Here is a 57,671-nt window from a genome sequence, read left to right on the forward strand (position 1 = left end):
TCTTCCTGAATGTCGGCAAGGCCGGCTCCGATGTCTTCGCCATGGCCGAAGCGCTGGGCCGTGTCTGCTCGCTGTTCCTGCGCTACGGCGACCACGGCGAGAAGGTTGAGCTGCTGATCAAGCATCTCAAGGGCATCGGCGGCTCCGGCGCCATCGGCTTCGGCGCGAACCGCGTCGAGTCCATCGCCGACGCGGTAGCGAAGGCACTGGAGACGCATGTGCAGAACAATGCACATGACGACCACGCGGCCGCTCCAATCGCGGCCACCCTGGAGCTGGAGGATTTCACCGAAGCCCTGAACGCAGAGCTGAAATCCAGCGTGCCGGCGGCGGCCTCCACCGATGACGCCCACGGCGGCCACGGCTCACACAGCCATGCCGCCGCCTCCCGCGACCTCTGCCCATCCTGCGGCAGCGCCTCGCTGATCAACATCGAGGGCTGCAAGACCTGCGGGAATTGCGGATATAGCCGCTGCGGGTAAGTGGATGCAATCTAACATTAACGCATGGAAATCAGTGGTACTGAGTTTTAAATGAACACAATAAAAGTCCCGGTTAGGAACTTCCTATATCGGGACTTTTTGATGTAATAAATAATACAAGGAAAGAACAGATTTTTACTTCTGGAAAGTGACCGTAGAGCCGATCTTCCCGGTATATCTATCGTTTATGAATCCGGCTTCTTTTGCGTGGCGGCGCTTTTGCAGACCTTCAGCCTTAGAACTGTACTCCATTCCGAATCGCTCATTTCCTCCACGCGGATGGAGTACAATGCCTGCAGCACAGAATTTAGAGCGCTTACATTTCTGCAATCTCAAGTTGCAAAAAGATGTACTAAACTTTCTTAATTTGGACACCTATAATCAGATTATGAAAGGAGCCAACCTTCATGAAGGAACGTACACAGCGAATATTTTCCAGATTTCTAAGAGTAAATACGCCTTTGACTTTTGAAGACTTGAGCAAAGAATTTCATATTAGTGAACGAACTTTACGGAATGAACTGCTGCTGATCAATGAATATCTGGCTGAGAATAATTATCCTGCGGTGACGACTTCACGAGGCCAGGGAATGAAGCTGGTTCTGCCAGATCAGACAACGCAGAAGCTGCTGGCGCAAGTCGGCGGCCATACGGACAAAGATTATTACCGGCCGGATGAACGGTTTCTGGCTCTGCTGCTGGAGATTGCCGATACGACAAGGACCACGCTGCTATATGAAATGGAGAGAAAGCTGCAGGTATCCAAGAGTACGCTGGATGAAGATATGCGCAAGCTCCGCCAATATTTATATCAGTATGGAACCTCGGTAGTGAGTTTAACGAAGCAGGGAATTGTATTGCAAGGCGATGAGCGGTCGATCCGGTCTATGCTGTACGAAGTCATGAACAGCATGACAGATATTGACCAGCTGATGAGATATGAAAGAACGGATGCTGCAAGCTTCGCGCTGGAATATCTGGACCCGCAAGTGCTGCAGCAGCTCGGCCATCATTACGATGAATTACTGAAAAAGTCCAGCGCAGAGGCAAATCAGCTGTACCGCAACCAGATCATCCTGTTTGTAGCCACATGGGTGAGGCGCGTGCAGGGGGGCAATACAGTCAATGATTCAACTAAAGCGAGGGCGGAAATTAAGGAAGGTCCGGTCCGAAGTTTCGTAGATGCGGTTTGCGAAGACTTCTCCCTATACCCGTCGCTCAATGAAATTAAATATATTACCTTTACTATTGAATCGTTCAAGCCCAAGGATATGAACAGTTCGTCGGATTGGGTTGCGGCACAATTGCTGGCAATTCAGTTAATCGGGCATGTGGAGAAGGTAACGGGGATTCCTTTTTCCCAGGAAGAAGAAGATTTATATGAAGGCTTGTATAAGCATATCAACGGACTGTTAAGCAGAGCCAAGAATGAGCTGCAAGTATTCAATCCTTTGAAGGACACGATAAAAGAGACCTACGCAGCCATATATAATGCGGTAGCCTGCTTCAGCAGGCGGATTGAGGATTACACCAAGAAGTCGTTGCCGGAAGATGAGATTGGCTTTCTAACCGTGTATTTCTCTACCTCGGCAAGCCGGATGAACCAGGAAGAACAATATGTGTATCAGGCGGTTGTGATCTGCAACCATGGAATTTCAACCGGAAAGCTGCTGGCCGCCAATTTGAAAAAGCATTTCAACATCGAGATTATAGCGGTCTTAAGCTCGTATGAACTCACTTTCATCGACAAACTGGATGCAGACTTGATCTTTACGACCATTTCGATCGAGTATCCAAGAAAACCTATTCTTTTATTGAACCCGATTCTTATGGAAAGTGACAAGAAGGAATTGAAAGCGTTCTTAAATAATCATAAGGACAAAAGAAGAAAGATTTCCAACAAGCTGGATGCCACAAAGCTCATGCAAGATGTTCTGGCGTTAATTACAGACAGCGGCGGTATCATCACACCGGAAGGCTATCAGCGAGTTGAGGAGACCTTCAAGCAGCATCATCTGAAAATTAATACAAGGGAGATACAGCCGATGTTACAAGATGTTCTATACGATTCCAATATATTGCTCAATCAGGAAGGGGAAAACTGGAAGGAGGTGATTACCAAGGTTGCACTGCCCCTATTGAATGATGAGGTCATTGAAGAGCGGTATATCAATGCCATGATCAGATCGGTTGAAGAATTCGGGCCGTATATCGTTGTAGGCAAGCATTTAGCGTTAGCGCACGCGCGGCCGGAAGACGGAGTGAAGAAATTGGGCATCAGCGTCATGACTTTAAAGGAACCGGTCCATTTCGGACATCCTGACAATGATCCTGTCAAAATGGTGTTTTGCTTAGCTGCAGTGAATTCTCATTCACATATAAAGATAATGAAAAGTCTCGTTGAGCTGATTGATGATACAGAGAAATTGAGCAAGTTATTCGTCGCAGAAGATGTAAAGACATTCAATGAGGTGCTGCACGAAGAGATTCATTAAATCTAAAACCAATATTGTATGGCCAAAGGAGAGAGTAATATGCAAAAAGTAAAAATCTTGTTCGTATGCGGAGCGGGTCTGGGAAGCAGTTTTGCCTGCCAAATGGCGGCTGAGGACGTTCTGAAGAAGATTGGCGTTGAAGCCAAACTGGATCATAGCGATATTTCCTCTGCTGTATCCAACAAACCGGACATTATCATGACCGCCCTGAATTTTCAGAAGCAATTCGAGAAATTCTCAATAGATCCTAAACAGACGACAATTATCTATCTGAAGAATATCGTGTCCAAACAGGAGATTGAAGAGAAAATCGTTCCGGTGCTACAGGAAAAGGGCGTTTTAGCTTGAAAAATTCCTGAAAGAAAAGGCGGGGAACCATGGGAGTAATTAACTTTATTATTCAGAATATTTTGACCCAGGCATCCATTACAGTCGCACTAATCGCCATGCTCGGATTGATCCTGCAGAAAAAGTCCGTAGGACAGATTATTTCGGGATCGCTCAAGACGCTGCTGGGATTTATGGTACTATCGGCAGGCTCCGGTATTATCGTCGGCAGCTTAACCTACTTCGGAAAAGTTTTCACTGAAGGCTTCCATATGCAAGGAATTATTCCTTCGATTGAGGCTATTAACGGCCAGGCTATGAACGAACTCGGCTTGGGCCGTGATATCGCTCTAACCTTCCTGGCGATCTTCGTATTCAATGTGCTGATTGCCCGGTTTACCAAGTGGAAGTATATTTTCCTGACAGGTCAGGCTATTCTCTGGATGTCTACCATGACAACGGTGTTCGGTTACTTTGCAGGTCTGCGCGGCATTGCCCTGATTTTGGCAGGGGGGTTCATTGGAGGCGTCTTTGCCGTAGCCATGCCGGCGATTGCCCAGCCGTTCGTCCGTAAGATTACAGGGATGGACGATATTGCCCTTGGACATTTTTGTACGGTCGGCTATGTATTTGAAGCGGGTGTAGCGAAGCTCTTCGGTGAACGCGGAGAGAATAAAAAATCGGTTGAAGATATCAGGCTGCCCACCCAGTTTGAGTTCCTGCAGGATACGTATCTCTCCCTGATGGTCGTTATGGTTCCGCTCTATATCATTGCGGCAGCGTTTGCAGGACCGGAGTTTGGTGCCGCCTTATCCGGAAGTACGAATTACATGATGTATGCATTCATGCAATCCATTCAATTCGTCGTTGGGGTATACGTCCTGCTTGCTGGTGTTCGCTTGCTGCTCGGTGAGATTGTTCCAGCTTTCCGGGGAATCGCGATGCGCCTCGTTCCGAATGCGGTGCCTGCGCTGGACTGCCCGGTACTGTTCCCGTACAGCCCTAACGCTGTAATCGTAGGCTTCATCACCACGACGATCGGTTCCATTATTGCTATGTTTGTCCTGCCTGTCTTTGGGTGGGCGATGATTCTGCCGGGCATATTGACCAACTTCTTTGCGGGCGGTACTGCCGGAATCTTCGGCAACCTGACAGGCGGACGCCGCGGGGCGATTATCGGAGGCATTTTCCACGGATTCTTTATCACGCTGCTGCCGGCGCTGCTCGTTACTGTTTTTAACAACATGGGCTTCGTCAATGCAACAGCGACAGATGTGGATACCGTAAGCGCCGCCCTGCTCTATGCCTGGATTATCGGGCCGCTGATGAAAGCATTCTAGCATTCAAAAAAGTGATGGCGGGAGGTTTAGGCAATGCTTGGATTCGGCAAGAAGAAAATTAAAGAACCGAAGGATGAAGCCGTAGAACACGTATTGACGGAAGAACGCAAGCAGGAATTGCTGTCCGCAATCTCTTCAAAGGAGGAGGCGTTAGGCGGGCAATCTGAAGCGGAACAATCCAAAGTCTATGGAGAGATCGGCCTGGCTTACAACGAGCTGGGGAATGAGGATCAGGCGATGGTGGCGCTGGAGAAAAGCCTGCAGCTCAAAAAATCTGTCGGAGACGTCTACAAGACCCTATTGAAGCTGTATAACAAAAAACGCGCAGAGGCGGCTAAAGCTAACGATGAACAGTCTCTGCAGGCATATCTCAAGAAAATGGATCAGTTGATGCAGATTTCCAAGGATGTTACGCGAGGCGTGCACTGAAGAAAAACCCGTTATAGACAAATATTTGAGGAGGAATCATCATGTATATTACTTTAAAAGAGGCAACCCGCAGAGCAGAGGAATTGAATTATACGGTCGGCGCCTTTAACGCGCACAATCTGGAGATGCTGCCGGACATGATCCGGGCCGCTAAAGAGCAGGGGGCGCCGATTATTATTCAGACCAGTATCGACACAGCGAAATATGTAGGCCATGAGAACTTCGTGGCGGTCTGCAAAGCCATGGCTACCTCAGAAATGGTGGATGTCGTGCTGCATCTGGATCATGCCAGAGACTTCAATGATATAAAAGAAGCGATTGATAAAGGATTTACGTCCGTGATGTATGATGGTTCCCATCTGCCATTCAAAGAGAATATTATGAAGACAAGAGCTGTCGTTGATTATGCGCATAGACATAATGTATCCGTTGAGGGTGAGCTTGGGACTATCGGCGGTACAGAAGAAGGCATCCATGTGGATGAAGATCAGAGGATTTATACGGATCCTCAGGATGCTGTGGAGTTCGTGAAAGCAACAGGCGTGGATGCCTTGGCGATTGCGATCGGCACGAATCATGGCCAATACAAATCCAAGACGCAAGTGAACATCCCCCTGCTTAAAGAAATCAATGCGGCCGTCGATGTGCCTCTGGTTATTCATGGCGGTACGGGCGTTAACGAAGAGGATATTCATGAACTCATTGACAATGGAATCCGCAAGTTCAATGTCGGTACAGAGCTGCTGGTGACCTGGACGCGGATCGCGAAAGAAACTTTTAATGAAACCAAAGTGAACAAATCGCTGCGCCACAATATCATCCCGTGCAATGAAGCCGTGAAAGAAATTGTGAAGCACAAGATCGGTATTTTCATGAATAAAGAAGGCCGTCTTAATACCGTGAGATAAGTTATGAACAGAGTGTTAATATTATTGGCCGGCCTGCCGGGTACGGGGAAAACGTATCTTGGGAATATCCTGAACGATTATTTCGGCGCTTTTTATATGCTGTCTCAGGATAGTCTGAAAGAAAACTTAGCGGATGTATATGGTTTTTCAAACCTTGAGGAGAAGCGGGAAATTGAAAAGAAGGCCTGGTTCTTGTACTTTGAGACGATGGAGCAGCAGATGCGCGCCGGAAGCAATCTCATATCCGATTATCCCTTCAGCCAGAAGCAGAAGCCGCGTATTCAGAAATTGGCGGAACGGTACAACTATAAAGTGCTGACTATTCGCTTAACCGCAGAACCGGATGTTCTGTATGAACGGCAAAAAAAGCGGGATCTGGACCCGACAAGGCACCTAAGCCATATCGTTACTTCATATAACAAGGAGATTTCTTTACTTGACCGGAATGCAGCTGACCATATACTAACCAAGGAGGAATTCATCCAGAGATGCGTGGCGAGAGGATATGACACATTCGAACTGGGGAAGGTCTACGAAGTGGATGTAACCGATTATTCAGCAGTGGATTATCCGAAGCTGCTTCAGGAGATTAAACAGTGGGATGAGAGCAGCAGCGGGGAGAATTGAATAAGGTTCTGTAGGCCGGAATGATTGCGATCAAGCCGGCCTTTTTGTTAATGAATGGTGCAGACTCTCTTGCTCTGGGTTGAGGGGACTATTTAAAGGACATTCATGTTTTTGCAGTTATTTATCGTAGAGAACGGGTTTGAACACCGACTCCATTTGGTACAGCACAACATCCGATTTATCATCAAACAGACGATAGAAGGTCGCTCTGCCCACGCCGGACACGCAGATGATCTGTGTGATGGAGATATCGTTATAATCCTGTATTTGCGTCAGTTTTTCCATGCCCAGGCAAATAAGCTTGGCAGATTGTGTTTTTCGCTTATCATTTCCGATCCGATACATTACCCTCACTCCTGTTCCACTTCTCGATTTTGGATTGTTTTCATTTTTATTTATGATACATTGTGTATCACAAGATCAGTTTTGTTAGCAAAGTGAATTTTTTCGATTAATCGTCTTTATAGTGATTGGCTCCTGTTGAAACACTAGGGAAGCTGCCCGTTGATTTCGCAGACTGCTACCATTATTTTCAGCAGCATCCCGACTATAATATTTTCGAGCCCGTTTGGCAGCATTGAAATCGAATAGGAGCCATTGCAGATCTTGAATAATGATAAAAGAGGGAGAAAGTACGATGGAGCAAAATGCAAAAAGAAAAATTCTAAAGACAATTGGATTCATGCTATTGTTTGTGCTTTTATTTGGAATTGTACTGGTGCTGATGATCAGCAGTGATGAACGCTGGTTTGGTTATCTGATTCTGGCTGTCTGCGCGGGCTTGCTTATTGCCCTGAGAAGGACGGAATTATGGCATGGGTGGCGGGTTCCGCTATATTGGATATTAGCGCTTGCCATCGTATGGAGCGGCCTGTTTGCCGGCCAACCTATGGTGAATATTCAGCCTTATACCGCGATGAACCTGGAACAACCAAGCGCTTCATATCAGCTGCTGCTGAATAATGTAACAATTGTGGATACACAAAACGGTCAATTGACTTCGAACATGAGCATCCTGTCTGAGGATGGGGAAATCATCGGCATTGCACCGGCTGGAAGCATCAAGGCAGGCGAAGACACGAAGATTGTTGATGCTGCCGGAAAGTATGCGGTACCCGGGTACCTGAATATGCACATGCACGTGCTAGGAGATGAGAAGACCCCCGAAATCATGTCTCTGCTGCTTGCTAACGGAGTAACCGGCTTCAGGCAGATGAGTGGTTCTGCCGGTCAGCTGAAGGAATGGAGATCCGGTGCCTTTACCAGTTCTTCGGAAGAGCCGGCCTTGCTCGCGATGCCTGGCGATGTCTTAACACCGATTAACGCGCCTACGCCAAAGGTTGCTGAGGAGTTCGTTCGAGAGCAGCAAAAGGAGGGAGCCGGTTTTATAAAAGCGGGGGGTGTTACGCCAGAAGTATTTGATGCCGTTCAAGCGGAGGCGAACAAATTAAATCTTCCATTTGTAGGCCACGTGCTTCCTGATATGGACTTGAAGAAGGCTTCGGAAAACGGATTCTATAGTGTCGAACATTTCGGAATCAACAACGGGGCGTTAATCTCTGCCTCAACGGATGAGAGTATCTTGAGAGCAGAGGCGACAGGACTTCCCTCTATCACGTCCAATCCAGTTTTCGTGTATTTCATGAAGATAAAGGGTCTTAGAGATTTTGTGAACGAGCAAGTCGTCAGCTTAGCCATTAAGACTTCTGGAGGGAAAGAGGATCTCGCACAGCTGCAACATTTGATTGACAGTTATAGTGAAGAAAAGGCAATTCAGCTTGCCGATGTATTCGTTGAAAATAACACATGGCAAAGCCCGACCCTGGTACGTATGCATTTAGGTCTGTTCTCAAATGATAGTGATAAAACCATTGCACAGGGGGTCTACGATCTTTATTTGAAATTGGCAAAGACCTATGATTCAAAGGGCGTTAAGATGTTGGTTGGCACAGATGAAGGCGGCGGAGCCAATTGGCGGAATGCAGGTAACTCCATTCACCAGGAATTTGATGAACTTGAAAAAGCGGGCATCTCACCTCTTCATGTTCTCCAAATGGCTACCTTTAACGGAGCGGAGTTTCTGGGGCGACTGGATGATATGGGAACAGTGGAAGCAGGTAAGAATGCCGATATAGTTTTATTGGATGCAAATCCTTTAGAGAGTGTCCAGAATCTTCATAAGATAGACGCTGTTATACGCGCAGGTGCTTATCACGGAAAAGAAGAACTGAATTCTATTAAGAAAATGAAAGATAGTGAACAAGAGGAATGAATTTATGCTTGCTTTGAAGTGCACTTTAAGGCTTATGATGTCCATGAAGGCGCCGGGTACAGGTATTTCTAAGCCTCCTGACAAAGGACTATAGTTTTCTTGCCTTGATTACAAAGGTTACTGGAAGCATCTTTGCTTTTTTTGCAAAGTCACTGTTATCGTCCCGCGATTGCATAATTTCATCATCAGACTGCTCAATCATTTGCTCAATTACAAATCCCGCTTTTGAGAGCGTATTTACGTAGGTTGACAGTTTTCGGTCCGATAATGTTAGCGTACCTTCATCAAGCGATACCGAATACCAGGATTCATCAAAATAGCATTTTTTAAAAGCAAGCATATTATTTTCTGAAACAACACATTTGTGTATAGGATGAGACCAACTGAAAATAAATACGCCGTCTTTTTTTAGGTAAGAAGCGATCCGGCAAAAAGTACCCTCAAGGTCGGTGGTCCAGCCTATGGCATAAATCGAATAAACGAAGTCAAAATAATTCTCCGGTATACCACATTCTTCTTCCATGGGAGAACAGATCAATTTTGCTGAAAGACCGCACGAGGCCAAATGTTGCATGGCCTTTTCGATTTGTTTTTCTGATATATCCATACCCCAGAGTTCAGAGGCTTTGCGGTCCCCCAGATACTGCAGGGATTGACCGCTTCCACAGCCTATTTCCAGCACCTTTTTTCCTGAGATATCGCCCAAAAGCTGGCATTTTTCTTCTGAGACAAATGCTCCATAGAGAGGCAGCGCGGTTGCTCCCGGGATTTCATTTCCTTTTGTATAATCTTCCATTCATTATTCGTTTGATCTCGGAGGCATGACCGACCCGTTTTACGCCGCACCATCAACCGGATTTCTATAGGTTGGCCACTGTAAAAGATAGGCCGGATTCCCTTCTGCACTGGATAAGCTTTCCCCTGGATATCATTCAAGATTGCGTAATTTATGCATAATTACACCAGCTGCGGCAAATACCAACAAGAGGGTGATGCCGCATGAAACAGCAAGAAGAAGATAAAAAGCGTGAAGAAGCAGAATTGCTGCAGCCGGAGCTGATGTCTAATATAGAGCGGATGCAGCAGGAGTTCCTTAATTGCTCGGATATTATGTACCGGAATTGCAGCACCGGCGGAGTGAACCGGGCGACACTGATGTATTTGGACGGTATGTGCGACACTCATGCTGTGGAAGAATTTGTGCTGCAGCCGCTTTTGGCGCATTTCCGCAAGAACTCCGGAGAGGATGAGGAGGGCAAGGGAGAAGAGCTCAAGCGGATTTTTATTCCGACCCTCCAGATCCGGGCGGTGCATGAAACGAATGAAGTTGTCAAGGCAATCCTGCGCGGAGAAACTGCGATTTTCACGGAGGGCAACGCGTCTGTAATGCTGGTCAATCTGGTCAAGATGGAGACACGCTCGATTGAGGAAGCCAGCTCGGAGAAGGCCGTCCGCGGCCCGCGGGATGCGTTCATGGAGACGCTGAGGACCAATACCTCCCTGCTCCGGCGGCGTATTCGTTCTTCCAAGCTGAAGCTGGAATGCATGACGGTGGGCAGTGTCACAGAGACGGATATTGTTATCGGCTACATGGAGGGCATTGCAAAGGAAAGTCTGGTAAAAGAAGTGAGGGACCGTCTGCAGAAGATTGAAATTGACGGAGTCATTCACTCCAGCAATATCGAGGAATATATCGAGGATAATGTGTTCTCTCCTTTTCCGCAAATCCAGAATACGGAGCGGCCCGATGTGGCAGTCTCCAGCCTGCTTGAAGGCAAGGTCGTTATTATTACGGATAACACGCCGTTTGTGCTCATTGTACCGATGACCTACTGGTCCGGCCTGCAGGCTGTTGATGATTATACCGACAGATTTATGTACGCCACCTTTGTGCGCTGGATCAGATATACCTTTGTGCATATTTCGCTGCTGCTGCCCTCCCTTTACGTGGCGCTGACCACGTACCATCTGCAGGTCATTCCCACACCGCTCGTGGTCAGCATTGCCTCTGCCAGAGAGGGCGTCCCTTTTCCGGCTGTTTTCGAGGCCTTTATTATGGAGTTTATCTTTGAGGGCCTGCGCGAAGCCGGCATCAGGCTGCCCCAGCAGGTTGGGCCTGCGGTCAGTATTGCCGGAGCACTCGTCGTAGGACAAGCCGTGGTAGCTGCGGGAATCGTGTCCACACCGCTGGTTATCATCGTTTCCCTGACGGGGATCGCTTCCTTTGCTTTTCCGATATATAACCTCGGAACAGCCTACCGGATGCTAAGATTTCCTTTATTGATTGTCGCCGGTATTCTTGGCTTCTACGGGATAGTCCTGTTCCTTATTGTGCTCACTGTTCATATGGTTACACTGAATCCCTTCGGTGTGCCCTATATGGCACCTTATGCGCCGTTGTCTGTCGACAATCTGAGCGATGTGTTTGTGCGTGCGCCCAAGCCCAAGATGCGCAAGCTGATGCCTTGGCTGGGCAAGGGCAAGCTGGAGCGGTTCCCTAAGCGCAACAAATAGCAGGCAGGAAAGGGATGTGCGTATGTTCAGGAAAATAACAGGCGTATTCCTCGTTTTGTCACTGTTCCTGACCGGTTGCTGGGATCGCCAGGAGCTGAACGACCAGGCCATTATTCTGGGATGGGGCATGGATCTGACGGAAAAAGGCGGCTACCTGGCGACGGCCAACATTGTGCTCCCGCTTGCCACCAAATCGGACGGGCAGCAGAGCGCGGGACAGGACGGGCATCCCGGCTTTCTGACGGAAAGCGCTTATGGCAAGGACAACAGGGATGCCGCCCAAAATATGCAGAGAAAGCTCTCGCGGGTCCTTTTTTCGGGCCACCGGCGGAATATCTTTATCGGAGAGAAGCTGGCGGAGAAAAGTATTTTCCCTATTCTTGATGAGTACGGAAGAAGCCCGATGGTGCGGCCGCGGGCCAATATTTTTGTTGTCAAAGGGGGAACCGCACAGGAGGCGATGAGCCACGCTTACCAGCTGGAGACCAACCCGGCGATTGCTGTGCAGAAAATTCAGGAGAAGAGCGGCGCACCGATCAGCCGGTCGCTGCTGGATTTCTTCATCACGGCCAACGGTACCGGCTGCGGGGTGGTGCCTGCTCTCAGCATTCTGCCGCCGGATCTGAGCACGGACAAGAAGAACGGGCACGGCAGTCCGCCGCAAACGACCCTGGGTTTGGCCGGGGCGGCCATTTTTACTCCGCAGCTGAAGCTGGCCGGATATCTGGACAACGATGAATTCTGGGCCAGACTATGGATTACGAACAGGCTGGCGTTCCGGAAATTCACGACATTAGTCAACCGTGTGGATGCTGAGAAATCGGGGGAAAAGGAGGGGACGGATGCCCTCTCAGGAGCAACCGCGGGGGAGAATGTGAGCGTCAATGTTGACAGCTTCAAGAGCCGGGTTACGCCCTTCTTCGATGAAGGCCTCCCAAGATTTGAAATATTGCTTGAGGGCCGGGGGTTTATTGAGGAGAATGATTCGCCGCTGAATCTCTCCAAATCGGCGAATGTGAAGAAGGTGGAGGCCCGGATGAATCAATATCTTGAAGCGAAGGTCAAAAAAATCGTCGCCAAGGTGCAGAAGGAATTCAAATGCGATGTCTTTGGGTTCGGAGATACCATTCACCGCCGGTATCCTTACCGGTGGAAGAAGCTTGCGGCCGATTGGGAGGCTATCTTTCCCAATATCGACCTGGACATCAAGGTTAAGCTTGATCTTACCGGAACAGGCATTACCGGAGAGTCCCTGCTGCCGACGCGGAACGGCGGTGAGCAATAGATGAAGATTAACAACCGGCAGCTGTTTTGGATGATTATGATGCTGGAGATAGGGATCAATCTTCTGATCTCGATGACGGCAACGATCCTGTACGCCAAGCAGGACGCATGGATTTCATATATCCTGGCGGGTGCAGGGGGGTTAATGATTACCTATGTAGCCGCCAAGCTCAGCTCACGGTATCCCCGGCAGACATTGATAGAATATAGTGTGACTATTCTGGGGAAATGGGCCGGCAAGCTGATGGTCATTCCGTTTATGCTCCAGTGGTTCTGGGTCATCAGCCTGATTCTGCGTGACGAGTTCCTGTTCATCCGCCTGAATGTCCTCTATAAGACCCCCGCCTGGGTGGTCATCGGAACAATGATTGGAGTTGTGCTCTACACAGTGTACCATGGCGGGATCGAAGCCATCGGCAGAGTCAGTGAGCTGTGGGGGCCGATCCTGATGGTTATTCTTGCGCTGACCTTTGCCTTAACCGTCAATAATCTCAACTGGGAAATGATGCTGCCCGTATATGCCGATACGGGAGCCTGGCCTATTGTGCAGGGAGCGCTCGCCCCGGTTTCCCTGCTGGGTGAATCCGTCCTGCTTATGATGCTGTTTCCTTTTGTGGAGCACCCCGGAAAAGGAACGCGCAAGGCGGTGCTGGCAGGGGTTGCTTTCTCCTCGGTATTGCTGCTGCTTGGAGTTCTTTGGGTTATCATGACCTTTGGTCCGGTCGTGAGCGGCCGGCTGTATTTTCCTTTTTTTGAGATGGTCAAGCTGGTCTATCTGATGGAGTTCATCCAGAATATGGATATATTTGTAATGTCCATCTGGCTGGTCAGCATATTTGTCAAGCTGTCCATCTATATGTTCATTACCAGCTACGGGATTGCACAGTGGATCGGAAAACCCCGCAGCTGGAAAAGAATTCTCTGGCCGGTAGCCGCGGTATCGTTCGTTCTCACGAAGGTGGTAATCGCATTTAACCCTCCTTCCGGATTGCTGCTGAAGAGTGTCTGGATCCGTTATGTGCTGCCTGTCAACATGGTTGCAATTCCGCTGTTCCTGTGGGTGGTCTCGTCGATGAGAAGACAAGTGAAAAGATAAAGTGAATCCCATCGTGTGAACCCGCCGCCGGCCCGGCTTGCCGCAGCTCCGGGCTGGACAGAAGCGGAGCACAGAAGACAACTTGCCCTTTTATGGATATTGTATTAGCACAAGCTGCCAGAGCCTCATATTATAAGAGCATAAGAATTCTTTCCATAATCAGCTTAGAACAGGGGGAAATCCAGAACATGGAAACTGTGAATTCTGCCGCGGATTATCCAAGGGCATTCCTGAATTCCGTACCCAAAAGCGGTACACATCTGATGAAGCAGATTCTTGAAGGCATTCCGGGAATGTCGCTGAATCCCAATGAATTCTATGAGGGGTACCCGGATGACCGCGATCTTCATTACAGCAGGCTGCAGCTTGTTCCCAAGGGCCAATTTGTTACCGGCCATGTATATTATTCTTCCCTATGGTCCGGCATGCTGAAGGAATTGCAGTTGAAGCCTGTATTTCTTAATCGCGATTTAAGGGATATTGTCGTTTCTTATACGTACTTTATTACGGGCAAATACCCTTATCATCCGCTTCGTGCCTATATGCTCGCCCTCCCGTCCAGGAAGGAGCAGTATCTGGCCTTAATCAAAGGGGTTCCTGATCTTCAATATCCAAGTATCTCCGAGTGGTATGAACAATTCACAGGCTGGACCCGGGAAGCGGACTGCTTGCAGGTAACTTTTGAACAGTTGGTGAAGAATTCCAAGTCCCTCCGCCGGACGATGGAGCGTATACTTGATTTTTTATGGGAAAACCGGCCATTGCCTCTGCCGAAAGCTAAAATGCTGGACGCCATGGAGCGGAACATCAATCCCCGAAAGTCTTATACCTTCCGCAGCGGGAAAACAGGGGACTGGAGGTCCGAATTCGACGAAGAAGTGAAAGCCTGCTTTCAAAAGACCGCGGGCCACTTGTTGTTTGCAGAAGGCGATGCAGCAGATTACAACTCGTGAACGTACAGCTTAAGCAAGAAGGTGGTGCAGCAAATTGCATAAAGGCGTGACGCTCTGGTTCACCGGCTTATCCGGATCTGGAAAGACGACACTCAGCCGGAGTGTGGAGCAAAAACTGAAGCAGTTGAACATTGTAACAGAAGCGCTTGATGGAGACATCCTGAGAGATCAGATATTCAGCGGATTGGGCTTTTCCAAAGCGGACCGTTCCTTAAACGTAAGAACCGCAGCCTATCTGGCTCAAATTCTGACCCGGCACAATGTAATTGTTCTGGCATCCTTTATTTCCCCGTACCGTGACATGAGGGAGCAATGCCGGCAAAGGATCGGGTCCTTCCTCGAGGTCTACGTCAAATGCTCTTGGGAGGAATGTGCAAGAAGAGATGTCAAAGGCCTGTACCGCAAAGCGGTTTCTGGAGAAATCAAGCATTTTACCGGTCTGACCGATCCTTACGAAGAGCCTGTACACCCCGAACTCATTGTGGATACTGAGATGGAGAGCGAAGAGCAATGCACGGAACACATTATCGCCTATTTATATCAGCATGGGTATATCCGGTAACCCGGTGGAGGAAGCTTGCCGGAAATACTGCACCGGATCTGCCGGGAATTGGCCTGTGCTGATCATTTACTTTATGGCTTGTCCGGCCGGCCGGTTCTTTTTTGCAAAGGGGCAATCAGCGAGCAGCCTGACAGGAATTGGCTTCTTAATGATCAAGGTCATGGGAAGCTTTTTTTGCCGGCGAAAAAATCTATAATTTGTAAATTATATGGAGTTTTTTTGAATTATCCTTCGAAAATTGGAGGCTCTGAAAAGGATTTGCGAACAGGGTCTATCGCACTTTCAAAGCTTTTGCGTTATAATCGAGAAAAATTTCTTGAAGGTGGAGCACAGTGAAAATTGGAAAAATGAGATTGCGCCTTCAGACAACCATTACCCTGATGATTTGCCTGATCGTTGCCCTTGTGCTGCTGATTGTATATGTGATGTTCGGCATGAGGGTCACGGGACAAGCCCAGAAATCGCTGGAAAATAAAGCTATAACTATAGCCCGCACCGTCTCGCGCACGCCTGTTGTCATTAACGGACTGCGCGGAGAAGAGCGTTCCGGCGGCATCCAGGATTTCGCCACTGAAATCAGCAGCATTAACAACGTCCAGTTTGTTGTCGTAATGGACATGGAGGGCATACGCCATTCGCATCCCGATCTGGAGATGATCGGCAAGCATTTCATGGGAGGGGATGAAACGGATGCATTGCACGGCAAAGAGACAATATCCGTTGCCCAGGGCTCGTTGGGCTATTCCGTGAGAGCGTTTTCACCTGTATTTGGGCCAGAGGGGGAGCAGATTGGTGCAGTGGCAGTAGGAATTTCGCTTGGCAGCGTTCGTACAGCCGTGAAGCAGAACCAGTGGATCATCTACTCGGGCATGCTGGTCGGTGCACTCATGGGTTTTGCCGGAGCGGTGCTGCTGGCCCGCAAAATTAAACGCATGATGTTCGGGATGGAGCCAGGGGAAATCGCCAAATTGCTGGAAGAGCGGAGCGCTATGCTGCAATCGACCAAAGAGGGGATTCTCGCGGTAGACAAGGAATCCCGCATTACCTTGGTGAATGCGGAGGCGCGGAGACTGATGGGCAGCGTCGGCATGAGCCAGGACCCGGTGGACAGGCAGGTGGAGCAGTTCTGGCCGCTCCTGCGGATGGAGAAAGTGCTGGACAATGGAGAGCCCTTGCAGGATATGGAAGTGGAGCAGAGCGGCATCACACTGCTGGTGAATGTGGTTCCGGTGAGAGTAAATGGAATCATTGAAGGCGCAATCGCCACCTTTCGGGATAAAACCGAAGTCAGCCTGCTGATGGAGAGGCTATCGGGAATTTCTCTGTATGCGGAAGCGCTGCGGGCCCAGACCCATGAATTCATGAACAAGCTTCATGTGATTATGGGGCTGACCAATATGCGCAGCTACGACCGGCTGGAGGAATATCTGACAGACATTGTGCAGAACATTCAGACGGAGGCGGACGCTGTGGTCAGGCTGGTCAAGGACCCGGTTATGGTGGGCTTTCTGCTGGGCAAGCTCAGCCGGATCAGGGAGGCGGATGTACGGCTGGTTATTCTGGAGGATGGAGGGCTGCCCGAGTCTGCAGATCATGAAGTGTCGCGGGAATTGGTCACTATCGCCGGCAACCTGCTGGACAATGCCGTGGAGGCTGTTCAAGGTACGGGAAATAAGCAGATTGAGCTTGGCTTCCGGCATGAAGACAGCCTGCTCACGCTCAAGGTCCGGGACAACGGGGCAGGGATTTCCGGGAAAAGCGGAGAACGTATGTATGAACAGGGCTACTCGACCAAAGGCAAGGATAGAGGAATCGGGCTTTATCTGGTTAGCCGTAGTGTAGCCAAGCTGGGCGGGACGATTCATTATGAAAGCCTGCCGGGTGAAGGAACCGAGTTTACTGTGCAGTTACCCTATATTGCGAAGAGTGATGATAATTAACTATGATAAAGGTACTGATTGTTGAGGATGATCCGATGGTGTCGGAGATGAATAAATTTTACCTGCATCAGGTCGAAGGCTTCCGCGCCGAAGGCTGGGCCAGCTCTGCCGAGGAAGCGCTGGATCTGCTGGCGGAGAAGCCCTATGATCTGATTCTTCTGGATATTTACATGAAGGAGAGCAACGGGCTGATGCTGCTGTCCGAGATTCGCCGGAGGGGGTTAAGGGTGGATGTTATCGTTATTTCGGCAGCCAGCGATAAGGAAAGCATCCAGGAGGCGCTGCAAAACGGAGCGGTGGATTATCTGATCAAACCGTTTGAATTCTCCAGACTCCGTGCGGCGCTGAATGGCTACAAGGAGCAGAACCGGTTGTTCCGTACCCAGAACCGGCTGAATCAATCGGAGCTGGACAGGCTCTCCAGATTCAAGCAGGAGCGCACAGCTTCACACGAACTGGCCAAGGGCTTCACGCGTCAGACGCTGCAGACGGTCTGGAAAGCGGTGGAGGCTTGTACCTGCGAGCTTTTTTCGGCAGAAGACATTTCGAATCTGTCCGGGATATCCCGGGTTTCCGTCGGCAAGTATTTGGTCGGGCTGACAGAGATGGGAGTGCTGGAAATGGATCTGGTGTACGGAAGCGTGGGCAGGCCGGTGCAGAAGTACAGGATCGCTCCGAATGGCAGAACACTGATTACCCAATATATCTAGCGAAACAGGAGGAGGCTGTCTCAAAGACCGCGATCCTTGCTTGCCCATCGTACTGGGGTCACACAGATCCGTTATAAATGTGTATCCGCATCAAGCGCTTCCGCCGATGCTTACGGGCAACGAAGGGGACTGTTCCAAGCAGAAGTTTCATGGCATTGGAGCCAGTCCTTTTTTTGCTGTCTGGCAGATTGAAATTTGGTGAAATATGTATTTATTTTGCTGCGGGGAAGGTATGTATGAAGCTGGACATCAATTAAAATGCGCGGTAATCCTGCTGAACCTGCGGGTTCTGCCTTACAGGAGAAAGCAGGGAATTAGGAGGCTAACGGGATCGCTGGCGGGAGCAGTGAAAGTGGGGATAGCGAAGTGGAATTAGTAAACCTAAATGGACTGAAAAGCTTGCGGTAGAAGAAATAGTGGGAAAAAGTAACCTTAATTTAAGCGTATTCCCCGGAAAGGGAAAAATCGGGCGGATTAGTTCTCCTTTTTCCCACTAACGCTGGCGAAAAAGAGGATATGGGAAGATTGAGTTTACTTTTTCCACTTGGGCTTCCCGCCGCAACTTAAAGTGCCTTTGAATATAGCGCGGGCGGGCGAAATGGCAGGATGGGAGGTACAAGTAGCTTTGAATCCGCACAAATCGGGCTGATGCAGACTGAGTATCAGCAGCTTTAGGGACACCTCCCAAGTGAGCAGGCTGATTCATTTATCAGGGTGAACCTTTCAGGGAATTTTGCTCTTAACCACGGATACACTGTATTTCCCGTGTCCTTTTATGGTAGCGCTTACTTTAATAATTTACAAAACTCCTTCATTATTTACACAAAAACAAAAGCGCTTTCAAAGCAGCTATGATGAATTTGTAAAAGAGTTAAGGAGGTAAGGACAACATGCAAAAAGCAATTCAACCGCCAGTTGCAGTGCCGGAGGAGCCGCATGCACCGCAGCAAGGAAGCACTGGCTTTGTGCAGCGGATTCTGCAACTAAAGGTAGGTGTCATTCCGCTCCCGCTGTATGTAGTATTTGCCCTCATCATATTTGCGGCTTCCGTGCTCGGCGAGCTGCCGAACGATATGATCGGCGGGTTTGCGGTAATCATCGTTCTGGGTGTGCTGCTCAGCGATCTGGGCTTCAAGCTTCCGATTCTGAAGAATATCGGCGGCCCGGCAATCCTCTCGCTGATGATTCCGTCGTTCCTGGTGTTCTGGAATGTGCTGGACCCTTCGGTTATCGAATCGGTCAACACGCTGATGAAGACATCGAACTTTCTCTATCTGTATATTTCAATTCTGGTGGCCGGAAGCATTACCGGCATGAACCGCACGACATTAATCAGCGGCTTCATCCGCATCTTTATCCCGATGATGGCCGGAACGCTTGCCGCAGTAGGTGCGGGTCTCGGGGCGGGCATGCTGCTTGGCTACAGTGCACACCGCGCTTTTTTCTACATTATCGTGCCGATTATTGCCGGCGGCGTCGGTGAAGGGATTCTCCCGCTGTCTATCGCTTTCTCGCAGATTCTCGGCGGCGAATCCGGCTCCTATGTGGCGCAGATGATCCCGGCAGCGGTGATTGGCAATGTGTTCGCGATTATCGCTGCGGGGCTGCTCAAGAAGATGGCCGACAAAAACCCGGGCATTACCGGCAATGGCGTACTGGTGAAAGCAAAGGATGGGCGGAAGCTGGGCGGAAGCACCTATGACAGTGCCAAACCGGATTTCCTGCTGATGGGCGCCGGACTGCTGTTCGCCTGCGGCCTGTTTATTACCGGACACCTGCTGTCGCCATTCGTCGGCATCCCCGGCCCGATCCTGATGATTTTTGCCGCGGCTCTGCTTAAGGTGCTCAAGGTATTGCCGGCCAAAATTGAGCAGGGCGCCTATCAGCTGTACAAATTCGTCTCCGGGACATTAACCTGGCCGCTCATGGTAGGTCTTGGCATGCTCTACATTCCGCTGGGCGATGTGGCCGCCCTGATCTCGATTCCTTATATTATCGTCTGCGCGACTGTTATCGCCGCGATGATTCTGACGGGCTATTTTATCGGCAAATGGGTCAAAATGTACCCCGTGGAAGCAGCGATCGTAACCGGCTGCCGCGGCGGTCTCGGCGGAACGGGCGACGTGGCCATTCTGTCCGCATCCGGACGCATGGAGCTGATGCCGTTCGCCCAGATTTCTACGCGTATCGGCGGTGCAATCACGGTGGTTGCGGCAACGCTGCTCATTGCGGTATGGGGCGGCTGATTACCGGATAAGGCAAAAAAATATGCAGGAGGCGATTTAGGATGAACCAACTGAGCGGAAAACCCCATGTGTTTACGCTTCGTGTCCAGTACCGCAGCGGCAGCGATTATCTTGCGAACCTGGTGGGCATTGCCGAGAACTATAAAGGCACGGTTCAAAATGTGGAGCTGAAGGAGCTGCGTGCCGGCCTGACCGGTGCGGATGTCGTGATTTCTGTAGAGCATGCCGAGGATCAGAAATGGATTGAAAAAGCGGTAAACCAGTTGAACGGAGGAGATATTGTGGAATTATTGGAAGAAATCATGCTTTTGCACAAAGGCGGAAAGCTCGAAACTACCCTGAAAAATCCGATCCGGACCAAAGAAGACCTGTCCAAGGTATATACGCCGGGTGTGGCGAAGGTCTGTCAGGAGATTGCCCGGGATCAGGCGCAGGCCTATGAGCTGACCACGAAGAAGAATACGGTGGCTGTCGTATCCGATGGCACCGCTGTGCTGGGCTTGGGGGACATTGGCCCGAAAGCGGCCATGCCGGTTATGGAAGGCAAAGCGGCGTTGTTCAAGCAGTTCGCGAATGTCGACGCCGTGCCCATCTGTCTCGACACTAAGGATACGGAAGAAATTATCGCCATTGTGAAAGCGCTCGCTCCCACATTCGGAGGCATTAATCTCGAAGATATCTCTTCTCCCCGCTGTTTTGAGATCGAAGCGAGACTGAGAAAAGAGCTGGACATTCCTGTATTTCATGATGATCAGCACGGGACGGCCATCGTTGTGCTCGCCGGGCTGCTGAACGCTCTGAAGGTATGCGGCAAACAGATCAAGGATGTCAAAATTGTGGTGAACGGCGTCGGAGCGGCAGGCATCTCTGTTTCCAAAATGCTGCTGCACGCCGGGGCCGTGAACCTGATCGGAGTGGACCGGGAAGGGGCCATTAACCGGCTTGCCTCCTATGAGCGGACACATTGGAGCGACTTTGCCCAGATCACGAATCCGGGCCTTGAAACCGGCGGGCTGTCGGATGTAATCAAAGGCGCGGATGTCTTTATCGGGGTCTCCGCCCCAAATGTGCTGAAGCTGGAGGATGTGCTGAATATGGCCAAAGATCCAATCGTATTCGCCATGGCAAATCCAACGCCGGAAATTGATCCCGCTATTGCTGCACCGCATGTAAGAGTCATGGCGACGGGCCGCTCGGATTATCCGAACCAGATCAACAATGTGCTGTGCTTCCCCGGAATCTTCAGAGGGGCGCTGGATTGTGAAGCGACTGATATTAATGATGAGATGAAGCTGGCTGCCGCCGAAGCAATTTCCTCGGTGATTGATCCTGCTGATCTTCATGAGAAATATATCATCCCGGATGCCTTTGATCCGCGGGTGGTGGAGAGAATCCGCATAGCGGTTGCCCGGGCGGCGCTCAAAAGCGGCGCAGCCCGGAAAGATCTGCTGATCGGCGTGAACTGATACCAGAACAAAATCGTATTCCGGCCAAAATAAGAGCTGCTGTGGAGGAGGAAACAAAGATGTCGGCTGAACAAAATACAGAGAAACAGGTCTATCTGTTTGAAGAAGGAAATACCTCTATGGTCAAGCTCCTGGGAGGCAAGGGCGGGAACCTGGCTGAAATGACGGCACTTGGACTTCCCATTCCGCCGGGATTTACGATCACTACGGCTGCCTGCAAAAGCTACTACAAGCAAGGGGGCCAGCTGTCCGGGGAGCTGCAGGCTGAGATAAGAGCGGCGATTGCCGCTTTGGAAAAAGTGAAGGAATGCCGGTTCGGCGACGCTGACCAGCCGCTTCTGGTCTCCGTCCGCTCCGGTTCAGTCACATCCATGCCGGGCATGATGGACACCATCTTGAATCTGGGGCTGAACGATGAAACCGTTCAGGGCCTGGCCCGGCAGACCGGAAGTGAGAGCTTTGCCTTCGACTGCTACCGCCGGCTCATCGGAATGTTCGGCGAGATTGTGCTGGGCGTTCCTTCCCTTCTGTTCAGCCAGCAATTGGAGGCCCTCCTGGCCCGTGAAGGCCGCGGGAGCGAAGAGGAGCTCACCGCCAGGGAATGGAAGCAGCTAACCGGTGTATACAAGATGCTGGTTAAGGAGCACAGCGGCATGGAGTTCCCGCAGGATGTCTACCGGCAGCTGAATATGGCGGTCGGCGCCGTATTCCGCAGCTGGAACAACGCGCGGGCCAAAGTGTACCGCAAGCTGTATTCCATTCCCCACGATCAGGGCACTGCAGTGAATGTGCAGGCGATGGTGTTTGGCAACAGAGGGGAGGACTCCGGGACCGGCGTTCTGTTCACGCGCAATCCGTCCACCGGAGCCAAAGAGCTATATGGCGAGTATCTGACCAATGCCCAGGGCGAAGATGTGGTGGCCGGTCTGCGGACACCGCGCAGGCTGTCGGAGCTGCGGGATGAGATGCCGGAGATCTATGATCAGCTTGCCGCCGCAGCTGCCGGACTGGAAGCGCACTACAGGGAAATGCAGGATATCGAATTTACCATTGAGAACCGCACACTGTATCTGCTTCAGACCCGCAGCGGCAAGCGGACAGCCCAGGCGGCAGTGAAAATTGCCGTTGAGCTGTACGAGGAAGGCGCGGTTACCAGGGAAGAGGCGGTCAGCCGGATTGATGCCGGCCATCTGGACCAGCTGCTGCATCGCTCCATTGCTCCGTTTGAGGAGCTGAAGCCGTTGGCAGTCGGGCTTCCTGCTTCGCCCGGCGGAGCAGCCGGGATGATTGCGCTGGATGCGGCAACGGCAGAGGCATGGAAGCAGAACGGCAGCCGGGTCATGCTTGTCAGCGCTGAAACCTCGCCTGAGGATATCCATGGCATCCTCGCCGCCGAAGGCGTGCTTACCGCCCGCGGGGGAATGACCAGCCACGCGGCCGTTGTGGCCAGAGGCATGGGCAAACCCTGTGTCTGCGGGTGCGACCAGCTGTCTATTGATGCAGAGCAGCGTAGGGTTCATTTGGGCGGCTATGTTCTGAAGGAAGGAGATATTCTCTCCATCGACGGCACCTCCGGCCGGATCTATGCCGGGGCTGTGCCGCTGAGCGATCCCGAGATGACTCCCGAGCTGCTGAAGCTGCTGGATATGGCTGATGAGATCAGGGAGCTGAAGATCTATGCAAATGCCGATACGCCGCAGGATGCCCGTCTTTCCCGGGAACTGGGTGCCGAGGGCATAGGGCTGTGCCGGACGGAGCATATGTTCTTCTCCGGCACCCGTCTTCCGACGGTGCAGGCCATGATTCTTGCCGACAGCCGGGAAGAGAGGCTGGGCCTGCTTGAACGCATTCTTCCCATGCAGCAGTCCGATTTCGAGGATATGTTCGAGGCGATGAACGGACTGCCGATGACCATCCGGCTGCTGGACCCGCCGCTCCATGAATTTATGCCCAACCTTGAACAGCTCGCAGAGCAGCTGCGCGGCTTGCAATTGAAGGGCGGTGCCATGGATGAGCAGAAGCGCCTGAAGCGCATGATGAACAAAATCCGCAGCCTGCAGGAGAAAAACCCGATGCTGGGCCTGCGCGGCTGCCGGCTTGGCATCCAATTCCCGGAAATTTATGATATGCAGCTCGAGGCGGTTTTTCGGGCCGCCAAAGCTGCTGCCCACCGGGGAATTGAAGTGCGGCCGGAGATTATGATTCCGCTTGTAGGCGATCCGCGCGAGCTTAAGGAATTGCGGGCGCTGGTCGACAAGGTAGCGTCTGAGGTGCTGGGAGAAGCCTTCAAGTCGATTGCTTACCGGGTCGGCACCATGATTGAGGTGCCGCGGGCGGCGGTCATGGCCGGCAAGATTGCCGAGCATGCGGATTTCTTCTCCTTCGGCACCAACGATTTGACACAGATGACCTTCGGCTACAGCCGTGATGATGCCGAAGGCAAATTTCTGAACAGCTATCTGGACAGAAATATTCTATCCGGCAATCCCTTTCAGCGGCTGGATCAGGAGGGGGTGGGGAAACTCATTGAATGGGCCGTAGCCAGCGGGAAGGAGAAGAAATCCTTCCTCAAAACAGGACTGTGCGGTGAGCATGGCGGAGATCAAAGCTCGATTTTTTTCTGCCAGCAGACCGGGCTTGATTATGTGAGCTGTTCACCTTACCGGATTCCTTATGCCCGGATGGCTGCAGCACAGGCGGTAATTGTTGCCGCGCAGGTTGAGTCGGCGGACAAGAAGGAGCAGGCAGCTTTCAGGGAGAGTGAGCCCAGTGCAGGGTGATGAATTGATGCTCAAGCAGAAGCAGATTTTTATTTGCTCGGACTCGGCCTGTGAGACGGCGGACCGGGTGGTCCGGGCGGCGATGCAGCAGTTTGCGCTGGGCGATCCGGTTATACGCCGCTTCAAGCGGATGAACTCGGAGCAGGATATTTCTGAACTGGTTCAGCTGGCCCATGCAGAGCAGTCATTCATCGCCTATACACTCGTTCTACCGCGTCTGCGCGGAGCCATCCAAAGAGAGAGTGCCGATTGGCAGGTGAACACGGTGGATATTATGGGTCCCATGCTCGAAACGATGAAAAACACCTTCAAGCTTGAACCCTTGATGAAGCCGGGATTGCTGTATGGTATGAACGCAGACTATTACCGCCGGATAGAAGCCATCGAGTTCGCCGTGAAGTATGATGACGGGCGCGATGCCCGCGGGCTGCTGCTGGCGGACATTGTGTTAATCGGGGTATCCCGCACCTCTAAGACCCCTCTCAGTATGTATATGGCCTACAAGGGCTACAAGGTTGCCAACTGGCCGCTGATTCCGGGGATCAAGCCTCCCCGGGAGCTGTTGCAGGTTGGCAGGAACCGGTTGTTTGGCCTGACGATGGATATGGAGGCCCTGATCGGCATCCGCAGGGAACGCCTGCGGATGCTGGGACTCGGAGCCGGTGCCAGCTATATCTCGGAGCTTCAGGTGCTGGAGGAGTTTGACGAGGCCGAGGCCTTGATGAAAAGCCTGCACTGTCCGGTTATTGATGTGACCCGCAGATCCATCGAAGAATCCGCTGATCTGATTATGGAATGCATCCGGCAGGAAGGTTAAAGTGCAAGCGAACATATGAAAAAGGGAGGACTCCCGGCAGTGTGCAGCTGCCCGGGTCCTCTTTTTTTTGAATAGAATACATAATAACAGGCATGATATTGAATGTTTTGGAAATGATTAACTGGTATCATCCGTCAAGGCGGCTTGTTCTTGTACATAATATTAAGTTTGGTAAGTAATCTCATTAAGAAGTGATGATATCGGGGTGCGGAAACGTTTGCTATCATAACGGTATAAGGTATTAACGGATAAAGGCCTAATCCGGGAATGGCGGAATTCCGTCATTTTAATATCAAAATGAAAACGCTTTATAAATTTTCGGAAATAACAGCATGACGAGGAGGCTACTATGGACAAGCATACATTGGCTAAAGATATTATCCGGAATGTCGGCGGAATAGAAAATATCGGACATCTGGAGCACTGTGTGACCCGGCTCAGGTTCACACTGAAGGACGATTCCGCCGCCCAAACGGAAACGATTAAAAACCTGGATGGCGTAATGACGGTAGTTCAGAGCGGAGGACAGTACCAGGTTGTTATCGGAAACAAAGTCAAGGAGGTCTATCAAGAGGTTACGAGCCAGCTCGGACGTTCTTTTGGTTCAGGAGACAGTAACTCCGCTGCTGGGGAACCGGTGAAAAAGAAAAACCTCTTCAACCGGTTTGTCGATGTCATTGTCGGCATTATCTCGCCGATTCTTGGCCTGCTGGCGGCGGCCGGCATTATCAAGGGCTTGCTGGGGCTTGCGACGGCGATGAAATGGCTTACGGCGGCAGACGGCACCTATATTCTTCTGAACGCGCTGGGAGACAGCCTGTTTTATTTCCTGCCGATCATCATTGGCTTCTCTGCGGGCCGGAAGTTTAATGCCAATCCCTTTATTACGGCGGCAATCGGCGGAGCCTTGGTATATCCGAATATTATCGCGGCATATTCTGCGGGCGACAGCCTGACCTTTGCCGGGATACCGGTTGTGCTCGCCAATTACACCTCGTCGCTGTTCCCGATTATTCTGGCGGCATGGGTTGCGTCGAAGGTGGAAAAGTGGTTCGAACGGAAACTGGCGGCTTCGCTCCAATTGATTTTCGTTCCGCTCTTTACCATTTTAGTTACCGGAATCCTCACATTTCTGGTGGTTGGACCCATCCTGTCGGCATTCAGCCAGGAGCTTGCCGATGCTACCATGGCGATTTATAACCTGAGTCCGGTTGTCGCAGGAGTAGTGCTGGGTGCGCTATGGCAGCTGATCGTTATTTTCGGCCTGCATTATGCCTTTATTCCGGTTCTGATCAACAACATCACCACCCTGCACTATGATCCGGTGAATGCGATTCTGAATGTGACCGTATTTGCACAGGTTGGCGCGGCGCTGGGTGTGTTTCTCAAGGCCAAGAGCCTAAAGGTCCGCAGCATCGCCGGACCGGCTGCTCTGTCTGCACTGATGGGGGTCACGGAGCCTGCCATTTACGGCGTTTCCCTGCCTTACAAAAAGCCCTTTGTCATGGCGGGCATCGCAGGCGGCATAGGGGGCGGAATCACGGCGCTGATGGGCGCGAGAATGTATGGCTTTGGGGGAACCGGAGCGTTCGCGGCTCCGTTGTTCATCAATCCGGATGGAGTCGATGTAAGCTTCTACGCATTCCTGATTGCAAGCGCTGTAACTGTTGTGCTTGCCACTCTGCTGACATATCTGTTCGGCTTCAAGAATAAGCCCGAGACAGCAACGGCAGCCGCTGCTGATACAGTACCTCCTGCGGGCACGGCCGCATTGGCCCGGGCAAACGGAACGGCGGTATACAATTCGATTCGGGGTATGGTGATTCCGCTGAGCGAGGTGAACGACGAAGCCTTCTCCAGAGGTGCGATGGGCAGCGGCTTCGCGGTGATTCCAAGCGACAGCAAGGTATACGCCCCGTTCGACGGTACGATAGCTACAGTAGCCAATTCCAAGCATGCCATTGCCATTATATCGGAGGACGGAGTGGAGCTTCTGATCCATATGGGCATTAACACAGTGAAGCTGAAGGGTGCTCCGTTTGACATCAAGGTGCAGGAGAATGAAGCGGTCAAAAAAGGCCAGCTGCTGGCAGTCGCGGACTGGGATATGATCGCTGCGAACAATTATGAGATTACCACGCCGGTGATTGTCACGAACAGCGCCGAGCACCAACCGATAGAGCTTAAGGTTGAGCCGCATCATGAAGTGCAGACCGGAGGATTGGTGCTGAGCGTTAATTAATTACGGCAGCCGGAAGTCCGGCTGTTCACCGGATTTACGGCTTAAGCGTGTTGGGTTTTACACCAGGATGCCCTGGCAGGCGGTTTTTCTCCAGACACCCAGGCTGTAGCCTGCTATCTGTTTTTTTGCCGGTATTCGCTGGGAGTCTGGCCGAAACAGGCGACGAATTTTTTATAGAAAAAGCCCAGGTTGTTATAGCCGATTTCGTTTGCCACTTCATTTACGGTCAGCGATGTATTGGTCAGCAGCAGGGCTGCACTGGTCAGGCGCTGAATCTGGAGCATTTCCTTGAAATTTTTTCCGGTTGCTTTTTTAAGATAAGCGCTCAGATAGTTGGGATGGAAGCTGAAGCGCTCGGCCGTTGAGATCAGCGTCGCATCTTTATAATGATCTTCAAGGTACTTCAGGATTTCAATCAGGCTGCCATGGGAGGAGTCTTCCCCGTATTCCTTGGCCTGGCTGCCCTGAAAGGTCTGCAGGAGCTTGCTGAACATGATGACCATATAGGACTCGATAATCTCTTTGGAGCAGAGGCTTGGATCAAAGGATTCACACATCAGATTCTCCATCGCTTCCTTGAAGGAGGGCTCATTGCCGGTATGAAAAATGATGTGGCGGTTATGGTTCTGGATCTGGGAAATCGCATTCACGATAAAATTCGAAATGATCCCTGTACTGGCCAGCCTGCTTAAGAAAGACATTGTGAAAAAAGGCTTCAGCATAATCAGGTTGATAATAATATCTTCCTCCGTGGTTTCGAGAATGGTATGCGGGACGTTGGTGTCCAGCATGCAAAGATCGCCTTCGCGGAGGTTGACCAGCCTGCCGTTGATCAGCTGCCTGCAATGACCGGAATACACATAATTGATCTCCACGTAGTTGTGGATGTGGACGGGAATTTTGGAGTATCTGGAATGCTGCCGGATGGTCATCTGGTTCATATGGAAGGTGTTCGTGGCATTGACCAGGAATTTCGAATCGCGCTTGCTTTCAAGCGAGTGGGAATCGAATTCAAGGATATAGACCGGGTCTCCGGAGGCGTTCCGCACCTTTCTAAACGAATCATATAATTGCAGCCCTTTGTCAGGATCTTCTTTATGGCGCTGCTCGCTGTCCGACATTTCGGCAAGCCGCCGTTGCAGTTCTTCACGGTACATGTTGCGTCCCCCCTTGGCTATCACTATAGAAAATTAAGTTTGGTAAGTCAAATGATTAAGTTAAGAAGATATCGCCCTATGGGTCTGTTTGCTATCATGGAACTGGCCGGGTGTACCTATAGCGTTAAGATGCGGCTATACAGAAAAATAAATCAAGCGACAGGACTGGTGTGAGATGAAACGACTGAATGAGGTGCTGGATAACAAGCAGGACAACTATATATTTCCTCTCTTTTGGATGCATGGAGAAGAGGAAGGGCTGCTTCGGGAGTCGATCGGCAGGGTTCAGGAAGCGGGCATCCATGCTGTATGCATCGAATCAAGGCCACACCCGGATTTTTGCGGGGAGCAATGGTGGCGGGATATGGATATTATCATGGATGAGGCCCGGACGCGCGGCATGAAGGTATGGCTGCTGGATGATTCGCATTTCCCCACGGGTTATGCCAACGGCAGGATTGTCTCCGATTACCCGCAGCATGCCAAGCAATATTTGAAAATTCACCAGCTGGATTTTGCAGGGCCTTTGCAGGATGCCTCGTTCCTGGTGAAGTGGGGAAGTCCGGGGAACCGGATGAGCCTGACCACGAAAGGAGTTCCCGTAGACGACCGGATTGCGGGGATTATTGCCGCCCGCAGAACGGGAGAGAACAGCATTGATCCTTCCACGCTGACGGATGTCACCTCCCTTGCGAAAGACGGTGTATTATATTGGGATATTCCGGAAGGGGACTGGAGAATTTTCATTATGCTTCAGACCGCTTATGGCGGAGAACCCCATACGGAGGGTTATCTGAACCCGCTGGACCCGGAGGCCGTAAAGGTTCTGATCAACGAAGTCTATGAATCGCATTATGCCCGCTACAAAGCCGACTTTGGAAAGGCGTTTGCCGGCTTTTTCTCGGATGAACCGCGTTTTGGCAACATACACGGAGCGTTCGCTTCCATCGGCAGAGTGGAGATGGTCCTGCCCTGGACGGCAGGGCTTCAGGATATGTTTACGGCTGAAGAATGGCTGCAGCTCCCGCTGCTCTCAACCGTAGAAGCTGAAGGCGAAGAGCACGCCATCCGCTATACCTACATGGACCTGGTCAGCAAAATGTACGGCGAAGCTTTTACCGGTACTTTGGCAGCCTGGTGCAGGGAGCGCGGCGTGCAGTATATCGGCCATCTGATCGAGGACAATAACGCCCATGCCAGACTTGGCTATGGAGCGGGGCATTATTTCCGTGCACTGTGGGAGCAGGATATGGCAGGCATCGATGTGGTGCTGAACCAAATCATGCCGGGAATGGACAAGGGGCCGTTCAAATCCATGACCGCCAAGGGCTGGGACGGTGAGTTTTTCCATTACGGGCTTGCCAAGCTGGGGACATCTCTGGGACACCTTGACCCCAAGAAGCAGAACCGCACGATGTGTGAGGTGTACGGGGCGTATGGCTGGGCGGAGGGCATCAAATTGATGAAATGGATCACCGACCATATGCTGGTCCGGGGGGTTACCCATTTTGTGCCGCATGCCTTTTCGCCGAAGGCGTTCCCTGATCCGGACTGCCCGCCGCATATGGATGCGAGGGGGCATAATCCCCAGTACCGGTTCATGAAAGTGCTGTTTGACTATCTGAACCGGGTGAGCCATCTGCTGAATGGGGGAGAAGCTGTAGCTCCGGTCGGACTGCTGTACCATGCCGAGGCGGAATGGCTCGGGGATTATATGCTGTTCCAGAAACCGGCCCGGGAGCTTGTGCAGCGCCAGATTGACTTTGATGTCATTCCGGTTGATCTGATCGCTGAAGCGCAGATTCTGGACCAGGGTTATGCGATTAACGGAAAGACGTTCGGGGCGCTGGTCGTCCCTTATGCGGATGCGCTGCCGCAGAGCCTGCTGGAGCAGGTCAAAGCGTTCACGGACGCAGGCATAAGGGTCCAATTCATAGACGGTCTGCCGGTCAGGAACGAGCATGGGGAAGAAGCGGACAGTTCACAATTAGCAGGAGCCTTGGTGAGCAGTCTGGCGGATCTGGCGGCTGGACTTAAGGAAGCGGGACATTATGATATCCTTACCTCCGAATTTCAGCCTTATCTGCGTTATTATCATTACCGGCAGCAGGAAGGCAGTCTGTACATGTTCTTCAACGAAGACCCGTACCGGATCATTGAAACTGCGGTGACGCTCGGCAGCGGGCAGCAGGTTGCGGCCTATGACGGATTCACGAACCGGCTGCTTCCGATTGCCCAGTCGCAAGCGGACGGGAAGACGGTGGTAGAGCTTACGCTGCATCCTTACGAATCCGTTATTGTACTGGAGAGCGTTGAGGCGCCGGCAGCGGACAGCCGTTCACGGAGTGTTGCCGCCGAAATTACCGGACCCTGGGACATTTCCTGTGCCACGGCAGAGGCATACCCCGCATTTGCTTCCCGGCAGACACTGGATAAGCTGCAGGATCTTTCGAGGCTGGAAGGATACGGGCAATTCTCGGGAACTGTCCGCTATGAGCTTGCGCTGCGGCTGGAGGAACGGGCGGAGAATGCTGTCATTGATTTGGGACGCGCCTATGAAGTGGCCGAGGTGACCATCAACGGAAAGAAGCTGGGGGCCAAAATTTGTCCTCCGTATGTTTTTGACACCGGTTCAGCGCTGCGGGCGGGAGACAATGAGATCATTGTCGAGGTCACCGGCAATCTGGGCAGGCAGGAACAGGATTGTTTGTCCCAGTATATGATTCTGGAGCCTACAGGCCTGCTGGGTCCGGTTCGCCTGCTTAAATGAAAGGAGCTGTTCTGTAATGTCCAACTATAGATTTCCTGAAGGCTTCTTGTGGGGCGGAGCCATTGCCGCCAATCAGGCCGAGGGAGCGTATCAGGAGGGCGGAAAAGGCTTGACAACTGTCGATCTGCTTCCGTCCGGTCCACAGCGGATGAGTATAATGTTAGGCGGTCTGGAGTCCTTCCGGCCGTCAGGGGAATTCTTGTACCCCTCTCATGAAGCCGTTGATTTCTACCACCGCTACCCGGAAGATATCGCCTTGTTTGCCGAGATGGGCTTCAAGGCCTTGCGTGTGTCCATCTCCTGGGCAAGGATTTTTCCGCACGGGGATGATGCCCAGCCCAATGAGCAAGGCCTGCAATTTTATGATCGGCTGTTTGACGAGCTGCTGAAGCACGGCATTCAGCCCGTAGTGACCCTGGCCCATTTCGATGTGCCGGTCCATCTGGCTGAAGCCTTTGGCAGCTGGAGAGACCGCAGGCTTGCCGGATTCTTCGAGAAATACGCGGTTACCGTGTTTACACGCTACAAAGACAAAGTGAAATACTGGATGACCTTCAACGAGATCAACATGCTGCTGCACCTGCCGTTTGTGGGGGCCGGGCTGGTCTTCCGGGAGGGAGAAGACAAACAGCAGATCATGTATCAGGCCGCGCATCACCAACTGGTGGCCAGCGCCCTCGCGGTTCAGGCCTGCCATAGGATCATCCCGGATGCTCTGATCGGCTGCATGCTTGCTGCAGGGTCTGCTTATCCTTACACCTGCAATCCCGAAGATGTGTTCCACGGCATGGTCAAAGACCGGGAATCCTACTTCTTCATCGACGTCCAGTCCCGGGGAGAATACCCTGGCTATGCCAAACGGTTCTTCAGGGATCACGGAATTACGGTTGCGATGGAACCGGGCGATGCCGGGCTGCTGATGAAGCATACGGTGGATTATATCGGCTTCAGCTATTACGCCAGCCGGACCACCAGCGCCGATCCTGAAATATCGCGGAAGATGACTAGCGGCAATGTGTTCGGCTCGATCCAGAATCCTTATCTGTCCAAGTCCGAATGGGGCTGGACCATCGACCCGCTGGGCTTCCGCATTACGGCCAACCAGCTCTACGACCGGTACCAGAAGCCGCTGTTTGTTGTGGAGAACGGTCTGGGAGCCGTTGACGAAATGGGGCCGGAGGGGGAGATCGCCGATGATTACCGGATCGACTACCTGAAAAAGCATATTGCCGCCATGGGCGAAGCCCTCGAAGACGGTGTGGACATCATCGGCTACACCAGCTGGGGACCGCTTGATCTTGTCAGTGCATCTACAGGGGAGATGAAGAAGCGCTACGGCTATATCCATGTGGATAAAGACAATGAAGGCAAAGGTACGCTGAAACGAACCCGGAAGAAGAGCTTTTATTGGTACAAAAAAGTAATCGAATCGGGCGGCCTGGATTTGGACTAAGCAATTTCGGCGGCTGAAGCTATATGGATTGAACTTAAAAACATCATGAAAAGGAAGAGCGGCGGAAGGGGATTTTGGAACAGCAGGAGCGGAAGCGTCCGCCTTGGTCTGCGGATTTCCACTGCGGACATCGGTATTGAATTAAGAAATCTGCAGGGCGGGCAGCGGCCGGAAGTCCAAGCATTCTCCGGAATTACGGCCGAACCTAAACTATATAAATCACAAGTTCAATCTATATTGCGGTAAGATCTGAAGACGGGCAGCAGCTGGCCCAAGCTCAAACAGCCCGGCCGTTTCCCGAGAACGGCCGGCTGTTTGAGCTGTCTGGGGTATTGTGAATTTCATTTAATGTGGATATGGGATTTAGAGGTTTGGAAAAAAGTTAAAATGCGCAATCGTGCTGAATCTGCGGGGATTTATGTTTTGCAGGAGGAAGGGAGGAATTAGGGGGGCTAGTCGGGATCGGTGCTGCGGCAGGGGAGTGGAATGGAGTGAAGTGGAATTAGTAAACCTAAAATGGGCTGAAAAGCTTGCGGTAGAAGAAATAGTGGGAAAAAGTAACCTTAATTTAAGCATATTCCCCCCGAGAGGGGGGAAACGGATGGATTAGTTCCCCTTTTTCCCACTAATACTGGCGGAAAGGGGGATGGGGGCAGATTAAGTTTACTTTTTCCACTTGGGCTTCCGCCGGGGGTTAGCAGGAAGGTCTGGAGGGACCGGGGAGGCCGGATTCATCGGCAGGAGGAATTGGAGCGCCGCAGACAACCTTAAGCCTGAAATACCACCACGGCTGCGCTGTCCAGTGAAGGACGGCGCAGCCGTGGTGTTCCGGGTGTTCCGGTGTGCCCGCGCGTTCTTGCGTTTTCCCGGTTATTTTATGGCTTCCGCCAGTGCGGTGAAGATTACGCCGAGCGCGTAGGCTCCGGCATCGGGGTAGCCGATGCTGCGTTCACCGACGGTCCCGGCTCTTCCCATCCGGGCGACGATGCCCTCAGTTCGTTGCGCCCCTTGGACGGCAGCCTCGGCGGCCTTGGCGAATGCGCTATGGAGCGTGTCGTTCTGCAGGGCGCTGCTCTTCCAGGATTCGGCGCAAGGAACGAGGGCGTCGATCAAGGTTTTGTCGCCGACCACGGCTCCTCTGCCGAAAGAGCGCTCCCCGGTATCCTGAATGCCTTGGACAGCGGCGGCCAGCAGTTCAGCCACTTCATAAATGGACAGGGAAGTTCTGCTTCCCGCGTACTTCCCTGCCGCACGGAAGGCGGAGCCCCAGATTGGGCCCGAGGCGCCGCCGCAGTGCTCCATAATAATCAGGGAGCACGCCTGCAGGAAGCTGCCGATATCCGCGGAATGATCCAGCAGCAGATCCTGCCACTCTGCCTTCAGCTGCTTGAAGCCCTTGGCCACACTCATGCCGAAATCGCCGTCTCCGGCATGGGCATCCAGCTCGCAGAAAGGCACTTCATTCACGATAATAATCTCGCTCATCTGGTCGATGAGATAGATGATATTGGACAGCAACAGGCGTTCGTTCCGGATGACCGCGTGGGCAGGATCGGTCTCATTGGTATACGAAACCCCGGAAGTCTCCGCCTGCTGCTCCAGAGGGCCGGCGTACTGAACGGGTTCCGTCTGTCCCGTAATTGTTAAGGCGGGAGTGGCGCAGGGCTTAGCCAGCCAATGGTTCAGCTCATCATCCAGCTTCATCAGGGTCAGTGAGGCTCCCGCCATATCAATGCTGGTCATATAGCTGCCAACGAGCGTGCGGCGGACGGTTAGGCCCCGGGCGGACAGCTCGCGCATTACGGAGTGGTTCAGCACGTACAATTCCTGCAGGGGCGTAGCGCCGAAGCCGTTTACGAGCACGGCAACTTCCTGGCCGGTTGTCCCGTCCAGCTCCAGGCCTGCCAGCAGGGAGGAGACCATGCGCCCGGCAAGCTCGCCGGCGCTGATAACAGGTTCTCTGCGGATGCCCGGCTCCCCGTGGATGCCGACGCCATACTCCATTTCATGCTCTGCCAGCTGGAAGGTGGGCGTGCCTTTGGCCGGCACGGTGCAGGAGGTAAAAGCAAAGCCGATGCTGCGCACCCGGTCCGCCGCATGCTGGGCGGCGCGCTTCACTTCCGCCAGCGGCAGGCCGGCCTCCGCTGCGGCCCCGGCGATTTTATGCACAAAGATCGTGCCGGCCACCCCTCTTCTCCCGACAGTATACAGACTGTCCTCCACCGCGATGTCGTCTTCCACCTTCACATAGTCAACCGCGATGCCGTCTTCCTGAGCCAGCCGGGCCGCGTTCTGGAAGTTCATCATATCGCCGCTGTAATTCTTGATAATCAGGAGGGCGCCCTTGCTGCCGCTGTTGCCGCGCAGCGCCTGATATACCTGGATCTGGGAGGGGGAGGCGAAGACATCGCCGCATACCGCAGCATCCAGCATGCCTTGGCCGACAAAGCCGGCATGGGCGGGTTCGTGCCCGCTGCCGCCGCCGCTGATCAGAGTGACCTTTTGCGCGTTGCGCGCCTTTTTGGCGATAATTTTGTATTTGCTGTCAAATTCCAGCTCGGGATGGGCCATAACCATGCCATAGCCCATTTCGCGGATCAGGGTTTCCGGCTGATTGATAATCTTCTTCATGGCAGAATTACACCTTGCCTTTCTTGAAAGCCTGCCCGAGCTGGTCGGCGACTGCAATGGCTGCCGCCACCGCTTCCGGTGTGACCGGGAACGGCATGGAATGAATCGATTCCTCCGGGATGCAGGCCTTGCGGGCGACCTCAAGCAGCTCCTCCCCGGTGATGGAGTGGACGCCGATGTCGGCCAGGCATACGGGAAGGCCTACCGAAGCGCAGAAAGCAAGCACTTCCTGTATTTCGCGGCTGCCGGCATTCTCCAGCACCAGCTGGGCCAGCGTACTGAAGGCGACCTTTTCCCCATGGTAATAGTGATGGCTTCCTTCCAGCACGGTCAGACCGTTGTGGATGGCGTGGGCTGCGGCAAGCCCGCTGCTCTCAAAGCCGAGGCCGGACAGCAGGATGTTGGTTTCGACGATATTTTCCAGCGCAGGGGTGACAACGTTCTGGTCACAGGCCAGCTTTGCCTTGACACCGTCCTCCAGCAGGGTTTCATAGCAGACACGGGCCAGCGCAAGCGCGGCTTTCGTCCCTTTGGCCCCGGTGCTCACACCCTCCCGCACACCGCAGGGCAGCCCGGCATTCACGTTCGAGAATGATCTGGATGTGGCTCTGGCTTCAAAATAAGTCGATAATGCATCACCCATGCCGGAAACGAGAAATCTCGTTGGGGCCTCTGCAATGATGGTCGTATCGATCATGACCACGGAGGGGCTTTGCTTGAAATAGGCATAGTCGTCAAAAGCGCCTTCCGGTGTATATAAGACCGCGGAATGGCTGGTGGGAGCGTCTGTCGCGGCGATGGTCGGAACGATGATTAAGGCGTCTCCTTCCGCCACACATTTTGCCGTGTCAATCGCTTTGCCTCCGCCGAGGCCGATGGTACAGTCACAAGCATGCTCACGGGCAAGCGCCTGCAGCCTGGCGGCTTCCTGCCGGGAGCACTCGCCCTGGAAATTTCCGGTGACCAGGGTGATGCCGAACTGGCTGCTGGTAGCATCCAGCTTCGCCTTGACCCGCTGCACATCATCCGGGTGGGCGATCAGCAGCGCGGAATTTCCGAATGTCTTCACAAAGTAGCCAAGGTTAAGCAGCTCGTCTTCTCCCTGGATATATTTGGCAGGGCTGATGAACACTTTTCTCATGACTTGTTCCTCCTAAAGTTTTGTTGGCATAGCAACCTGATTAAGCATCGTACAAAACTGTCTCCGGAAGCATACGCTTAGTTTTGTTGGCATAGCAACCTGATTAAGCATCGTACAAAACTGTCTCCGGAAGCGTATGCACGGGTATACCTTCATTATAGACAGGTCCCGTTACAGAAGCATGGAAGGAAACTGGCGAATTTAAGCGTTTTCAGATCGTAAATTCTTGTTATTTTCGAAAAAAATATAATTATCTTGTTCTATTCTATACAAATTCGATATAATTCAGAATAGAACAGGCGTTACTGAGCCAGGGAGGGAGACCGGCGGCAATGCTGCAATCCAAATATGATCTGAAGTCGATTATTGATCTTGAGAAATGGCATGCGCTTCAGGATTCACTGTCCCTCGTCACACAAATGGCCATCATCACCGTTGATTACAAGGGGGTTCCGGTTACCCGCCACAGCCACTGCCAGTCCTTCTGCCAAGCGGTGCGCCAGGATGCCGGGCTGTCCGCATACTGCCAGAAATGCGATGCGCGCGGCGGCCTGGAAGCTGTCCGTCTGAACAAGCCTTATGTATATTTATGCCACTTCAACATTCTTGATATAGCGATACCCATTACCATTGACAATCAATATGTGGGAGCTGTGATGGCCGGGCAGGTCAGACTTGCGGACAACTCCGCTTCCCGGCTGGAGCAGATTGTATCCCGTCCGGCTTCACAAGAGAGTGAAGGCGCATTTGCTGCGCTGGGAGAAGAGTACAGCCAGCTGCCCGTCATGCCGTATGCGCAGGTGGCCACCATTGCCGAGATGCTGTCCCATCTGTGCAATTATATTGTTGAGGAAGCAAGCCGGAAGAATGAAATTATGGAGCTGTACCAGCAAGCTCTGGGCGCACCCTATGTTGAGGCGCAGCCTGCTAAGGTTCAGGCGGATTGGAGCTTCCGGCACCCGGCAGAGGCACAGGAGGAGCTGTCCGTTACACCCGCCGGGTCCGGAGCCGAACCATTGGCCGCTGCAGCCGTGGAAACAATAAGGTCCTCCAATCCCATACTGCAGCCGGCCTTTGATTACATCTTCAGCCACAAGCACGAGAATTTTCCGCTGGAGGCGATGGCACAGCTCTGCCATATCAGCCCCAGCTATTTCAGCCGCCTGTTTGTGCGGGAGAGCGGAGAGAACTTCTCAGCCTGCGTCTCCCGCCTCAAAATCGGGTGGGCCAAGCAGCTTCTGGAAACGACGGAGCTGTCCATTAATCAGATCAGTGACCATCTGAGCTTTTGCGACGCGGGGTACTTTATCAAAATCTTCAGGAAGCATGAGCAGCGGACCCCGGCAGCCTATCGATCATTCATCCGTGGTGACTAGGGGCTTGGCATGCTCAGCCTCCGCATCCGCAACATAACCCTGGATAGCTGCTGCCAGCCAGCAGGCCTGTTCAAGCATGCCTTCAGCGTTAAAGGGCACAGGTCCGACTGGAAGAATAAGCTCTTCCGGATTTATATCCGGCTGTGGAAAACTACTGCTTGAGCAGGCTCTGCGCACAGAACCTAACCCTTCCTGCAGGTGCGCTTCCTCCGCCCTGGCCCGCAGCATCCGGTCCGGGCTGTGACCGCCATCCTCGATCCACCGCAAGACGCTCTCCCCCGGCTGCTCCGGAATATCTTTTAGAATCGCTGCAAATTCCGTCATCATACGCAATACTCCATAAGCCTCCCCGCAATAACCGGAGACCAGCAACAGACGCAGGGCAAGTGCCGACTTATGAAACCGGGTTGCCAAATGCAGCAATATATGATTCTGCAGGCTCTGCGGAAAGGGCTGTTCAGTCAGAAATACGCCAAGCCGCTCCAGCGAATCATCATATCGTTTCAGCAATGCCCGGTGATTATGGCTCATTTCGGCAACGATTTCACGGTCGTACATCCTTCACTCGCCTCACATCATTATTAGTTCCTGTCTGCACCTTCAATGTAGGTTATGAAACGCTTTCCATGTCAACCTCATATTTGCTTTTGCCAAAAAACCGGGCTTATACTTGTCTGATATGAAATCGTGAAGTCAGGCGGGGGGATCGTATGGCAAATATAAAAGATATTGCGAGAATTGCCGGAGTGTCGGTTACAACTGTGTCCCGGGTGATCAACGGGCATCCTTATGTAAGTGCGGAGAAGCGGGAGGCTGTCCAGAGAGCGATGGAGGCGGTCAATTATGAGCGGAACATCAACGCGGTTCATCTGAGCAGAGGAAAAACAAATCTGATCGGGGTCGTTGTCCCCTCCATCCGCCGCCCATATTTCAGAATGGAGGTCGAAGGCATCGCGGAGGAGGCCATCAAGGACAATTACAAACTGGTGCTTATCCAGACGAACTATGAAACCGTTCGTGAGCTGGATGCTCTCATGATGCTGAAGGGCAAGGAACATCATAAAATCGGCTATTGCCTGGCGAGAAAATCCAGCCCCAACAGCAAACAGGGAGCAGCGGCTTATCTGGATTTTTATAAGAATATGAACGAGGCGCACAATCCGGCCCACATCTTTCATTACTGTACAAAAATTATGAATATCACCACTTTTGAAATTCCTATCGTTCAAATCGGCAGGAGGGCCTTCCTGCAAGTGATGGACGGCAGCCGTTCCCATGAAGAGATCCCCATTCATTTAATCGAACGGTCAACCGTGTAGGCTCAGGTGTCTGCCGGGCTGCAAAAAAGTCCGATTGCAGGATATTCCGCCTTTTCCCATAATGATACTAGTTCATATACATGAAAGGGGAGGAACGCATGGCGGACTCCGCAAGGCCTCATTTGCTTCTGAAAATGGATGTGTCCGCAGCGGGTGTGCGGAACAAGCTTCTGCTCGGTGACCTGGACGGCGACGGACGGATGGAACTGGTGCTGGTGCAGGGAAACGGGGGGATCGATGACAGGTACGTCCCCCATCAGGTTCAGTGCGTCACCGCTTACGGTCTGGATGGCTGTCAGCTGTGGCAGAAAGGAATTCCTGATCCCGATGCCGGCAGTAGCGGTTCCGATTTCCCGGCGCAAATTGCCGATATCGACGGAGACGGCAGAAATGAAGTGCTGTGTGTGATGGAAGGGCGGTTCCTTGTGCTCGACGGGCGGACAGGCGAAGAGAAGCAAGCTTTTGATCTGCCGGGTGAATACGCCCATGACTGCATCATTCTGGCGAATCTGTCGGGCGGCGAACAGGCGACGGATATTATCTTGAAGGACAGATACCATACGCTATGGGCGCTTGACCGGTATTTCAATCTGCTCTGGACCTATGAAGGCAACCCGGGGCATTTCCCGTGGGTCCATGATTTTGACGGGGATGGCCGGGATGAGGTGATGGCCGGCTACGATATGCTGGACCATGACGGCACGCTGCGCTGGTCCTGCCGTGATCTGGAGGATCACGCCGACTGTATCTGGGTCGGTGATGTGAGCGTGACAGGCGGGAAGCAAATTGTGATCGGCGGCAGTGTCACCGTTATGTATGATCCGGACGGAGCGGAGCTCTGGAGATATTCCGGGTCCGTCGAATCCCAGCACATCGCTCTCGGCAAATTCCGCAGTGATCTGCCCGGACTGCAGGTTGCCGGACTGGACCGGATCATCCGTGGCGATAAGGACAACAACTTCTCGGAATCGGGCAAGGACGCGCTTTTCCTGCTGGACCGGGACGGGCGTGAGCTGTGGAAGGAAGAACGGACCACCTCGGGATGGCTGACGATTGTGGAGACGGTGCGGCACTGGGATGACAGCGGCCTGGATTATATCTTCGCCTACCGGAGAGGAGGAGGCATTCATCCTGCGCTCTACAATGGGCATATGGAGGAGACGGTCACGTTTCCGATTGACGGTATGGCCGCATATGCCGATCTGACGGGGGCAGGGAGCACCCATATTCTGATTTATACCGATGTGGAGGTGCATGTCTATGGCAGCCGCCCCGGAACGCTGGACGCTGCACGCCCGGGTGAAGCTCTGGCACAGCCCAAGCGGCTGTACAGCTCAACCCTGTACCCGGGAGGAGAATACTGATGCTCCGGGATACAGAAGCAGCGCAAGGGAGCGGTACCCGGCAGCCGCAGGCCGGCTCCGGTACGGAGGAGAACGGCGCTGCGGGCCGGGCGGAAGCGGTTATCCGGCGGATTGCACATAAGTATATCGCGGACCATCCGCAGATTCCGTTTGTCCTGCGGGCTTCCTCAGGCGGCGGGTTCCTCAGAGACGGCGAATGCCGCTACATCTTTGATCTGGACGCCAGGCTGCCCGGGCTCCGAACGGGCCAGTTTGTCTATGCCTGGGCGAAGCTCTTCAGCCGCGCCGGGGAAGAAATGACCTTCAGCATCAGCTGCCTGGGACCGGTCCGCCTCTACCTGAACGGCAAGCTGGCTTATAAATCCGGAATTGATGTTGAAGTGTTCCCAGAGCGCCAAACGTTGTTAGTCCTGCTTCTACAGCCGGAATGGAATCACTTTGTCCTGGAATTTGAGAAAACAGGGACTGGCTGCGGCGGCAGGTTCGGCACCGGAATGCTGAAGCGGAATCCGCTGCATTTCCTTGCGCCTTCCCGGGAACGCAGCGGGCAGGAGGGCTGGATCTATACGCTGCCGCTCGATGAACCGCTTGAGAAGCTTCCGGGTGAGCATAGCGCTGAGGCTGCAAGCCCGCTGGACTGGCTGCCCGGACAGGAATGGCTGGACCTTCAGGGCGGCCTTCCCGGCAAGACCGCGGATGAAATCTGCGGGAACATATCAGATGAAGCCGCTGACGATGTTTCCGGTGGTAAGCCCAGCGACACTCCGGCACAAAAGTCCATGTCCGCCCATTCCGTTCATCTAGGGGATATATATGGAGCGGCAGCACCCGGGGCCATCGCTTACTCCTGGACGCGGCTGCACAGCAGAAATCAAGACTCTGCTGACCCGGTCACCGTCAGCGGCACTTACTCAGGCGAGCTGCGGATAACCCTTGAGGGCAAGCTGTTATTTCAATCGGCTGCCTGCAGCGGCACGTTCCGGTTCAGCCTGCCGCGGGGAACGGGGGAAGGGGAGCTGCTGGTCCGCTCGGTCTGCCCGCCGGATTCGTGGCAGTTCAGCCTGGAGCTTCCGGCAGACCGGACCCGTCTGTCGCTGCCGGCAGAGGTGCAGGGGGCGGACCGGCAGGAATGGCTCCATCTCGGCCCCTTTGCTCCGCAGGAGGATGTGGACGCGGATACATTATGCCGGATGGATCAACTGTATACAGCGCAGGGGCAGGGAGCGTACTGGCAGCTTGGCCGCGGAACGGTTATCAGGCCTTATGTGGAGACGGAGAATTACGGGCGCTGGAACTATCCGCTGGGTGTAACCCTTCTCGGCCTGCTGCGAACGGGCCGGCTGCTGGAGGAAGAGGCTTTCAGCGGCTATGCCCGGCAGCACATTGCCCAATGTGCGGCGTATGACCGGTATGCGCTATGGGACCAGGAGCGCTACGGTGCCAGCGGAGTGAATCATCAGCTGGCGCGGATAGACAGCCTGGATGATTGCGGAGCTTTTGCGGCGACGCTGCTGGCGGCAATGGAGCTTGGAGAAATCAGAGGCGGGGCGGAAGCGGCAGACCGGATCGCCGGTTATATCATGAACGAACAGGAGCGGCTGCCGGAAGGGACCTTTTACCGTGGTGTGAAGAGTATGGGCATCAAGCACCGCACATTGTGGTGCGATGATCTCTATATGTGCGTGCCTTTTCTCACCGGGTATTTCAAGCGGACGGGCGAGCACCGGTATCTGGATGAGGCGTGCGCCCAGCTGCTTGCCTACAAACGCTTTTTGTATCTGCCGGAGAAGCGCTTCATGTCGCATGTGTATGATTTTAAATTCAACAAGCCGACGGAAATTCCGTGGGGAAGAGGCAACGGCTGGGCCTATTTTGCACTGGCCCGGCTCCTAGAGGAGCTGCCGGATATCCATCCGGACAGGCAGAGCCTGCTCCTGTGGTTCAGAGAATTCAGCGAAGGCATAGCGGGTTTGCAGGGAGCGGGGGGACTGTGGCATCAATTGCTTGACGATCCGTCTTCCTATGAAGAAACCTCCTGCACCTCCATGTTCGTTTATGGGCTGTCCAAAGGAATGAGGCTAGGCTGGCTGGCCGATCCGCAGGGGATGTATGCCGATGCTGTCCGCAAGGGCTGGACTGGCCTCAGTACGCTTTCTACAGACCAGCAGGGCAATGTGCATGGGGTGTGCCGGGGTTCGGGGTACTCTTTTTCCCGCCGTTATTACAAGCATGATCTGCCCTGGAAGCTGAATGATACCCACGGAATCGGCATTATCCTGCTCGCCGGTGTTGAATTTGCGGCCTGGAGCCGGAATTGTGCCCCGCAAAAAAGTGCAATTGCAGAAAATAATGGGATTCGGTATAGTGAATGAAAGTTTTGATATAGAGTTTGAACTTCCGGCCAACCTGTTAGAGCGGGAGCAGGGGCAGAGAAGCGCAACGGGAAGTTCATTATTTTTTTTAACCAAATACCAATTAAACCTATAGGAAAAAAGGAGTGGAAATTTTATTATGTATACAAAGCGTAAAAGGTCTTTGAACCGGTTGGCCCTGCTGCTGTCTCTTGCAATGCTTGCTGCGCTGTGGCTTACGGCATGCGGAGACAAGGGGGCAAATACAGCCGCTGATTCTCCGGCGGACGCTGCGGCTCCTGCCGCTGAAGCGCCGCTGGAGGTCAGCATTATGACGATTACGCCCAGCGCCATTCCGGCTGCGGATGACAATCCGATTAAACGGGCCATTGAAAAGGCTACGAATTCCGTGATGGATATCCGCTGGATCTCCAACAATATTTACAGCGACAAGCTGAATCTGACCCTGGCCTCGGGCGATATTCCCGATCTGATCATGATCAATGATCCCTTCGGCAGCACGTTCTCCAAGATGGTGTCACAGGGAGCCTTCTGGGACATCACTCCTTTTATCCAGGACTATCCCAATCTGGTAAAAGGAATCCCGGAGGTGGCGTGGACCAATACCAAGGCGGCTGACGGCAAAAACTACGGAATTCCGCGGCCCAGACCAGTGACGGGAGAATCATTCTTCATCATCCGCAAGGATTGGCTGGATAAGCTGGGCCTTGCGGTGCCGGAGACGACGGAGCAGCTGTTCGAGGTAATGCAGGCCTTCGTGGAGAAGGACCCGGATGGAAATGGCGTGAAGGATACAACGGCACTGGCTGCCTACATCAGTCCCGACGATCTGGGCTGGGGAGGCAATATTGGCCCTGTACTGGGAGCGATTGAGAACTCTTTTACCGGTGTGAACGGGAACTGGAAATGGGATGAGAGCCAGGGAAGCATGGTCAACACCGCGCTGCTGCCTGAGGTGAGGGATGCTCTGGAGTATCTGACAGCGGCCTATAAGGGCGGCATGATGCCGGAGGATCTGCTGTCGCTCAAGCTGACGCAGGCGCGGGAGCTGTTCAAACGCAATCAGGCCGGAATTATCGTGGACAAGACAGGCACAATGCGAAAAATCTATGCCGATGATCTGAAAAAAGTGGACCCGGAGTTCAAGTATACCGACTTCTATCCGCTGACCAATCTGAATGGCTATAATCCGCTGGGTGCGGGCTACAACGGCGTTCTGGCAATCCCCAAAACGGTGCCGGAAGAGAAGATGAAACGGATTCTCAAGCTGGTGGATACCTGGATGAACCATGATGTGTATGAGCTTCATCTGTACGGGCTGGAGGGTGTGCATCATACGGTTGTGGATGGGCAAAAGGTGCCGATTTCTGAGAAGCTGGTGGCCGACAACGCCTCTGATTTCAATCAAATTGTAAATGTCATCGACTATCCGTCGCCGCCAAGCGGGGAGACGGAGGAAGAAACTAAGGCGCAGGAGCTGTTCGCTAAGGTGGAGCAGGACCGGACGGCGACAAGTGTGCCGGATATTTCCGCAGGGCTCCAATCGGAGACCGGGCAGAAAATCCTGCCGGAGCTGAACAAGAAAATCCAGGATTTGAAGGCCAAAATCATTCTGGGGCGCGAGCCGATTGAAGCCTGGGATGCCTTCGTGGACACGTTGCAGAAGGATCAGGATCTGACTGCGGCCACGCAGGAGCTGACCGAAGCCTACAAGAAAAGAACCGGCAAATAACGCTGGCTGGAAAGGGTTCTTGAGATGAATTCGCTGAATCAACGAGTACAGGCACAGGATGTGCGGAGCCTGCCGCTTGCGCGGAAGCCGCGGCGTATCGCCGCACGGATCAAACAGGATGGGTCGCTGTACTGGCTGGCTTTGCCGGGCATCCTCTTTTTCCTGATCTTCAAATACATTCCCATGGGCGGCATCGTCATTGCCTTTCAGGATTATTCGCCTTACATCGGGATACGGGGCAGCGGTTGGGTGGGGCTGGAGCAGTTCGCCAGGCTCTTCTCCAATCCCGATTTCGGCATGCTGTTCCGCAATACGCTGGCGGTGAGTCTGCTCAATCTGCTGCTGTTCTTCCCGTTTCCGATTCTGATCTCGCTGTGTCTGAATGAGCTGCGCAGCAATACCTATAAACGCTTCATCCAGACCGTCATCTATATGCCGCATTTCCTGTCCTGGGTCATTATCGCCGCACTGACTGTGCTGCTGTTCGGCAAGGGAAGCGGGCTGGCCAATATTGCATTGGAGAATATGGGCTATGCGCGGATAGACGTGCTGACGAATGTGAACAGCTTCTGGATTATGCTCACATTGCAGTCTATGTGGAAGGAGGCGGGCTGGGGAACGATTGTGTTCCTCGCGGCCATGGCGGGCATCGATACCCAGCTGTATGAAGCTGCACGGATGGATGGAGCCGGAAGGCTGCGGCAAATCTGGCATATCACCCTTCCGGCGATCCGCAGTGTCATTATCGTGCTGTTCATCCTGCGGCTCGGCGACATTATGGAGGTTGGCTTTGAACAAATATTCCTGATGTACAACGGGGCGGTGTCGGAGGTGGCCGAGGTCTTCGATACCTATGTCTACCGGATGGGCGTGAAGCAAGGGGAATACAGCTACAGTACAGCGGTTGGCCTGTTCAAATCGCTTACGGGACTGGCAATTGTCCTGCTGGCCAACCGGCTGGCGAAACGCTATGGGGAAGAAGGGGTCTACTGACCGGAAGGGGGCTTGTAATGAAAAAACGATCCTTGCTTGAAGCCGTCGCCGGATCAGCCAATGTGCTGCTGCTCGCCCTGCTTGCGGCGGTCATGTTTTTCCCGCTCTATTATGTGCTGGTTGTCTCGCTGACAGACCCGGGGGAATATTTGCTGAAGCGGATTGTGCTGTTTCCGGAGGACTGGTCCTTCGAAGCTTATGCGTACCTGCTGTCTACCCCGGCCTTCATGCGTTCGCTGGGGAACAGCGCTTTTCTGGCTACGGCAGGCACACTGTGCAGCCTTGCGGTTTCCTCTTCGCTGGCCTATGCCTTGTCCCAGCCAAGATTTCTGTTCCGCAGGGGACTGCTGCTGATGATCTTGCTGACGATCCTCTTCAGCCCGGGAATGATCCCGAATTATCTGCTGGTTCGGGAGCTGGGGCTGATGAACAGCATTTGGGCTTTGATCCTGCCCTCGCTGGCGAATGGCTGGACGGTTATTCTGATGAAGAACTTCTTCGACAACGTGCCGGCAGAGTTGAACGAAGCTGCAGCCATCGATGGCTGCAGCGCTTTCCGGACCTGGGTGTCGATTGTGCTTCCGCTGTCCCTGCCTGCGCTCGCCACATTTGGCTTGTTCTTCGCTGTAGGCTACTGGAATCAGTTTTTTGCGGCCCTCTTGTATTTGAATGATTCGGAGAAGTGGCCGATACAGGTGCTGCTGCAGAATATGCTGCTGAATGCGTCCAATATCGACCTGGTCACCCCGGGACAGCAGGTCGAGGCGCCGCCGACCGAAATGCTCAAAATGGCTGCCATTATTGTCGCTATCGTCCCGGTGCTGGTGGTCTATCCGTTCCTGCAGAAGCATTTTGCCAAAGGCGCGCTCGTCGGTTCCATCAAGGGGTAGCCCTGGCCCAGAATATTGCGGAGAAGGAGATGAGAAGCTTGCAGCTCAGATACAGGAAGAAAAAAGTGCATAGAGGACGTTATTTCCGCAGAAGTCTTACATTGGTTCTATTCATTGCCTGTATCCCGGGTATTGTGACCGGAGTCGTCCTCTACGGCTGGCTGACCGGCAGCATGGAGCGTACGCTCCGGCAGGCGGATCAGGAGCAGCTGGAGCACCGCGCGGCACTGGTTGCGGAGCAGCTTGACGATCTGGAGCTATCTTTCTCCAAGTGGGCCTTTGATCCTGTGTTTGACAGCCGCCTGAAAAGCCTTGATTTTGTGTACAAATACAAGCAGGTGCATGAGCTGTATAAAACGCTGCTGATTATTCAGGATTCGAATGTTCTGATTGATGAAGTCGAATTGTATTTGCAGCAGCCGGAGCCGCTTACGCTGACTCCGTACCGGTATGATTTTCTGCGGGACCCTTCACAGCGGGTAACATTCGGGCAGCTCGTCGAAGAGCAGCGGATGACGTACTGGACACGTTCGGCGGACGGCAAATCGATGATGGAGGTAATCCAGCTGACCGGAGATAACGGCCTGCCGTTCGGTGCGCTGACGATGACGCTCGACACCCGGCAGCTGGGCAATCTGCTGCAGTCATTGTCACCGTATCCGAGCAGCGCAAGCTTTCTGCTGGGAGCGGAAGGGGAATGGATCGTCCCCCCGGCCTCCGGCGGGGAGGATGGACTCTATGCAGCGATGCGCAGCAGGGTGCTGGACGCAGACGCTGAGCATGCTTCCCTGCTGATGAGCTATGGCGGCAAGGAATATTCGGTGAAGTACGGCACGGTCCGCAGATTGGGTACGGATTGGACGTACGTCTCCTCCGTACCCCTATCCGATATTGCAGCGCCCATGCTCTCGGCGTCCAAGATTATTGTCGCCGTGAATGCTGCGGGGCTGCTGCTGGCCCTGCTGTTGTCCTGGTTCGGCTCTCTGCACTTGTACCGTCCGGTAGGCCGCTTCCTCCATACTTTTAAGGGGGAACGGCCTGCTGCGGCAGGTGGCGGGCAGGATGAATTCGGCCAAATTGAGCAGCAGTGGCTGGGGCTGAAGCAGGAGCGGGAAATGCTGCTCGGCAATCTTGAGCAGCAGCTGCCCGTGGTCCGCAAAAGCTTTGTGCTGCAGCTGGCCCAGGGGCATTTGGCGGGCATGGCGGAACAGGAACTCAGGGAACGCTTCGCCCGGCTCAGCTGGGAGGTGGGGGACTGCCGCTTTGCGGCGGTGTTCGCACAGTTAAGCCCCTACGGGATGCCTTCTCAGGAAGGTGCCGATGAACACCGGGATTTGCTGGTTTTTGCCGCTGGCGATGTTCTTAAGGATATCCTTGAGGAAGGGGAGCTCCAGGGGGAAATCATTCATTTCCATGATCAGTCCATGGGACTGCTGCTTGCACTCTCCGGGAACAGACAGGATGAAGCGGCAGAAAGCGGAAGGGAGCTGATGATTCTCGGGGAGCGATGGGTGAAGGAGGTTCAGGCCCGGCTGGGAATCCGCCTTACGGCCGCGGTCAGTGAATGCACAGAATCGGCTGCTGCAATTCCTTATCTTTTCCGCAAAATCCGCTACTCCCTCCGGCACAGTCTTCTTGCCTCCGATCAAGCCGTTATTGACGCCGGTCAAGCCGGCTATGCAGCAGCGGTTGAAGAAACGCATTATCCGGTATTTCTGGAACAGGAGATTGTGGCCGCGATCCGCAGCGCCGATGCCGAAGCGGCTATGGAGCTGCTGCAGCGCTTCATGGAAGAAGTGCAAAGGGGAGGCTCGGAGCAGCGGCTGAAGCAGGCCTTATTGCAGCTGCTGGCCAGTATTCAGCATGCCATGACCCAGCTTGGCGGCGATCCGGTGCTGCTGTTCGAGGTAGAGGTGTTCGATGAACTGCTGCATCTGAACAGCTCTGATGATGTGCTGCTGTGGTTCCGCCACCGGATTGTGAAGCTCTGCATTGAGGGCTACACAGGCAAGGAGGAGGAGCAGCTGAAGCTGGCCGTCCATTCGATGAAGGAGCACGCGGACCAGCAGTACGCCGAGGCTATGTCGCTGGAGGCGCTCGCGGATCTGTACGGCATTCATTCGTACACGCTCAGCCGCGCCTTCAAGCAAATGATTGGACAGAATTTCGTTGATTATCTTACAGAGGTCCGGCTGAGGCGGGCCAAGCAGCTCATTGAGGAAACCGACGGCAAGATCAATGAAATTGCTGAACAGGTGGGCTACCAGGCCAGCTACTTCAACCGGATATTCAAAAAAAGTGAAGGCATTACGCCAAGCCGTTACAGGGACCGGATCCGCAGCAGCGAAAAGAAGCGCGGCAACGGTTCCGAATAATCTACTTCACGTAAGAGGTGAGCAGAATGGCTTACTCCAAGCCTGATATTATATTTCTGATGACGGACCAGCAGCGCTGGGACTGTATCGGAGCCTTCAACGAGCATATTCATACCCCAAATCTGGACAGGCTTGCGGCCGAGGGGATTACGTTCAGCCAGGCTGCATGCCAATCCCCAATGTGCGTCCCGAGCCGCAGCTCCATGATGTTCGGCTATTACCCTTCGCAGCTTGGGGTGAGAACGAACTACGGCGGTCTGTTCGATGAAGAGCGGCTGCCCTCGGAGCCGCTTCCCGAGCTGATGCGGCAGGCCGGCTATCAGACGGCAGGGTTCGGCAAGACCCACTGGAACCACAGCAGCGGTGTGGAAGAGCCCTCGGCAAGAGGGTTCGAGGTTAGAGCGGTGGGGCTGTCCAGGGAGAGCGGCCATTACGAGCAGGGGGCGGTGATGATGGGCGATACGCATCCGGATAGCCTTGCGGCGTACTCCCGGGAAACGGGGGGCTTCGGCGGCGGCGAAGAGAATGCGCTTGGCTATATCGGCCTTACCAGCCGGCTGCCGATGGACCAGCACCGGGACGGCTGGGTGGCTGAGCAGAGCCTGCGCTTCCTGGAAGGGGGACCGGACCCGGACCGGCCGTTATTCTTCTATCTGTCCTTCCTCAAGCCGCATGCGGGCTTTAATGTCCCGGCAGAGTTCGAGCAGCTGTACAGCCTGGAGGATATCCCGGATATTCCGCAGCCGCCCTGGGCGGATGAAACGGCTACCCATCTGGCCGCCTCCGATAAGGTGAATGAGCACAGCCGCGCTTCCTATTTGGAGAAGCGGCAGGTGTGGCAGCGGCTGAGCCGCGAAGAGCGGAGAAGGACGACCCTCAGATATTGGGCCAATTGCTCCTGGCTGGACCATTATTTCGGGCGGGTGCTGGATAAGCTGCAGCAGCTGGGCAGACTGGACAACGCGCTCATTGTCTTCGTGTCCGATCACGGGGAGATGCTGGGTGAGCGTAAGTTCCGGTTTACGAAATATAATCTGTATGACAGCAGTGTAAGAGTCCCGATGATTCTCTCCGGCAGCTATATTCCGCAGGACCGGCGGGGAACCTTCGACGACCTCCCGGCGGAGCTGGTCGATCTGGTTCCAACGCTTCGCGAGGTCGCCGGACTCGGACCCGATCTACAGCTTCCGGGAACTCATCTGCTGCACGGTCCAAGGCACAGAGGAACCTTCTGCGAATTTCACGGCAAAGGGGTAACCGCCCCCCACTCGGCACCGGCCTATATGTGGCGGACACAGGAATGGAAGCTTATTCTGTATCTGGAGGGCAGCGTGCGGGACTCGGCTTCCCGGGTGGAGGAGACGCGGGGGGAGCTGTACCATCTGGCGGAGGACCCGCATGAATGGAGGAATCTTTATGACAGCGGGGAGTATGCGCTGATCCGCGAGCAGCTCAAAACCGAGCTGCTGATGCATTTGGCCTCCAGCTGGGCCAAGGGCCCTTATTTCTATGACCGGGGCGGCTTCAAGGCGCTGGAGTAAGGCTGGAAGAAGATTTGCAAGATACGGCTGATGTCGACCGGATGGCCGGAGGCAGCATGACCTTTCCGATATGGAAAGGCATGCTGCCTTTTTGCGAATATGCATGCCGCTCTTTTGCGGCACTTCAGAGGATGAAAATTCACAGATGACCCTCAATTTGGCTTTGCCAACTTCCAGGCTTCCATAACAATGTCCTAAAAGCATGGACATCATTATTTCAGGATAAATGGATGGATGTCATTCAAATTCAATGAAGCGGGAGGAAAATTATGAAGCGCAGCAAAGGTTTGAAATGGGTGTTATTGTTGATTCTGATCGTCTCGGTAACTCTGGGGGCGGAAGGGAAGCAAGTGCTGGCCGCCGGTCCCCGGCTGGTTGAGCATCTCGACCGCGGTTTGGTGGCCATTCATGCAGGCAATGGCCAGGTCTATCTGAGCTGGCGGCTGCTGGGCACAGAACCGGATACTGTCCGCTTCGATGTCTACCGCCGGACGGGCGGATCGGATGGGGTGAAGCTGAATGCAGCCCCTCTGACGAAGGGCACGAATTATACCGACGCCGGGGCGGATCTCAGTCAGGACAATTACTACTACGTTAAGGCCTATAACAATGGAACTCCGGCAGGAATCAGCCGGGAAACACTGCTCCCGGCACATTCACCGGAGCGTAATTATTCGAGTATTCCGCTTCAAAGCGTCACGGGGAATCCGGCGGATTATTTCGTCCAGCACGGCTGGCCGGGTGATTTGGATGGGGATGGGGTGTACGAGTACGTAGTCACCCGCATACCGGTCAACGGCGGGAACCGTCTGGTTGAGGCCTATAGTCTCGACAAGGGCTTCCTGTGGAGAATTGACCTCGGACCGTACAGTGTGCAAAGAATTGATACGTACAATGCGCCTCCCGCCTCTGTGAGCGATTTCGGTGTAACCGGACTCGGGGGCTGGCATGATTCGGATAATGTGACCGTTGCCGATCTTGACAGTGACGGCAAGGCGGAAGTGTTCATCCGCACCTATGCCGGGGTCGAGTTCGCCAATGGAGCCGTGATTCCGGCCACGGGTGCGCAGACGCAATACATTTCGGCAGTGAACGGGTTCACGGGGGCGGAAGCCGCCAGAGTTCCGGTTCCGGCGGATTATGCCCAGTATGGTCCGCTCAGCGGCCATTTCGGAGTTGCTTATCTGGACGGAACACATCCCAGCCTGATTACGGTACTCAAAAACCGGGGGACGGACCGCGTGTTCAGATATATTACCACTGCTTATGATTACTCGGGCGGCCTGCTTACCGAGCGCTGGAAGCGGCTGGGGGCGGACGGGGAGTTCTTTCACCAGATCCGCATTCTGGATCTCGACGGAGACGGCAGGGATGAAATATCCTTCGGCGGCTGGGCGCTGAATGATGACGGAAGCACATTGTATTCCTTCGATAAGGTGGTTCATGGCGACCGGTTTCATATCACGGATCTCGACCCTGACCGTCCGGGGCTGGAGCAGTTTGGCATTCAGCAGGCCGAGAACGGCAATGTGAACGAGTTCCCGTGGTTTTATGCGGATGCGGCGACCGGCGAGGTGATCCGTACCGGAACTCCGCCCGAGGATATCGCCAGAGGCACGGCTGCCGACATTGATCCGAGATACCGGGGCTATGAGATGTGGTCCAGCGCCGGCGGAGTTTATGACGTTGACGGCGTGGAGATCAGCACAGCCAAGCCATCGATCAATTATAAAATCTGGTGGGACGGCGATCTCCTGGGTGAACTGCTGGATGTGAATTATGTAGACAAGTGGAATTACAATAACGAAGTCACTGAACGCCTCTTCACCGCACAGGGGGTGCGCGTTAATTCACGCAATGCTCCGGTTCTATACGGTGATCTGCTGGGCGACTGGCGGGAGGAGATCCTGTACGAATCCAGTGATTTCACCGAGCTGAGGCTGTATTCAACCACAATTCCTTCGGATATCCGGCTGTATACCCTGCCGCATAATCCGGCTTACCGCAACACCTTAAGCGTAAAGGGGTACATGCAGTCCACGCTCACCGATTATTATCTGGGTGACGGGATGAATACGCCGCCTGCTCCGTTAGTTACAGAAGTGATAAATCAGCCATAATGAAGAAGTGAAGAATGGCTCAAGCGCTCAAGCGGTTGAGCCATTTGTTCAAAATATAAGCGTATATGCTCGGCACACTAAATTATCCTTCTATTTCTCGCTGAAACACGGCCGTCCTTTACTAGGGCTGCGTAGCTGTTTTTGCTTGTTCAAGATCATTGCTGAGCCGCTGGGCTATTTGGATAGAGGAACTACCTTTGCCGGGGAAGCAGCGATAACTGGCTTATCAAACAACGAAACAGGCACCGCCTATTGCTGAGCGGGGCAGGAAAGTGGAATACAATGAAGTGAAGTGGAATTAGGTAACTTAAATGGACGGAAAAGCTTGCTGAAGAAGGAATAGTGGGAAAAAGTAAATTTAATCTCCGCATAATTCCCTGAAAGGGGGGAGAATCGGATGATTTAGGTATCCTTTTTCCCACTGACGCTTGCGCAAAAGAGGGTGTGGAGAAAAATAAGTTCACTTTTTCCACTTGGGCCTGCCGTCGGTTTCAGCAGAAAATCTTACATCTGAAATTTAAAACAGCTATGCTGTCCAATGAAGGACGGCATAGCTTTTCTGTTTTTTTTCTTCTATATAAACATAGTCAGCACCAAGCTGCTGCTGGCGACTGTATTCGTCTTCATCACCTTATGTCGGCAGACCGTTTGAATGGCCGGGCAGCTCCCTGCTCGGGTGTTCCATTATGGAAGGGCAGCGTTCAGGATGATCTGAAGCCGGTATTGGAGGAAGGCAAGGCGCAGGAGGCTGAGTCACAGCATAAGTAAAGAGCCAGGCTATCAAAATGCCGAATCTGTTCAGGAGCGGTGGAACCATTGGCGTAATGCAGTCCGGGCCGGCCTGTTCAAGCGGTGCATCCCGGCTATTCGAGCAAGCCCAAATGAGCTGCTTCATAAACGGCCGGCGAAAGGCTTGAGACAGCAGCTTGCTCTGCGCAGATAAACCTTCATGTCTATGCAGTTCAAGTCCATTGAGGCAGCTAAGCGGTATATGGCTTCTTACGTGGCTCCTACTGCCTCCGGCGGCTTATCACCGGCAGGGGAGTCGGGGCTGGACGATTTCACAGGCTTCCTCCAATACTTCTCGTTCCCCGGCAGGTCATCGAACCATTCTGCTTCTTCCGGACAGTCGAGCATCATGAACTTGCCGTATTTCTGGTCTCTGGACTGATGATATTTGAGGTAGGCTTTGCCTTGCTCGATAGCGAGAATCTCTATTTTCCCGGAGGAATGGCTCATGGACAGGCGGACCCGTTTGCCTAGACCGGAGGTTCGGGCTTTGGCTTGCTCCACAATCCGGTAGACACGCGATAAGGGCAGAACAAACTCACGGTTGCCGGCAATGGGCCGGTTCACGAAGAAATAGTAGGGGGTAACTCCAGCCCAGGAGAGCCGGTCCAGAAGTTCACCCAGGACTGCCGGATCATCGTTAATGCCTCTGAGCACAGGGGTCTGGTTGACGAGAATTGCACCTGCCTGATGCAGGGCTGCGAATGCCTTGGCGGCTTGAGCTGTAATTTCGCGGGGATGATTGATATGAGCCATGATGTAGATTCGTTTCTCTTCGGTAGAATAAGTGCGGATCATATCGAGCAGGGCCACGTCCTCATAGATGCGCATGGGGTTGAACACAGGAATCTTGGAGCCTAGGCGGATAATCCTGACATGCTCAATGGCCCGCAGACGCTCAATGATCGAACGAAGCTTGGGTGTTGAGAGAATCAGGCTGTCGCCTCCGGTCAGAAGCACATTGTTAATCTCCGGATGAGCTGCAATATACTCCAGGCCCGGAGTGACATCGGAGGTGGCCTCCTTCACATCATTGCGGAACAGGCGCTTGCGGAAGCAGTACCGGCAGTAGGCGCCGCAGACCTCGGATACGATCAGGAGGGCAGTCGTTCCGTATTTATGCTGGCAGCCCGGCACCACGTAGTTGGAATCCTCATCCGAGGCATCCCAGCGTCCATATTCCTTGAGTTCTCCTTCGCCGGGAAGGATGAGCTTGCGGAGCGGGTCTGCAGGGTCCTCCCAGTTAATCAGGGACAGGTAGTAATCATTGGCACGGAAGACGAATTTGTCGGTAATTGGCTTGAGTTTCGCTTTTTCCGTCTCTGACAGCATCGGAAGCTTGTTGATATCCGTTATATACCTTACCTTTTGCACTTGCATCTCTCCCTTGTCTCATTGTGTGAACCCAAGGGGGGCCTTGTGTCAAATGCCAATCTGCTGCCAGCAGGGTCTATAAAAATACAAAAGAGACCCCAAGCAAGGGTCTCTGGTTATGTATAACACTAAAAAGCAGACCCATCCACTACTGACGAGGTTAGCTGACGGACTCGGGTAAGATGGTACCCTACACTGATAATTCTGAGTGATTCGCCCCAATTGACTGGTTCCCCCGCTTTCCGGCTAAGTACACCGGAAATTAAGCGTAGAATAAGTATAACCTATATCATTTTGAAAAGTCAAAGATTGGATGAACGCAAGCGCAAAAGCCCCTTTCAAAAAAAAAAAATTCCGCCCAAATTTTTCCGGGGAAAAAGCCGGGTAATTCACCCGTCTGCCGGCGCCTCCCGGCCGAAGCGCAGCAACTCCAGCCGTATCAAGGGTTTCAGGCCTCTGGAGCACGGTTTGGACATGGCTGATGTAAACGGATTAACGCGCGGCTGCAGACGGCTTGTCCGGAGCTTTTTGCAAACGTAATCATGCTGTGTTACCTTAGCTGCCGCCCTTGACGGGCTCGGAAAGCCTTTGTTATGGTTTTTACAGGCAAACGCCGGACAGAAGAACATTTTACAGCGCTGGATAGGTATTTATGTCAGATTATCTGACCGAAAAAATAAACGGCAAGGGAGATGGGGAATCTTGATCAAAGGAATCATATTCGATTTTGACGGAACGATTATTGACACCGAAACGGCTTGGTACACTGCTTTTAACGAGGCTTATGAAGAGCATGGGGTGGAACTGACGCTTGAGCAGTACTCCACCTGTATCGGAACGAGTCTGAACAGCTTCAATCCTTATGAATATTTAATGACCGAGCTTAATCTGGATATTGACAAGCAAGCGTTCAGAACAGCCGTGCAGGCCAGACACAGCAAGCTTATGGAGCTTGAAGCGATCCGGCCGGGGATTCAGCACTATCTGGATTCCGCCAAGGAAGCCGGACTCCGCCTGGGGCTTGCCTCCAGCTCCTCCCTGGAATGGGTAGAGAAATATCTGGAGCAGCTCGGCATCCGCGATTATTTCGATTGCATCCGCACCTCCGATCATGTGCAGAAGGTGAAGCCTGACCCGGAGCTGTACAACCAGGCGTTATCCTGTCTTGGACTTGCGCCGGATGAGGCGGTTGCCATCGAGGACTCTCCGAATGGTTCAAGGGCGGCGGCGGCGGCGGGGATGCACTGTGTAGTCATCCCGAATGAGATTACCAGCTTTCTCGATTTCGATGTCCCGCATCACAAAACAGACAGCCTGAGCGAGCTTGATTTTGACCAGCTCATTACACGGGATTGCTTCCAGAGCGTCAACTGACAGATATAAAAAAACCACTCAGGGTATAAGGGGGAGTTCCTATTGAGAGCCGTACATTTCGGAGCAGGCAATATAGGCAGGGGCTTTATCGGTCCTGTGCTGTCCAACTCCGGTTATGAAGTATGTTTTGTCGGAAGAAACAAGCGCAAGATTTCACAATTGCGTGAGCGGGGCAGCTATCCCGTGACGCTGGCCAATGACAACCGCGACAGCTATATGGTGAGCAATGTAACGGCGCTCGATTTGGCGGACACGGAGAAGGTAGCCGAGGCTATCGCGGAAGCTGAAATTGTGACAACGGCAGTGGGGATAACGGCGCTGAAGGATATAGCGGGTACAATTGCGCGGGGGATTGAGCTCAGGCTCCAGACCGGCGGCAATCCCAAACCTCTGCATGTATTCGCCTGTGAGAATGGCATTGGCAGCGGCCAGCAGCTCAAAACCTCTGTATACCGCCACATGAAGCAATCGGTCAAGGAGCTTGCCGACCGTCTCATCGCTTTTCCCAACGTCATGGTAGACCGTATTGTTCCTGTCCAGACGCATAAAGATCCGCTCGAAATCCTCGTAGAACCCTTCAGTGAATGGGTCATTCCCCGCAGTGGCATGATCGGCGATTATACGGATATTAAAGGGGTTCATTACGTAGACAAACTCGATCCGTACCTTGAACGCAAATTGTTCACCGTGAATACCGGTCATTGCAGCGCAGCCTATTTCGGCTATCTGGAAGGCTATACCACGATTCAGGATGCCATGGACGATCCGGGAATCGTTGCCCGTGTCCGTGGGGTCCTGAAGGAAACCGGGGCAGTGCTCGTTAAGCAGTACGGCTTCGATCCCGAGGCTCATGAGAAGTATATAGCCAAGATGCTGGAGCGTTTCCGCAACCCCAACTTTAACGATAAAATCACGCGCGTGGCAAGGTCCCCGCTGCGCAAGCTGGCTCCCAAGGACCGGCTGGTGCGTCCGGCCATGCTTGCCCACGGACTGGGCCTTGAGACATCCTTTCTGGTCTCGGCCATTACCTCAGCCCTCTTTTTCGACCATCATTCCGATCCGGAAGCTTTGCAGCTCCAGAATTCAATCCGCAGCCTCGGATTAAGCCGGGTCCTTTCCTCCCAGTTGAAAATTCCTGCGGATCATCCGCTTCATGAACGTATCGTTCAGGAATATCAGAAGCTCTGCATGAGCTATCCTCACATGGCCAGCAACGGTTTTGAAGCATTGATCCACAGCCTTGGCGGAGGATCTGTATTGAAGCACCGGAATTCATAAATCTGATCCAAGAAAAAACGGCAGTCCGGAGCATGAAGGTTTTGGTTTTGGGCTTCCGTTTTTTTGGCGCGCTGACCCTTTTATCCTGGGCACCGCTGGAGCGGATTACATAGCCTTGCGCCAGCAGACTGT

Annotated in this window: 42 protein-coding genes, 1 pseudogene and 1 riboswitch (1 of these 44 only partly in view); of the genes and pseudogenes, 36 read left to right on the top strand and 7 right to left on the bottom strand. The window is 53.2% G+C overall.

What is annotated here, in order from left to right:
- The 7 genes from HYD27_RS14705 to HYD27_RS14735 form a co-directional block, all read left to right on the top strand.
- Positions 1-482, top strand: partial view of an adenosylcobalamin-dependent ribonucleoside-diphosphate reductase gene (locus tag HYD27_RS14705; protein ID WP_219216351.1) — the final stretch only. 2,164 nt of this gene lie to the left of the window's left edge; only the last 482 of its 2,646 coding nucleotides appear in the window; its start codon lies beyond the left edge, outside the window; its stop codon occupies positions 480-482.
- A gap of 407 nt (positions 483-889) precedes the next feature.
- On the top strand, positions 890-2,977 hold the full coding sequence (locus HYD27_RS14710; protein ID WP_219216352.1) for a BglG family transcription antiterminator: 2,088 nt from the start codon (positions 890-892) through the stop codon (positions 2,975-2,977).
- Between the two features lie 39 nt (positions 2,978-3,016).
- Positions 3,017-3,325, top strand: a complete 309-nt coding sequence (locus tag HYD27_RS14715) for a PTS sugar transporter subunit IIB (protein ID WP_219216353.1) — start codon at positions 3,017-3,019, stop codon at positions 3,323-3,325.
- A 29-nt stretch (positions 3,326-3,354) separates the two neighbouring features.
- Positions 3,355-4,644 carry a PTS sugar transporter subunit IIC gene (locus HYD27_RS14720; protein WP_219216354.1) on the top strand — a complete coding sequence of 430 codons (1,290 nt, stop codon included), beginning with the start codon at positions 3,355-3,357 and terminating at the stop codon, positions 4,642-4,644.
- A gap of 33 nt (positions 4,645-4,677) precedes the next feature.
- Complete coding sequence (locus HYD27_RS14725) at positions 4,678-5,073, top strand: tetratricopeptide repeat protein (RefSeq protein ID WP_219216355.1); 396 nt, start codon at positions 4,678-4,680, stop codon at positions 5,071-5,073.
- Positions 5,074-5,114: 41 nt separating this feature from the next.
- On the top strand, positions 5,115-5,981 hold the full coding sequence (locus HYD27_RS14730; RefSeq protein WP_219216356.1) for a class II fructose-bisphosphate aldolase: 867 nt from the start codon (positions 5,115-5,117) through the stop codon (positions 5,979-5,981).
- A gap of 3 nt (positions 5,982-5,984) precedes the next feature.
- On the top strand, positions 5,985-6,608 hold the full coding sequence (locus HYD27_RS14735) for a P-loop nucleotide/nucleoside kinase family protein (protein WP_219216357.1): 624 nt from the start codon (positions 5,985-5,987) through the stop codon (positions 6,606-6,608).
- 117 nt (positions 6,609-6,725) lie between these two features.
- Here HYD27_RS14735 and HYD27_RS14740 read toward each other — a convergent pair whose 3' ends face one another.
- Positions 6,726-6,953, bottom strand: coding sequence for a TetR/AcrR family transcriptional regulator (locus tag HYD27_RS14740; RefSeq protein ID WP_219216358.1), 228 nt, complete (start codon positions 6,951-6,953; stop codon positions 6,726-6,728).
- 292 nt (positions 6,954-7,245) lie between these two features.
- On the opposite strand from HYD27_RS14740, the gene HYD27_RS14745 reads away from it, so the two are divergent.
- Entirely contained in the window at positions 7,246-8,880 is a 1,635-nt protein-coding gene (locus HYD27_RS14745) for an amidohydrolase family protein (RefSeq protein ID WP_219216359.1), read from the top strand.
- An 88-nt stretch (positions 8,881-8,968) separates the two neighbouring features.
- Here the strand turns inward: HYD27_RS14745 and HYD27_RS14750 are convergent, their stop codons facing one another.
- On the bottom strand, positions 8,969-9,676 hold the full coding sequence (locus HYD27_RS14750; protein ID WP_219216361.1) for a class I SAM-dependent methyltransferase: 708 nt from the start codon (positions 9,674-9,676) through the stop codon (positions 8,969-8,971).
- Positions 9,677-9,879: 203 nt separating this feature from the next.
- On the opposite strand from HYD27_RS14750, the gene HYD27_RS14755 reads away from it, so the two are divergent.
- The 13 genes and pseudogenes from HYD27_RS14755 to HYD27_RS14815 all read left to right on the top strand — a co-directional run bounded on the left by HYD27_RS14755 (position 9,880) and on the right by HYD27_RS14815 (position 27,490).
- Positions 9,880-11,394, top strand: a complete 1,515-nt coding sequence (locus tag HYD27_RS14755) for a spore germination protein (RefSeq protein ID WP_219216362.1) — start codon at positions 9,880-9,882, stop codon at positions 11,392-11,394.
- A 22-nt stretch (positions 11,395-11,416) separates the two neighbouring features.
- Positions 11,417-12,679, top strand: a complete 1,263-nt coding sequence (locus tag HYD27_RS14760) for a Ger(x)C family spore germination protein (protein ID WP_219216363.1) — start codon at positions 11,417-11,419, stop codon at positions 12,677-12,679.
- Positions 12,680-13,774, top strand: coding sequence for a GerAB/ArcD/ProY family transporter (locus HYD27_RS14765; RefSeq protein WP_219216364.1), 1,095 nt, complete (start codon positions 12,680-12,682; stop codon positions 13,772-13,774).
- 188 nt (positions 13,775-13,962) lie between these two features.
- Positions 13,963-14,727: a sulfotransferase domain-containing protein gene (locus tag HYD27_RS14770; RefSeq protein ID WP_219216365.1), complete on the top strand. Its 765-nt coding sequence runs from the start codon at positions 13,963-13,965 to the stop codon at positions 14,725-14,727.
- 31 nt (positions 14,728-14,758) lie between these two features.
- Positions 14,759-15,289: pseudogene (gene cysC, locus HYD27_RS14775) on the top strand (adenylyl-sulfate kinase); the annotation flags it as partial.
- Positions 15,290-15,304: 15 nt separating this feature from the next.
- Positions 15,305-15,625 (top strand): hypothetical protein, encoded by a 321-nt coding sequence (locus HYD27_RS14780; RefSeq protein WP_219216367.1) that lies wholly within the window; start codon positions 15,305-15,307, stop codon positions 15,623-15,625.
- Entirely contained in the window at positions 15,622-17,229 is a 1,608-nt protein-coding gene (gene dcuS / locus HYD27_RS14785; protein ID WP_309242070.1) for a DcuS/MalK family sensor histidine kinase, read from the top strand. Before HYD27_RS14780 ends, dcuS begins: the two co-directional genes overlap by 4 nt.
- A gap of 2 nt (positions 17,230-17,231) precedes the next feature.
- Entirely contained in the window at positions 17,232-17,939 is a 708-nt protein-coding gene (locus tag HYD27_RS14790; protein ID WP_219216368.1) for a response regulator, read from the top strand.
- Between the two features lie 890 nt (positions 17,940-18,829).
- The gene (locus HYD27_RS14795; protein ID WP_219216369.1) at positions 18,830-20,185 is read left to right on the top strand and encodes a 2-hydroxycarboxylate transporter family protein; all 1,356 of its coding nucleotides are present in this window, start codon (positions 18,830-18,832) and stop codon (positions 20,183-20,185) included.
- A gap of 41 nt (positions 20,186-20,226) precedes the next feature.
- A complete protein-coding gene (locus HYD27_RS14800) occupies positions 20,227-21,651 on the top strand; it encodes an NAD(P)-dependent malic enzyme (RefSeq protein ID WP_228745148.1) in 1,425 nt (474 codons plus the stop codon).
- Between the two features lie 59 nt (positions 21,652-21,710).
- Positions 21,711-24,431: a pyruvate, phosphate dikinase gene (ppdK, locus tag HYD27_RS14805; RefSeq protein ID WP_219216371.1), complete on the top strand. Its 2,721-nt coding sequence runs from the start codon at positions 21,711-21,713 to the stop codon at positions 24,429-24,431.
- Complete coding sequence (locus HYD27_RS14810) at positions 24,421-25,248, top strand: pyruvate, water dikinase regulatory protein (RefSeq protein WP_309242071.1); 828 nt, start codon at positions 24,421-24,423, stop codon at positions 25,246-25,248. Before ppdK ends, HYD27_RS14810 begins: the two co-directional genes overlap by 11 nt.
- Positions 25,249-25,597: 349 nt before the next feature.
- Positions 25,598-27,490 carry a beta-glucoside-specific PTS transporter subunit IIABC gene (locus tag HYD27_RS14815; RefSeq protein ID WP_219216373.1) on the top strand — a complete coding sequence of 631 codons (1,893 nt, stop codon included), beginning with the start codon at positions 25,598-25,600 and terminating at the stop codon, positions 27,488-27,490.
- Positions 27,491-27,603: 113 nt separating this feature from the next.
- Here HYD27_RS14815 and HYD27_RS14820 read toward each other — a convergent pair whose 3' ends face one another.
- Complete coding sequence (locus tag HYD27_RS14820) at positions 27,604-28,647, bottom strand: AraC family transcriptional regulator (protein ID WP_219216375.1); 1,044 nt, start codon at positions 28,645-28,647, stop codon at positions 27,604-27,606.
- A gap of 175 nt (positions 28,648-28,822) precedes the next feature.
- Here HYD27_RS14820 and HYD27_RS14825 point away from each other — a divergent pair, with 175 nt between their 5' ends.
- On the top strand, positions 28,823-31,417 hold the full coding sequence (locus tag HYD27_RS14825; protein ID WP_219216377.1) for a glycosylhydrolase-like jelly roll fold domain-containing protein: 2,595 nt from the start codon (positions 28,823-28,825) through the stop codon (positions 31,415-31,417).
- A gap of 16 nt (positions 31,418-31,433) precedes the next feature.
- The gene (gene ascB, locus HYD27_RS14830) at positions 31,434-32,870 is read left to right on the top strand and encodes a 6-phospho-beta-glucosidase (protein ID WP_219216379.1); all 1,437 of its coding nucleotides are present in this window, start codon (positions 31,434-31,436) and stop codon (positions 32,868-32,870) included.
- Positions 32,871-33,740: 870 nt separating this feature from the next.
- Here ascB and dhaK read toward each other — a convergent pair.
- Positions 33,741-35,501 carry a dihydroxyacetone kinase subunit DhaK gene (gene dhaK, locus HYD27_RS14835; RefSeq protein ID WP_219216380.1) on the bottom strand — a complete coding sequence of 587 codons (1,761 nt, stop codon included), beginning with the start codon at positions 35,499-35,501 and terminating at the stop codon, positions 33,741-33,743.
- A 7-nt stretch (positions 35,502-35,508) separates the two neighbouring features.
- Positions 35,509-36,642 (bottom strand): glycerol dehydrogenase, encoded by a 1,134-nt coding sequence (locus HYD27_RS14840; RefSeq protein ID WP_219216382.1) that lies wholly within the window; start codon positions 36,640-36,642, stop codon positions 35,509-35,511.
- 332 nt (positions 36,643-36,974) lie between these two features.
- Here HYD27_RS14840 and HYD27_RS14845 point away from each other — a divergent pair, with 332 nt between their 5' ends.
- Positions 36,975-38,018 (top strand): AraC family transcriptional regulator, encoded by a 1,044-nt coding sequence (locus tag HYD27_RS14845; protein ID WP_219216384.1) that lies wholly within the window; start codon positions 36,975-36,977, stop codon positions 38,016-38,018.
- On the opposite strand, the gene HYD27_RS14850 is transcribed toward HYD27_RS14845, so the two are convergent.
- Complete coding sequence (locus HYD27_RS14850; RefSeq protein WP_219216387.1) at positions 37,998-38,576, bottom strand: hypothetical protein; 579 nt, start codon at positions 38,574-38,576, stop codon at positions 37,998-38,000. The genes HYD27_RS14845 and HYD27_RS14850 overlap by 21 nt on opposite strands.
- Before the next feature lie 152 nt (positions 38,577-38,728).
- Between HYD27_RS14850 and HYD27_RS14855 the strand changes: the two genes are divergently transcribed.
- The 10 genes from HYD27_RS14855 to HYD27_RS14900 all read left to right on the top strand — a co-directional run bounded on the left by HYD27_RS14855 (position 38,729) and on the right by HYD27_RS14900 (position 53,492).
- Positions 38,729-39,337 carry a LacI family DNA-binding transcriptional regulator gene (locus HYD27_RS14855; protein WP_219216388.1) on the top strand — a complete coding sequence of 203 codons (609 nt, stop codon included), beginning with the start codon at positions 38,729-38,731 and terminating at the stop codon, positions 39,335-39,337.
- 98 nt (positions 39,338-39,435) lie between these two features.
- The gene (locus tag HYD27_RS14860; RefSeq protein ID WP_219216391.1) at positions 39,436-40,701 is read left to right on the top strand and encodes a hypothetical protein; all 1,266 of its coding nucleotides are present in this window, start codon (positions 39,436-39,438) and stop codon (positions 40,699-40,701) included.
- Positions 40,701-43,073: a glycoside hydrolase family 88/105 protein gene (locus HYD27_RS14865; RefSeq protein ID WP_219216393.1), complete on the top strand. Its 2,373-nt coding sequence runs from the start codon at positions 40,701-40,703 to the stop codon at positions 43,071-43,073. The genes HYD27_RS14860 and HYD27_RS14865 overlap by 1 nt, the downstream gene beginning before the upstream one ends.
- 139 nt (positions 43,074-43,212) lie before the next feature.
- Positions 43,213-44,805, top strand: a complete 1,593-nt coding sequence (locus HYD27_RS14870) for a type 2 periplasmic-binding domain-containing protein (protein ID WP_219216395.1) — start codon at positions 43,213-43,215, stop codon at positions 44,803-44,805.
- A 24-nt stretch (positions 44,806-44,829) separates the two neighbouring features.
- The gene (locus HYD27_RS14875) at positions 44,830-45,798 is read left to right on the top strand and encodes an ABC transporter permease (RefSeq protein WP_219216397.1); all 969 of its coding nucleotides are present in this window, start codon (positions 44,830-44,832) and stop codon (positions 45,796-45,798) included.
- Between the two features lie 17 nt (positions 45,799-45,815).
- Positions 45,816-46,688, top strand: coding sequence for a carbohydrate ABC transporter permease (locus HYD27_RS14880; protein ID WP_219216399.1), 873 nt, complete (start codon positions 45,816-45,818; stop codon positions 46,686-46,688).
- Between the two features lie 38 nt (positions 46,689-46,726).
- On the top strand, positions 46,727-49,063 hold the full coding sequence (locus tag HYD27_RS14885; RefSeq protein ID WP_219216401.1) for an AraC family transcriptional regulator: 2,337 nt from the start codon (positions 46,727-46,729) through the stop codon (positions 49,061-49,063).
- A gap of 26 nt (positions 49,064-49,089) precedes the next feature.
- Positions 49,090-50,604, top strand: a complete 1,515-nt coding sequence (locus tag HYD27_RS14890; RefSeq protein WP_219216402.1) for a sulfatase family protein — start codon at positions 49,090-49,092, stop codon at positions 50,602-50,604.
- Positions 50,605-50,873: 269 nt separating this feature from the next.
- Complete coding sequence (locus tag HYD27_RS14895) at positions 50,874-52,724, top strand: rhamnogalacturonan lyase family protein (protein ID WP_219216403.1); 1,851 nt, start codon at positions 50,874-50,876, stop codon at positions 52,722-52,724.
- Between the two features lie 444 nt (positions 52,725-53,168).
- The gene (locus HYD27_RS14900; protein ID WP_219216404.1) at positions 53,169-53,492 is read left to right on the top strand and encodes a hypothetical protein; all 324 of its coding nucleotides are present in this window, start codon (positions 53,169-53,171) and stop codon (positions 53,490-53,492) included.
- A 231-nt stretch (positions 53,493-53,723) separates the two neighbouring features.
- Here the strand turns inward: HYD27_RS14900 and HYD27_RS14905 are convergent, their stop codons facing one another.
- Entirely contained in the window at positions 53,724-54,893 is a 1,170-nt protein-coding gene (locus HYD27_RS14905) for a KamA family radical SAM protein (RefSeq protein WP_220101624.1), read from the bottom strand.
- A 128-nt stretch (positions 54,894-55,021) separates the two neighbouring features.
- A riboswitch (cyclic di-AMP (ydaO/yuaA leader) is annotated at positions 55,022-55,166 on the bottom strand.
- Positions 55,167-55,589: 423 nt separating this feature from the next.
- On the opposite strand from HYD27_RS14905, the gene HYD27_RS14910 reads away from it, so the two are divergent.
- Positions 55,590-56,261, top strand: coding sequence for an HAD family hydrolase (locus tag HYD27_RS14910; protein ID WP_219216406.1), 672 nt, complete (start codon positions 55,590-55,592; stop codon positions 56,259-56,261).
- A 42-nt stretch (positions 56,262-56,303) separates the two neighbouring features.
- A complete protein-coding gene (locus tag HYD27_RS14915) occupies positions 56,304-57,539 on the top strand; it encodes a mannitol-1-phosphate 5-dehydrogenase (RefSeq protein WP_219216407.1) in 1,236 nt (411 codons plus the stop codon).
- The last annotated feature ends 132 nt before the right edge of the window (positions 57,540-57,671 follow it).

This window comes from Paenibacillus sp. S150 (assembly GCF_019352175.1).
GTDB lineage: Bacteria > Bacillota > Bacilli > Paenibacillales > Paenibacillaceae > Paenibacillus_AQ.

Bases quoted from the DNA above. Each gene is read 5' to 3' on its own strand.
- HYD27_RS14710 (WP_219216352.1), top strand. From the start codon at position 890: ATGAAGGAACGTACACAGCGAATATTTTCCAGATTTCTAAGAGTAAAT.
- HYD27_RS14715 (WP_219216353.1), top strand. From the start codon at position 3,017: ATGCAAAAAGTAAAAATCTTGTTCGTATGCGGAGCGGGTCTGGGAAGC.
- HYD27_RS14720 (WP_219216354.1), top strand. From the start codon at position 3,355: ATGGGAGTAATTAACTTTATTATTCAGAATATTTTGACCCAGGCATCC.
- HYD27_RS14725 (WP_219216355.1), top strand. From the start codon at position 4,678: ATGCTTGGATTCGGCAAGAAGAAAATTAAAGAACCGAAGGATGAAGCC.
- HYD27_RS14730 (WP_219216356.1), top strand. From the start codon at position 5,115: ATGTATATTACTTTAAAAGAGGCAACCCGCAGAGCAGAGGAATTGAAT.
- HYD27_RS14735 (WP_219216357.1), top strand. From the start codon at position 5,985: ATGAACAGAGTGTTAATATTATTGGCCGGCCTGCCGGGTACGGGGAAA.
- HYD27_RS14740 (WP_219216358.1), bottom strand. From the start codon at position 6,953: ATGTATCGGATCGGAAATGATAAGCGAAAAACACAATCTGCCAAGCTT.
- HYD27_RS14745 (WP_219216359.1), top strand. From the start codon at position 7,246: ATGGAGCAAAATGCAAAAAGAAAAATTCTAAAGACAATTGGATTCATG.
- HYD27_RS14750 (WP_219216361.1), bottom strand. From the start codon at position 9,676: ATGGAAGATTATACAAAAGGAAATGAAATCCCGGGAGCAACCGCGCTG.
- HYD27_RS14755 (WP_219216362.1), top strand. From the start codon at position 9,880: ATGAAACAGCAAGAAGAAGATAAAAAGCGTGAAGAAGCAGAATTGCTG.
- HYD27_RS14760 (WP_219216363.1), top strand. From the start codon at position 11,417: ATGTTCAGGAAAATAACAGGCGTATTCCTCGTTTTGTCACTGTTCCTG.
- HYD27_RS14765 (WP_219216364.1), top strand. From the start codon at position 12,680: ATGAAGATTAACAACCGGCAGCTGTTTTGGATGATTATGATGCTGGAG.
- HYD27_RS14770 (WP_219216365.1), top strand. From the start codon at position 13,963: ATGGAAACTGTGAATTCTGCCGCGGATTATCCAAGGGCATTCCTGAAT.
- HYD27_RS14790 (WP_219216368.1), top strand. From the start codon at position 17,232: ATGATAAAGGTACTGATTGTTGAGGATGATCCGATGGTGTCGGAGATG.
- HYD27_RS14795 (WP_219216369.1), top strand. From the start codon at position 18,830: ATGCAAAAAGCAATTCAACCGCCAGTTGCAGTGCCGGAGGAGCCGCAT.
- HYD27_RS14800 (WP_228745148.1), top strand. From the start codon at position 20,227: ATGAACCAACTGAGCGGAAAACCCCATGTGTTTACGCTTCGTGTCCAG.
- ppdK (WP_219216371.1), top strand. From the start codon at position 21,711: ATGTCGGCTGAACAAAATACAGAGAAACAGGTCTATCTGTTTGAAGAA.
- HYD27_RS14815 (WP_219216373.1), top strand. From the start codon at position 25,598: ATGGACAAGCATACATTGGCTAAAGATATTATCCGGAATGTCGGCGGA.
- HYD27_RS14820 (WP_219216375.1), bottom strand. From the start codon at position 28,647: ATGTACCGTGAAGAACTGCAACGGCGGCTTGCCGAAATGTCGGACAGC.
- HYD27_RS14825 (WP_219216377.1), top strand. From the start codon at position 28,823: ATGAAACGACTGAATGAGGTGCTGGATAACAAGCAGGACAACTATATA.
- ascB (WP_219216379.1), top strand. From the start codon at position 31,434: ATGTCCAACTATAGATTTCCTGAAGGCTTCTTGTGGGGCGGAGCCATT.
- dhaK (WP_219216380.1), bottom strand. From the start codon at position 35,501: ATGAAGAAGATTATCAATCAGCCGGAAACCCTGATCCGCGAAATGGGC.
- HYD27_RS14840 (WP_219216382.1), bottom strand. From the start codon at position 36,642: ATGAGAAAAGTGTTCATCAGCCCTGCCAAATATATCCAGGGAGAAGAC.
- HYD27_RS14845 (WP_219216384.1), top strand. From the start codon at position 36,975: ATGCTGCAATCCAAATATGATCTGAAGTCGATTATTGATCTTGAGAAA.
- HYD27_RS14850 (WP_219216387.1), bottom strand. From the start codon at position 38,576: ATGTACGACCGTGAAATCGTTGCCGAAATGAGCCATAATCACCGGGCA.
- HYD27_RS14855 (WP_219216388.1), top strand. From the start codon at position 38,729: ATGGCAAATATAAAAGATATTGCGAGAATTGCCGGAGTGTCGGTTACA.
- HYD27_RS14860 (WP_219216391.1), top strand. From the start codon at position 39,436: ATGGCGGACTCCGCAAGGCCTCATTTGCTTCTGAAAATGGATGTGTCC.
- HYD27_RS14865 (WP_219216393.1), top strand. From the start codon at position 40,701: ATGCTCCGGGATACAGAAGCAGCGCAAGGGAGCGGTACCCGGCAGCCG.
- HYD27_RS14870 (WP_219216395.1), top strand. From the start codon at position 43,213: ATGTATACAAAGCGTAAAAGGTCTTTGAACCGGTTGGCCCTGCTGCTG.
- HYD27_RS14875 (WP_219216397.1), top strand. From the start codon at position 44,830: ATGAATTCGCTGAATCAACGAGTACAGGCACAGGATGTGCGGAGCCTG.
- HYD27_RS14880 (WP_219216399.1), top strand. From the start codon at position 45,816: ATGAAAAAACGATCCTTGCTTGAAGCCGTCGCCGGATCAGCCAATGTG.
- HYD27_RS14890 (WP_219216402.1), top strand. From the start codon at position 49,090: ATGGCTTACTCCAAGCCTGATATTATATTTCTGATGACGGACCAGCAG.
- HYD27_RS14895 (WP_219216403.1), top strand. From the start codon at position 50,874: ATGAAGCGCAGCAAAGGTTTGAAATGGGTGTTATTGTTGATTCTGATC.
- HYD27_RS14905 (WP_220101624.1), bottom strand. From the start codon at position 54,893: ATGCAAGTGCAAAAGGTAAGGTATATAACGGATATCAACAAGCTTCCG.